The 57,245-nt window shown below is 64.1% G+C and carries 48 protein-coding genes and 1 pseudogene (2 of these 49 only partly in view); 10 read left to right on the top strand and 39 right to left on the bottom strand.

All coding sequences use genetic code 11. The annotated features are described in order from the left end of the window. The 3 genes from LDZ24_RS01585 to LDZ24_RS01575 all read right to left on the bottom strand — a co-directional run. Window positions 1-222 carry the start of a glutamate/aspartate ABC transporter substrate-binding protein gene (locus LDZ24_RS01585; RefSeq protein WP_248321162.1) on the bottom strand. It extends 672 nt beyond the left edge of the window, so 222 of the gene's 894 nt are visible here — the first part of the coding sequence; the start codon lies at window positions 220-222; the stop codon falls past the left edge of the window. A gap of 261 nt (window positions 223-483) precedes the next feature. Further along, window positions 484-1,776 (bottom strand): Glu/Leu/Phe/Val dehydrogenase, encoded by a 1,293-nt coding sequence (locus LDZ24_RS01580; protein ID WP_248321161.1) that lies wholly within the window; start codon window positions 1,774-1,776, stop codon window positions 484-486. A 109-nt stretch (window positions 1,777-1,885) separates the two neighbouring features. After that, the gene (locus tag LDZ24_RS01575) at window positions 1,886-2,857 is read right to left on the bottom strand and encodes a LysR substrate-binding domain-containing protein (RefSeq protein ID WP_248321159.1); all 972 of its coding nucleotides are present in this window, start codon (window positions 2,855-2,857) and stop codon (window positions 1,886-1,888) included. Window positions 2,858-3,134: 277 nt separating this feature from the next. Here LDZ24_RS01575 and LDZ24_RS01570 point away from each other — a divergent pair, with 277 nt between their 5' ends. Next, window positions 3,135-4,523, top strand: coding sequence for an MFS transporter (locus tag LDZ24_RS01570; RefSeq protein ID WP_248321157.1), 1,389 nt, complete (start codon window positions 3,135-3,137; stop codon window positions 4,521-4,523). A gap of 271 nt (window positions 4,524-4,794) precedes the next feature. Here the strand turns inward: LDZ24_RS01570 and LDZ24_RS01565 are convergent, their stop codons facing one another. After that, a complete protein-coding gene (locus LDZ24_RS01565) occupies window positions 4,795-6,672 on the bottom strand; it encodes an ABC transporter ATP-binding protein/permease (RefSeq protein ID WP_248321155.1) in 1,878 nt (625 codons plus the stop codon). 218 nt (window positions 6,673-6,890) lie between these two features. Between LDZ24_RS01565 and LDZ24_RS01560 the strand changes: the two genes are divergently transcribed. After that, a complete protein-coding gene (locus tag LDZ24_RS01560) occupies window positions 6,891-7,286 on the top strand; it encodes an acyl-CoA thioesterase (RefSeq protein ID WP_248321154.1) in 396 nt (131 codons plus the stop codon). A gap of 6 nt (window positions 7,287-7,292) precedes the next feature. Here LDZ24_RS01560 and LDZ24_RS01555 read toward each other — a convergent pair whose 3' ends face one another. Both LDZ24_RS01555 and LDZ24_RS01550 read right to left on the bottom strand, forming a co-directional pair. Further along, window positions 7,293-10,415, bottom strand: coding sequence for an EAL domain-containing protein (locus LDZ24_RS01555; RefSeq protein WP_248321152.1), 3,123 nt, complete (start codon window positions 10,413-10,415; stop codon window positions 7,293-7,295). 187 nt (window positions 10,416-10,602) lie between these two features. Then, complete coding sequence (locus tag LDZ24_RS01550) at window positions 10,603-11,082, bottom strand: nitrate reductase associated protein (protein ID WP_206467491.1); 480 nt, start codon at window positions 11,080-11,082, stop codon at window positions 10,603-10,605. A 148-nt stretch (window positions 11,083-11,230) separates the two neighbouring features. Here LDZ24_RS01550 and fdhD point away from each other — a divergent pair, with 148 nt between their 5' ends. Continuing rightward, complete coding sequence (gene fdhD / locus LDZ24_RS01545) at window positions 11,231-12,058, top strand: formate dehydrogenase accessory sulfurtransferase FdhD (RefSeq protein ID WP_248321150.1); 828 nt, start codon at window positions 11,231-11,233, stop codon at window positions 12,056-12,058. Between the two features lie 21 nt (window positions 12,059-12,079). Here fdhD and LDZ24_RS01540 read toward each other — a convergent pair whose 3' ends face one another. The 19 genes from LDZ24_RS01540 to LDZ24_RS01450 all read right to left on the bottom strand — a co-directional run bounded on the left by LDZ24_RS01540 (window position 12,080) and on the right by LDZ24_RS01450 (window position 34,918). Then, on the bottom strand, window positions 12,080-12,478 hold the full coding sequence (locus tag LDZ24_RS01540) for a lysozyme inhibitor LprI family protein (protein ID WP_248321148.1): 399 nt from the start codon (window positions 12,476-12,478) through the stop codon (window positions 12,080-12,082). 58 nt (window positions 12,479-12,536) lie between these two features. Continuing rightward, the gene (locus LDZ24_RS01535; RefSeq protein WP_248321146.1) at window positions 12,537-13,301 is read right to left on the bottom strand and encodes an enoyl-CoA hydratase; all 765 of its coding nucleotides are present in this window, start codon (window positions 13,299-13,301) and stop codon (window positions 12,537-12,539) included. A 55-nt stretch (window positions 13,302-13,356) separates the two neighbouring features. After that, window positions 13,357-14,556: an acetyl-CoA C-acyltransferase gene (locus tag LDZ24_RS01530; protein WP_248321145.1), complete on the bottom strand. Its 1,200-nt coding sequence runs from the start codon at window positions 14,554-14,556 to the stop codon at window positions 13,357-13,359. A 24-nt stretch (window positions 14,557-14,580) separates the two neighbouring features. Next, the gene (locus LDZ24_RS01525; protein WP_248321143.1) at window positions 14,581-17,010 is read right to left on the bottom strand and encodes a 3-hydroxyacyl-CoA dehydrogenase/enoyl-CoA hydratase family protein; all 2,430 of its coding nucleotides are present in this window, start codon (window positions 17,008-17,010) and stop codon (window positions 14,581-14,583) included. A gap of 122 nt (window positions 17,011-17,132) precedes the next feature. Further along, window positions 17,133-18,920 (bottom strand): acyl-CoA dehydrogenase C-terminal domain-containing protein, encoded by a 1,788-nt coding sequence (locus LDZ24_RS01520; protein ID WP_248321141.1) that lies wholly within the window; start codon window positions 18,918-18,920, stop codon window positions 17,133-17,135. A gap of 69 nt (window positions 18,921-18,989) precedes the next feature. Continuing rightward, window positions 18,990-19,685, bottom strand: coding sequence for a TetR/AcrR family transcriptional regulator (locus LDZ24_RS01515; protein ID WP_206467484.1), 696 nt, complete (start codon window positions 19,683-19,685; stop codon window positions 18,990-18,992). A gap of 257 nt (window positions 19,686-19,942) precedes the next feature. Beyond that, entirely contained in the window at window positions 19,943-21,220 is a 1,278-nt protein-coding gene (locus tag LDZ24_RS01510) for a phosphatidylserine/phosphatidylglycerophosphate/cardiolipin synthase family protein (RefSeq protein ID WP_371747401.1), read from the bottom strand. After that, window positions 21,220-21,696, bottom strand: a complete 477-nt coding sequence (gene nudB / locus LDZ24_RS01505) for a dihydroneopterin triphosphate diphosphatase (RefSeq protein ID WP_175940585.1) — start codon at window positions 21,694-21,696, stop codon at window positions 21,220-21,222. The genes LDZ24_RS01510 and nudB overlap by 1 nt, the downstream gene beginning before the upstream one ends. A gap of 102 nt (window positions 21,697-21,798) precedes the next feature. Continuing rightward, the gene (gene aspS, locus LDZ24_RS01500; protein ID WP_248321139.1) at window positions 21,799-23,601 is read right to left on the bottom strand and encodes an aspartate--tRNA ligase; all 1,803 of its coding nucleotides are present in this window, start codon (window positions 23,599-23,601) and stop codon (window positions 21,799-21,801) included. 88 nt (window positions 23,602-23,689) lie between these two features. Beyond that, a complete protein-coding gene (locus LDZ24_RS01495; protein ID WP_175939420.1) occupies window positions 23,690-24,352 on the bottom strand; it encodes a DUF502 domain-containing protein in 663 nt (220 codons plus the stop codon). Window positions 24,353-24,485: 133 nt separating this feature from the next. Beyond that, on the bottom strand, window positions 24,486-24,842 hold the full coding sequence (locus tag LDZ24_RS01490; RefSeq protein ID WP_248321138.1) for an FmdB family zinc ribbon protein: 357 nt from the start codon (window positions 24,840-24,842) through the stop codon (window positions 24,486-24,488). Between the two features lie 134 nt (window positions 24,843-24,976). Continuing rightward, window positions 24,977-25,603 (bottom strand): methyltransferase domain-containing protein, encoded by a 627-nt coding sequence (locus LDZ24_RS01485; RefSeq protein WP_248321136.1) that lies wholly within the window; start codon window positions 25,601-25,603, stop codon window positions 24,977-24,979. A gap of 44 nt (window positions 25,604-25,647) precedes the next feature. Next, window positions 25,648-27,222 (bottom strand): ubiquinone biosynthesis regulatory protein kinase UbiB, encoded by a 1,575-nt coding sequence (gene ubiB / locus LDZ24_RS01480; protein WP_248321134.1) that lies wholly within the window; start codon window positions 27,220-27,222, stop codon window positions 25,648-25,650. Window positions 27,223-27,244: 22 nt separating this feature from the next. Next, window positions 27,245-27,937 carry an SCP2 domain-containing protein gene (locus tag LDZ24_RS01475; RefSeq protein WP_248321132.1) on the bottom strand — a complete coding sequence of 231 codons (693 nt, stop codon included), beginning with the start codon at window positions 27,935-27,937 and terminating at the stop codon, window positions 27,245-27,247. A 155-nt stretch (window positions 27,938-28,092) separates the two neighbouring features. Next, entirely contained in the window at window positions 28,093-29,082 is a 990-nt protein-coding gene (locus LDZ24_RS01470; protein ID WP_248321130.1) for a Tim44 domain-containing protein, read from the bottom strand. Window positions 29,083-29,107: 25 nt separating this feature from the next. Then, a complete protein-coding gene (gene ubiE / locus LDZ24_RS01465; protein WP_248321128.1) occupies window positions 29,108-29,839 on the bottom strand; it encodes a bifunctional demethylmenaquinone methyltransferase/2-methoxy-6-polyprenyl-1,4-benzoquinol methylase UbiE in 732 nt (243 codons plus the stop codon). Window positions 29,840-29,921: 82 nt separating this feature from the next. Then, window positions 29,922-30,332, bottom strand: coding sequence for a gamma-butyrobetaine hydroxylase-like domain-containing protein (locus LDZ24_RS01460; protein ID WP_175939401.1), 411 nt, complete (start codon window positions 30,330-30,332; stop codon window positions 29,922-29,924). A 20-nt stretch (window positions 30,333-30,352) separates the two neighbouring features. Then, window positions 30,353-30,787: an HIT family protein gene (locus LDZ24_RS01455; protein ID WP_248321126.1), complete on the bottom strand. Its 435-nt coding sequence runs from the start codon at window positions 30,785-30,787 to the stop codon at window positions 30,353-30,355. A gap of 36 nt (window positions 30,788-30,823) precedes the next feature. Beyond that, a complete protein-coding gene (locus tag LDZ24_RS01450; RefSeq protein WP_248321125.1) occupies window positions 30,824-34,918 on the bottom strand; it encodes an FAD/FMN-binding oxidoreductase in 4,095 nt (1,364 codons plus the stop codon). A 195-nt stretch (window positions 34,919-35,113) separates the two neighbouring features. Here LDZ24_RS01450 and LDZ24_RS01445 point away from each other — a divergent pair, with 195 nt between their 5' ends. From LDZ24_RS01445 to queF, 4 genes are read left to right on the top strand one after another with little or no spacing between them, the layout of a single operon-like run. After that, complete coding sequence (locus tag LDZ24_RS01445) at window positions 35,114-35,431, top strand: hypothetical protein (protein WP_248321123.1); 318 nt, start codon at window positions 35,114-35,116, stop codon at window positions 35,429-35,431. Window positions 35,432-35,443: 12 nt separating this feature from the next. After that, window positions 35,444-36,967: a threonine ammonia-lyase, biosynthetic gene (gene ilvA, locus LDZ24_RS01440; protein ID WP_248321121.1), complete on the top strand. Its 1,524-nt coding sequence runs from the start codon at window positions 35,444-35,446 to the stop codon at window positions 36,965-36,967. 12 nt (window positions 36,968-36,979) lie between these two features. Beyond that, window positions 36,980-37,891: a 5'-nucleotidase gene (locus LDZ24_RS01435; protein WP_248321119.1), complete on the top strand. Its 912-nt coding sequence runs from the start codon at window positions 36,980-36,982 to the stop codon at window positions 37,889-37,891. Beyond that, window positions 37,888-38,712 carry an NADPH-dependent 7-cyano-7-deazaguanine reductase QueF gene (gene queF / locus LDZ24_RS01430; protein ID WP_175939388.1) on the top strand — a complete coding sequence of 275 codons (825 nt, stop codon included), beginning with the start codon at window positions 37,888-37,890 and terminating at the stop codon, window positions 38,710-38,712. The genes LDZ24_RS01435 and queF overlap by 4 nt, the downstream gene beginning before the upstream one ends. Window positions 38,713-38,757: 45 nt before the next feature. Here the strand turns inward: queF and LDZ24_RS01425 are convergent, their stop codons facing one another. The 3 genes from LDZ24_RS01425 to LDZ24_RS01415 are packed head-to-tail and all read right to left on the bottom strand — an operon-like array spanning window position 38,758 to window position 41,543. After that, the gene (locus tag LDZ24_RS01425; protein ID WP_248321117.1) at window positions 38,758-39,144 is read right to left on the bottom strand and encodes a RidA family protein; all 387 of its coding nucleotides are present in this window, start codon (window positions 39,142-39,144) and stop codon (window positions 38,758-38,760) included. Between the two features lie 30 nt (window positions 39,145-39,174). Continuing rightward, entirely contained in the window at window positions 39,175-40,653 is a 1,479-nt protein-coding gene (locus LDZ24_RS01420; RefSeq protein WP_248321115.1) for an amidohydrolase family protein, read from the bottom strand. Between the two features lie 2 nt (window positions 40,654-40,655). Then, a complete protein-coding gene (locus LDZ24_RS01415; protein ID WP_248321113.1) occupies window positions 40,656-41,543 on the bottom strand; it encodes a MurR/RpiR family transcriptional regulator in 888 nt (295 codons plus the stop codon). Window positions 41,544-41,683: 140 nt separating this feature from the next. Between LDZ24_RS01415 and LDZ24_RS01410 the strand changes: the two genes are divergently transcribed. Next, a complete protein-coding gene (locus tag LDZ24_RS01410; RefSeq protein ID WP_248321111.1) occupies window positions 41,684-42,958 on the top strand; it encodes an amino acid deaminase in 1,275 nt (424 codons plus the stop codon). Here LDZ24_RS01410 and LDZ24_RS01405 read toward each other — a convergent pair. Then, entirely contained in the window at window positions 42,955-43,419 is a 465-nt protein-coding gene (locus tag LDZ24_RS01405) for a MarR family winged helix-turn-helix transcriptional regulator (RefSeq protein WP_248321109.1), read from the bottom strand. The genes LDZ24_RS01410 and LDZ24_RS01405 overlap by 4 nt on opposite strands. Window positions 43,420-43,439: 20 nt before the next feature. Beyond that, window positions 43,440-45,035 (bottom strand): MFS transporter, encoded by a 1,596-nt coding sequence (locus LDZ24_RS01400; protein WP_248321107.1) that lies wholly within the window; start codon window positions 45,033-45,035, stop codon window positions 43,440-43,442. 106 nt (window positions 45,036-45,141) lie between these two features. Here LDZ24_RS01400 and LDZ24_RS01395 point away from each other — a divergent pair, with 106 nt between their 5' ends. Beyond that, complete coding sequence (locus LDZ24_RS01395; protein WP_248321105.1) at window positions 45,142-45,990, top strand: EcsC family protein; 849 nt, start codon at window positions 45,142-45,144, stop codon at window positions 45,988-45,990. On the opposite strand, the gene LDZ24_RS01390 is transcribed toward LDZ24_RS01395, so the two are convergent. The 3 genes from LDZ24_RS01390 to LDZ24_RS01380 form a co-directional block, all read right to left on the bottom strand. Then, on the bottom strand, window positions 45,960-46,880 hold the full coding sequence (locus tag LDZ24_RS01390; protein WP_248321103.1) for an alpha/beta hydrolase: 921 nt from the start codon (window positions 46,878-46,880) through the stop codon (window positions 45,960-45,962). The genes LDZ24_RS01395 and LDZ24_RS01390 overlap by 31 nt on opposite strands. A 36-nt stretch (window positions 46,881-46,916) precedes the next feature. Next, the gene (locus LDZ24_RS01385; protein WP_248321102.1) at window positions 46,917-47,363 is read right to left on the bottom strand and encodes a CHRD domain-containing protein; all 447 of its coding nucleotides are present in this window, start codon (window positions 47,361-47,363) and stop codon (window positions 46,917-46,919) included. Between the two features lie 157 nt (window positions 47,364-47,520). Then, window positions 47,521-48,660 carry a porin gene (locus tag LDZ24_RS01380; protein ID WP_248321101.1) on the bottom strand — a complete coding sequence of 380 codons (1,140 nt, stop codon included), beginning with the start codon at window positions 48,658-48,660 and terminating at the stop codon, window positions 47,521-47,523. Window positions 48,661-48,992: 332 nt separating this feature from the next. Here LDZ24_RS01380 and LDZ24_RS01375 point away from each other — a divergent pair, with 332 nt between their 5' ends. Continuing rightward, window positions 48,993-50,027, top strand: coding sequence for a LysR family transcriptional regulator (locus LDZ24_RS01375; protein ID WP_371747367.1), 1,035 nt, complete (start codon window positions 48,993-48,995; stop codon window positions 50,025-50,027). A gap of 6 nt (window positions 50,028-50,033) precedes the next feature. Here the strand turns inward: LDZ24_RS01375 and LDZ24_RS01370 are convergent. The 6 genes and pseudogenes from LDZ24_RS01370 to LDZ24_RS01345 form a co-directional block, all read right to left on the bottom strand. Continuing rightward, window positions 50,034-52,877: pseudogene (locus LDZ24_RS01370) on the bottom strand (ATP-binding protein); the annotation flags it as partial. A gap of 272 nt (window positions 52,878-53,149) precedes the next feature. Beyond that, window positions 53,150-53,806, bottom strand: a complete 657-nt coding sequence (locus LDZ24_RS01365; RefSeq protein WP_248321100.1) for a response regulator transcription factor — start codon at window positions 53,804-53,806, stop codon at window positions 53,150-53,152. Between the two features lie 90 nt (window positions 53,807-53,896). Next, window positions 53,897-54,577 carry a response regulator transcription factor gene (locus LDZ24_RS01360; RefSeq protein WP_248321099.1) on the bottom strand — a complete coding sequence of 227 codons (681 nt, stop codon included), beginning with the start codon at window positions 54,575-54,577 and terminating at the stop codon, window positions 53,897-53,899. A gap of 120 nt (window positions 54,578-54,697) precedes the next feature. After that, window positions 54,698-55,342: a response regulator transcription factor gene (locus tag LDZ24_RS01355; RefSeq protein WP_256465375.1), complete on the bottom strand. Its 645-nt coding sequence runs from the start codon at window positions 55,340-55,342 to the stop codon at window positions 54,698-54,700. A gap of 446 nt (window positions 55,343-55,788) precedes the next feature. Then, on the bottom strand, window positions 55,789-56,316 hold the full coding sequence (locus tag LDZ24_RS01350; protein WP_248321095.1) for a single-stranded DNA-binding protein: 528 nt from the start codon (window positions 56,314-56,316) through the stop codon (window positions 55,789-55,791). Window positions 56,317-56,433: 117 nt separating this feature from the next. Beyond that, window positions 56,434-57,245: the 3' portion of an MFS transporter gene (locus tag LDZ24_RS01345; RefSeq protein ID WP_248321093.1), read on the bottom strand. 391 nt of this gene lie beyond the right edge of the window; 812 of the gene's 1,203 nt are visible here — the last part of the coding sequence; its start codon lies beyond the right edge, outside the window; it ends in the stop codon at window positions 56,434-56,436.

Genomic DNA, 57,245 nt, shown 5'->3' with positions numbered 1-57,245 from the left:
TTGCTTGACCGCCTCGACGACCTTCAGCGCGAACTCGTGCGAATAGCCGACGACATTCTGCTTGTCGTCATAGTACGAGAACGGAATGGACGATTCGCGATGCCCCAGCGAGATGACACCCGTATCCTTGATTTTTTTGAGCGTGCCCGCGTCCTGGGCGTAGGCGCCCGTGGCGAAAATTCCCAGCGCGGCGACGAGCAGCGCAGCCTTTTTAACCTTCATGTGTTCGATCTCCTGTGGCGAAAAACCGGGCCAAGTTTAGCAGGGTAATAATTCTGAAAGAATGATCGTTAACCGGAGTTCGTCGCATTTTAGAGACGGGCCGGTGCAACTGAGTGCAACTCCGCGTAGGCGCGCATATTACGCGAATTTGATAAAAAAAGTGGCGGCGTTCCGAGGGAACGCCGCCACTTTCATAGGGAGGTGGCGCGGCTGCAACGCCGCGCCTCGCCGCGCTTACGATGAACGCGCTTTTGCATGCGATCAGGGGTACAGGCCGCGCATCTCGCGCGCCATCAAAATGCGCGTACACGCGACGATAAACGCCGCCGTGCGCACCGAAACCTGCTGCTCGCTCGCCACTTGCCACACTGCGGCGAACGCTTCGCGCATGACGCGCTCGAGGCGCTGGTTGATCTCGTCTTCGGTCCAGAAGAAGCTGGAGAAGTCCTGCACCCACTCGAAGTAGGAAACCGTCACGCCGCCCGCGTTCGCCACGACGTCCGGGATCACGAGCACGCCCTTGTCGTGCAGGATGTCGTCGGCTGCGGTCGTGGTCGGACCGTTAGCGCCTTCGACGATGATCTTCGTCTTGATCTTCGGCGCGTTCTGCTCGGTAATCTGCCCTTCGAGCGCGGCCGGGATCAGGATGTCGCTTTCGATGGTCCAGAACTCGTCCTTCGACACCGGGTCCGCGCCCGCGAAACCGCCGACGCCGCCGCTTTGCGCGACGTGCTCGGCGAGCGCCACCGTGTTGATGCCTTTCGAGTTATAGAGCGTGCCGGTGTGATCCTGCACCGCGATCACGCGCGCGCCCGCTTCTTCGAAGAGACGCGCCGCGATGCCGCCGACGTTGCCGAAGCCCTGCACCGCGATGCGCGCGCCTTCGATCTCCAGCCCGACGCGCCGCGCCGCTTCCGTGCCGACGACGAACACGCCCCGCCCCGTCGCTTCCTTGCGGCCGAGCGAGCCGCCGAGCGAGATCGGCTTGCCGGTCACGACGCCCGTTGCCGTCTGGCCCTGGTTCATGGAGTAGGTGTCCATCATCCACGCCATGATCTGCTCGTTCGTGTTCACGTCCGGCGCGGGAATGTCCGTGTTCGGCCCGATGATGATGCCGATTTCACTCGTGTAGCGGCGCGTCACGCGCTCCAGTTCGCCGCGCGAGAGCGTGCGCGGATCGACGCGGATGCCGCCCTTCGCGCCGCCGTACGGCACGTTCACCGCCGCGTTCTTCACCGACATCCACGCGGACAGCGCCATGACTTCCGAAAGCGTCACGTCCTGGTGATACCGCACGCCGCCCTTGCCGGGACCGCGCGACGTGTTGTGCTGCACGCGATAGCCTTCGAAGTGCGCGACCGTGCCGTTATCCAGCTCGATCGGGCAATCGACGATCAGGATGCGCTTCGGACGCTTGAGGGTTTCGAGCCAGCGCGAGAGAGAGCCGAGGTACGGCGCCACGCGATCGACCTGCCGCAGATAGTTCCCCCACGGGCCGAGATCGTCGGCGTGCAGATACGAGGGAATGGCATGGTCAAGCTTCGGAGAGGACATTGATGCTCCAGCGGTTTGTGGAATACGTCAATTGTCGACAAACGGCGTTTCCAAATCCAATGCCGTTTCCTTATCCGATCATGCGTTTCTTGCATAACCTCCGAAAGCCTTACGCGGCGGGCGTTTCCATCGATGCCTTCAGCAGTTCGTCACCGACTGCGTCCCATAGCGCACGGACGAGCGCCTGACGCGGATCGTCGCCTTGCGAAGCCATCTTGTCGCGATAGAGGCGAATCTCCATCGTCAATGTGAACTGACCGGCGGGCGTTCCACGCGTTCCCCGGTCGAGCCGGATGAGCCGCCCTTCCTCGACCGCATCTTCCACTGCGCTATGCGGCAGGAACGCGACGCCGTGGCCCGCGAGCGCCATCGCCTTGAGACCTTCCGCCATATCCGTTTCATACACTTTGTCGAGGTGCAGGCGCGCGGGCGCCGTCGCGATGATCACTTCGGTCATGCGGCCGAGGTAAGCGTTGGGTGTGTACGAGAGATACGGCACGGGCGCATCGGCGCTGGCGGGCAGCGTGTAGCGCGCGCGTCCCGCCTTGTTCGGCGCGGAGAACGGGCTGATCGGTTCTAGGCCGAGCGTCAGCATGTCGTAGCGCGCGGGATCGAGCGCGACCGGATGACTCGGATGGTGATAACCCATCACGAGATCGCAGCCGCCTTCGACCAGCGAGAGCACCGCGTCGTGCACGTTGAGCGCCCGCAGCCGCGTGCGAATGCGTCCGAGCCGCGCCTCGATATGCTGCAACCAGCGCGGAAAGTAGGTGAGGGAGAGCGTGTGCGGCACCGCGAATTCGATGGTCGCCGCCGGCGCGCCGCCCTGCCCGCGCAACAGCGTGCGCGCTTCGTGGAACTGCGAGAGCATCGCGAGCGCCTGCTCGTAGAACACCTGTCCGGCTTGCGTGAGCCGCGTCGGATAGACGGAACGGTCGATCAGTTCAGTGCCAAGCCATGCTTCGAGCGCCTGGATGCGCCGCGAGAACGCAGGCTGCGTGATATGGCGAAGCTCGGCCGAGCGGCTGAAGCTGCGCGTCTCCGCGAGCGAAACGAAGTCTTCGAGCCATTTGAGTTCCATGCTGGAGTCGCGCCGTGCCGCGCCGGATGCGGGAAGCAGGCATTTTAGCGGGCGCGGCCGCGTCCGATGATTCAAGCCGAGGCCTGCCCGCACCACGCGCACGCATGCCGCACGGGCGAGGTGCGGCTTCTGTCTTGGCGCGTTCGCTCGTTCTGCGCGTGCCGAGCCGCCCGCATTGAGGCGCGCCGCATCGGCGCAAATTGGCATGATGCTTGCAAAAATCCGGGCCGCCGTGAACACCACGCCATAAGCGCGACAGCGCCCACCCGGAACCCTCATGTCCAATCTCATTGCATCGCTCAAGAGCGGCAACTGGCGCTCGCTTCTCGCCTGCTTCCTCTACTTCGATACGGGCTTCACCGTCTGGGTGTTGTACGGGCCGCTCGCGCCGTTCATCGGGCGCGACATCGCGATGTCGGCGGCGCAACAGGGCTTTCTCGTCGCGGTGCCGGTGCTGGCCGCCGCGATCCTGCGCGTGACGCTCGGCAATCTGTATCAATCGACCGATGGCCGCCGCGTCGCGCTCATGGGCGTGCTGCTCTCGTCGATCCCGTCGGTCGTGCTGCCGCTCGTTCCCGGCGTGCCGTCGTATGCGCTCTTGCTCGTGCTCGGCGTGTTTCTCGGCATGGGCGGCGCGAGCTTCGCCGTCGCGTTGCCGATGGCCGGCAGCAACTATCCGCCGAAGGTGCAGGGGCTCGTCTTGGGCCTCGCCGCCGCCGGCAACATCGGCGCGGTGCTCGACGGCTTCCTGTTCCCGCATCTGGCCGATGCCTTCGGCTGGAAGCTATCGACCGCCGCCGCGCTGCCGCTGCTCGCGATCACGGCTGCCGCGCTGTTCGCATGGGCGTCGGATGCGGGCGAAAAAACCGGCAGCACGATGCGCGCGCTCGCCAGCTTCGCCGTGACGCTCGTGAGTCTCGTCGTGCTCGTGCTCGTGGTACACGGCGGCGTGTTCGGCGCGGGACGCACGGGCGTCCTGCTGCTGCCGGTGCTCGGCGCGCTCATCGCCATTGCGGTGCTGCCGCGCCGCTATCGTTCGGTGCTGGGCGAACGCGATACGTGGGTCATCATGCTCATCTACAGCATCACGTTCGGCGGGTTCGTCGGCATGTCCTCGTATGTGACGCTGCTGCTGACTTCGCTCTATCAGATGCCGAAGCTCGAAGCCGGGCTCTTCATGTCGCTGCTCGCGTTTCTCGGCGCGATCGTGCGGCCGTTCGGCGGCTATGTCGCGGATCGCGTGACCGGCGTGCGCGCGTTGCTCGTGCTGCTCGCGGTCATCGCCGCCGCCGATTTCGCGTTCGCCATCTGGATGCCGCCGGTCGCGGGCGGCCTCGGCTTGCTCGTGTGCCTGTATCTCGCGTTCGGGCTCGGCAACGGCTCGACGTTCCAGCTCGTGCCGCATCGCTGGAAGGGAAAGACCGGGCTGCTGTCCGGCATCGTCGGCGCGGCGGGCGGCATCGGCGGCTTCTATCTGCCGGTCATCATGGGCATCGCGAAGGAAAGCACCGGCAGCTATCAGATGGGATTCGCGACGTTCGGCGTGCTCGCGACGGGCGCGTTCGGCGCGCTATTCCTGCTGCGTTCGCAATGGCTGCGGTGGTCGGCAACATCAGCGCAAGGACACGACGCCGTCGCGATCAACGGCGCGCACGCGATGGAATGATGCGGCAATTCATGGGCCGGCGATCGCTCTCGATTGCCGGCCAGCGCGCGAAGGCGAAGACCCACAGCATGATGAAGTTCACGATGGGCAGCAGTTCGGTGGCTAGCCACCAGCCGGAATACGCATTTACCGATAGATAATCAGCACGCAGAAGACGATAACGATAAATCAGTGCGATGCCTTTTCCACAGTACGACTAAACAATCCCGCGAGAACATATACCAGCTTCGGCTAGCCGCGGCCGTGCGACCGCGACTTTCAGATTTTTCCTTCAAACCTTCGCTGCATCGTCCTGTTCGACCACAGGCTCGACCGTCCGCTGCTGCTGCAACGCCCACATCTGCGCAAAGAGTCCGCCCGCCCGGAGCAACTCCGCATGCGTGCCGCGCTCGACCACGCGCCCATGATCCATCACGATGATCTGCTCGGCATGCACGACCGTCGAGAGCCGGTGCGCGATGATGAGCGTCGTCCGCTCGCGGGCGATGGAATCGAGTTCGCGCTGAATGGCGCGCTCGGACTTCGAATCCAGCGCGGATGTCGCTTCGTCGAAGATAAGGATCGGCGGGTTCTTCAACAGCGTGCGCGCAATCGCCACGCGCTGCTTCTCGCCGCCCGACAGCTTCAAACCGCGCTCGCCGACGGTCGTGTCGTAACCCGCCGGCAACGCTTCGATGAAGTCGTGAATATGCGCTGCGCGCGCCGCCGCCATCACTTCCTCGCGGCTCGCGGAAGGCCGTCCGTACGCGATGTTGTAGTAGATCGAATCGTTGAAGAGCACGGTGTCCTGCGGCACGATGCCGATGGACGCGCGCAGCGAATCCTGCGTCACATCGCGAATGTCCTGCCCGTCGATGACGATGCGCCCGCCCGTCGTGCGGTCCAGATCGTAGAAGCGAAAAAGCAGCCGCCCGAGCGTGGATTTCCCCGAGCCGCTATGGCCGACGACCGCGGTCGTCGTGCCCGCCGCGATGGTGAAATCGACGTTATGCAGAATCTGCCGAGCGGGTTCATACGCGAAGCTCACGTTCTCGAAACGCACCTCGCCGCCTGTCACGTCGAGCGGCGGCGCGTTCGGCGCATCCGGCACTTCGCGGCCCGCGCCGAGCAGCGTGAACATGCGGTCCATGTCGGTCAGCGCCTGCTTCAACTCGCGATACACCACGCCGAGAAAATTCAGCGGAATATAGAGCTGCAGCATGAACGTGTTGATGAGCACGAGATCGCCGAGCGTGAGCCGCCCCGCCATCACGCCCTGCGTCGCACGCCAGAGAATGAACACGAGCCCGAGGCCGATAATCGTCTGCTGCCCGAAGTTCAGCATCGAAAGCGACCGCTGCGATTTGATCGCCGCCGCGCGGTAACGCTGCAGATTTTCGTCGTAGCGGCGCGTTTCCCATTCTTCGTTGCCGAAGTACTTCACCGTCTCGTAGTTGAGCAGGGAATCGATGGCGCGCGAATTGGCCTTCGAATCTAGCTCGTTCATCGTGCGTCGATAGTGCGTGCGCCACTCCGTCACTTTCACCGTAAACGCGATATACGTGCAGAGCGCGATGAACGTGACGATCGCGTAATAGGCCTCGTACTTCGTCACGAAAAACGCGAGCACGAGCCCGACCTCGACGAGCGTCGGCAAGATGCTGTACAGCGAATACGAGACGAGTTGCTGAATGCCACGCGTGCCGCGCTCGATGTCGCGCGACATGCCGCCCGTCTGCCGCTCCAGATGAAACCGCAGCGACAGCGAATGCAGATGGCGGAACACCTTCAGCGCGAGTTGCCGCACGGCGCTTTCGGTCACTTTGGCGAAGAGCAGTTCGCGCAGTTCGGTGAAGAGCGAAGTCGACAGCCGCACGCCCGCATAGGCGATCACGAGCAGCCCGATGCCGCCGATCAGCACGATGCCCGGCGCATCATGCGCGCGGCCGAGCGCGGTGAGATGCTGCATCGAGGCGAGGCTATCGACGATGCGCTTCATCACGATCGGCACGCCGAGATTGGCGACCTTCGCGCCGATCAGGCACGTCAGCGCGAACGCGACGCGCCATTTGTAAGTGGTGAGATAAGGCAGCAGCGAGCGGATCGTCTGCCAGTCGTTGCGCGGACCTTGTGCGACCGGACCGGGCTCGGTGTTGGAATAGCGGCGCATGTATTCGAGTGGAGAAGGCGCGTCGCGCGCGGCGCGGGGACGCCTTTTGCTTGTCTTCAAGCGGGCGCACGCGGGCGCGTGCTTCCCGTACAATTTGCCGAAGGCCGGCCGCCGAAGGCGGGGCCTATCCTTATAACTCATGCATTGTCGCAGAAGGATCACGGCCACGCTCGCGGCCACCTTCTGCACGGAACGACGACGTCAACCGGGACCCTCTCATGCCGCAAGATTCCAAGCTACCTCAGAAACCCGTCGCGCTGCGCGTGGTGCCGCAACCTGCCGACGCGAACGTGCACGGCGACGTCTTCGGCGGCTGGATCATGGCGCAAGTCGACATCGCGGGCTCCATCCCGGCGAGCCGCCGCGCGAACGGCCGCGTCGCGACCATCGCGGTCAATTCGTTTCTCTTCAAGCAGCCGGTATTCGTCGGCGATCTGTTGAGCTTCTACGCGGATATCGTGAAGACCGGCAATACGTCGATCACCGTTTCCGTCGAAGTCTTCGCGCAGCGCATGAGTCTCGCGGAGGAGGTCGTCAAGGTGACGGAAGCGACGCTCACCTACGTCGCCACCGACCACGACCGCCGCCCGCGCGCCCTGCCTCCGCTCGACTGAGCGCGCTCAGTTCGCCAGCACGCCGTGCCGCAGCAAGCCGGGAATGGCTTCCTGCGGCATCGGGCGTGAGAACAGAAAGCCCTGCATCTCGTCGCAATCACGCTCGCGCAGGAATTCGTGCTGCGCGGGCGTCTCGACGCCTTCCGCGATCACCTGAAGTTCCAGCGAATGCGCGAGCGCAATGATCGCGGAGGTGATCGTTTCGTCGTCGCCCGACGAGCCGATATCCGCGACGAAAGACCGGTCGATTTTCAGCCGATGCACCGGAAACCGCTTGAGATACGACAGGCTCGAATAGCCGGTGCCGAAGTCGTCGATCGCAATGCCGATGCCGAGCGCCGATAGCTCGGAGAGCATCATCACGGCGTCTTCGGCGTTGCGCATGATCGCGCTTTCGGTCAGTTCGAGCTCCAGATAATGCGGCGCGAGCCCGGTTTCCGCGAGCACGGACGTGACGAGCGTCGCGATATCGCGCTGCTGGAAATGTCGCGCGGACAGATTCACCGACACGCGCGCGGGCGGCAGCCCCGCGTCCTGCCACGCCTTGTTCTGACGGCACGCCTCGCGCAACACCCATTCCGAGAGCGGCCCGATCAGCCCGCACTCTTCCGCCACCGGAATGAACGCGGCCGGCGACACGAGCCCTTGCTCCGGATCGCGCCAGCGCACCAGCGCCTCGATACCGACGATCGCGCCCGTCGCCATATCGACTTGCGGCTGATAATGCAGCAGGAATTCGCCGTCGCGCAGCCCGCGCCGCAGTCGCCGCTCCATATCGAGCCGCGCGCCGACGCTCGCGTTCATCTCCGGCTGATAGAACTGATACGTGTTGCGGCCCATGTCCTTCGCGCGATACATCGCGAGATCGGCTTTCTTCAGCACGGTTTCGGCGTCGTCGCCGTCCTGTGGGAAGACGCTCGCGCCCATGCTGCAACCGACGTAAAGCTCGGTTTCGTCGAGCCAGATGGGCTCGGAGATCGTCGCGCGCGTGCGCTCCATCCACGCGGTAAGCGCGGCTTCGTCGGCCAGATCCGGCAGCACGATCACGAACTCGTCGCCGCCATGACGCGCCACCGTATCGCCGGAACGCGCCGAGCGCGCGAGCCGCTCGCCGATCACCGCGAGCAGCCTGTCACCGACGCTATGTCCCAGGCTGTCGTTCACGTTCTTGAAGCCGTCGAGGTCCATGAACACGACCGCGATCTGCGAGTTGCGCCGCCGCGCCTCATCGATCGCACGTTGCAGGCGGTCGCGCAGCAGGTTGCGGTTGGGCAGGCGCGTGAGCGTGTCGTAATTCGCCTGATATTCGAGCTGCTCCTGATAGTTCATCAGGTCGGTCACGTCGTTGATGATGCCGATGTGATGCGTCGTGTGCCCTTGCGCGTTGGGCACGGGCGCGACGAACAACTGATTCCAGAAAAGCCCGCCGTCCTTGCGATAGTTGCGCAGCACGACGCTCGCTTCCGCGTTGACGGCGAGCGCGCGGCGAATTGAGGTGAGCCCTTCCTGCTCGCCGTCCGGGCCATGCAGAAAGCTGCAATCGCGGCCGATGACTTCGCTCGGGTCGTAGCCCGTGATGCGCTTGAACGCGGGATTCGCATACTCGATCACATGCGCGCCGTTCACGACGCCGGTGATCAGAATGGCGTTCACGCTCGCATCCAGCGCGCGGCTTTGCAGACGCAGCGCGAGTTCGGCGCGCTTGCGGTCGGTCACGTCGTGATAGGAGCCGAGCACGCCGATGGTCTCGCCTTCGCCGTCCATCAGCGGCAGCTTGCTGATGACGACCGTATGCAGCGTGTCGCCGACGAGCACGTCGTGCTCGTGGTGCATCTTCGGCACGGTGGTCAGAACCACCTCCTGATCGTCGGCGCGGATCATGTCGGCCGCGGCGCTCCACGGCAGTTCGTAATCCGTCTTGCCGACGATCTGCTCGTTGTACGCGAGCCCCGCGTCGCGGGCGAACGCGTTGTTACAGCCGAGATAGCGCAGATCGCGGTCCTTCCAGAACACGCGCTGCGGAATGTTGTCGATGATCGTTTCGAGCATCTCGTTCGAGCGGCGCGCCTCGGCTTCAGCGTTGATGCGGTCGGTCACGTCGTTCGCCAGCATGAAGAGGCCCGGCCGGTTCGAATACGTGAGCGCGTGATGCGAGACGTCCGCGCTGATGGTCGCGCCATCGCGATGCCGGTAACGCCACACGCCACCCGAACGCTGGCCGTGCGTCGCGCGCTCTCCCGCTTCGCCCGTCTCGCCTTCGCTGCGCGCGAGCCGCGCGGCGAAACGGTCGAAGTCGTCGGCGACGTGCAGATCCCGCAGCGTCATCTCCATGAACTCGGCTTCCGAGTAGCCGAAATGCTCGCGCGCCGCCGGGTTCACGGCGACGAAGCGCATGGTCTCGCGATCGACGATCCACATCGGCACCGGATGCGCCTCGAACATGCTGCGAAAGCGCTCGTTGCTGCGATGCTTCGCCCGCGCGAGCCCGATCTTCTCGCGCGCCGAACGCTCGTGAGTCACGAAAAGCGTGATGAGCGCGCCGCTGCCGAGCAGCATCGTGAACGCGAGCAGCAGCATGGCGCCGCCCGATGCCTGCGCGGAGCGGTCGAGCGCCGCCGTGGTCGCGGTGTCGATGCGGTCTCGCAGCGCCGCGAGCGCATCGTCGAGCGCCTGCTGGTCTTCGGAGAGCAGCACGAACGCGGTGTCGGCCCAGGCGCGCGATTCATCGGCGCTTGCGCGGCGCGTGCGCTCGTCGGCCAGATTCGCGTCGGAGCGCATGGCGGCCGCGCGCGCGGCGAGCGCATCGAACGCGTCGCCTGCGCCGGGTTGCATCGCAAACTGCGCGCGCAGCCCGCTTTCCAGCGCGTCGAGATGCTTCTCGCGCGCTTCGTGCTGCGCGGCCGGCTCGGCGATGCCCGTCGCCTCGAAGCGGCTCAGTTGCGTGAGCGCCTCGCCGAGCGCCCCGCGATACGCGGCGAGGTCGCGCAGCAGACTCATCGAGCGGAGCGTGCTCGCGTTGGTCGCGCGCAGATCGACGATTCGCTGACACGCGACGAATGCGTTCGCGCCGAGCGCGGCCAGCACGACGGCGACGTTCACGAGGAAACGCCCGGAGAGGAAACGAGTCATGAGCGGCAAGCGGTTCCTTTGCTGCGGTGGCCGCGCCGCGAGCGTCATGCCCGGCGCGCGCCCACGCAAAAGCGCGGCGCGAACCGGCAGGCTCGCACCGCGATTGATGGATAACGCGGATAACGGCAGCTTTCGCGCGGGCTTGAGGGCTGCCCGCGAAAATCAGCCGCTCATGATGCGCATACGCTCATTCGGCGAGACCGAATTCGCGCATGGCGGGCAGGAAGTCGTGATTAAGTTTGTCGGTATTGCGCGAGAGCTTGGCGAGCGCGTAACGCTGAAAGCGGTCGAGCGCGGCCCAGCGCGAGAGGCTCGGCGCGCTCAGGCCCGCGAGGCTGCTCTGGCGGATGACGGCTTCGGGCACGGCGTCGGCATGCGCCCAGACCGGATCGGCGTCGCGCTCGATTTTTTCCGGCGCGGCATTCGCGTGCGTCTTCAGCATTTCTTCGAGCGCGAGGTCGAAGTTCTTCTCCAGTTCGATATCGTCTTCGACCGGAAAGCGCGCGAGCAGCACGCGATCGTCATACGGAAGCATCTGCCACTGATCGAGCGTGATGCGCATGCCGAAGCGGTCGAGATTGAAGCGTACCGAGAGCGGAATGAAGCGCAGATTGTCCGAGGATTCGACCTCGAACCCGAAGAGACGAGCGGTATCGTAAAGTCCCATGGCGTAGCCTCATTGGAGTGAGGGGCGCGCGCCGGCGCGCATCGCCCGCTTAAGTTATTGTAGGGCTTGGTACTGGGCTGAAACCGTGCAAGCAGCAGGTTTGATTAGCAATGCTCATACCCGGACCACGCAGTGTAGGGAGAACAAGGTGGACCCACTGGAAACTGAGGAACAGCCGGGCTATGTCGAACGGCGCGTGCGAAGACATCGCGGCGGACAAAGCGCCGTCGCAAACGATAACGTCGGTCAGGAATGGCCCGTCGCGCTCGTCTATAACGGCATCTCGCACGCGGTGATGATGTGCACGCCGCGCGATCTCGAAGCGTTCGCCGTGGGCTTTTCGCTGACCGAAGGCATTGTCGAGCGTGGCAGCGATATTCACGACATCGAAGTCTATTACCGCGACGACGGTCACGCGCTGCCGCATGCCGAAGTGCATCTGCAAGTCGTGCAGCAGGCATTCGCGTCGCTGAAGGACAAGCGTCGCGCGCTCGCGGGGCGCACGGGCTGCGGCGTGTGCGGCATCGAGAGCATCGACTTGCTCGATCTTCAGCCGGAGCGCGTGCCGGATACCGGCTTTCTGGCGCGCGTCGCGTCGGATGCCATCGAGCGGGCGGCTCGCGAGCTCCCGGCGCATCAGCGCTTGACGAAGCTCACCGGCGGCCTGCATGCCGCCGCCTGGTGCGATGAAACCGGCGCGGTGCGGTATGCGTTCGAAGATGTCGGCCGTCATAACGCGCTGGACAAGCTCATCGGAGAACTCGTGCTCCGGCGCGAGAACACGACGCAGGGCTTCGTGTTTCTGTCGAGTCGCGCGAGCTATGAACTCGTGCGCAAGTCGGCGCGCGTCGGCGTGCCGATGGTCGCGACCATCTCCGCGCCGACGTCGCTCGCTATTGCCATCGCGAAGCAGGCGGGGTTGCGGCTCGTGAGTTTTGCGCGGGAGGCGGGGTTCGTGGAGTATGAGGTGGAGTAGAAGGTGGAGCGAAGGCGGCGCTCACTGACCGCCGCACGACACGTCGCCTTCCTTGCAGTGCAACTGCGCGGCGAGATGCGCGGTTTGCGCTTGCGTCAGCGTTTCGACGCACATCGCGGTTTGCATCGAATTGATGCTGCCGCCGCGCGTGCCCATGGTGTCGAACGCGCATTGCGCGTCGCGCCATGCGAGCCACGCGCGCTGCGCCTTGCGCAATTGCTCCGCGCCTTCTTTGCTCACCTTCGACAGCAGCGTGCGGTAGGTGTCGTTGAGCCTTTGGTCCGCGGCTTTCAATTCGCGGACCACGCACTCGTCCATCGCCATTTGCGTGCTCGCGTTGTCCATGCACGCCGACGAGTCCGCCCACGCGGGCACGGTCGCGCAGACAAGCGTTGCGAGAAGGAGCGGTACGAGTCGCATGGAACGTGTCTCCGCTTGAACGGCATCGGCTGCGGGCCGCTTCGTCAGCGGCACGGCATCACTGAAACCGGCTGAAATCCGCCTTCCGCTTCTCCAAAAACGCGGCAAACGCCTCCCGCGCCTCCGGCCCTGCAAGCATCCGCGAAAAATGCGCCGCCTCTTCTTCCATGCGCGCGGCCACTTCGTTGCGTTGCTCGCCCTTCATCAGCGCCTTCGCCGTTTTGAGCGATGACGCCGGCAGCGCCGCCAACCGTCTCGCTCGCTCGAACGCATACGCATCGAGTTCGGCGGCATCCATCGCGCCGTTGACGAAGCCCATGCTGATCGCTTCGTTCACGTCGAACGCCTCGCCCAGCAGCAGCTTTTCCGCCGCGCGCTGATACCCCGCGATGCGTGGCAGCAGCAAACTCGACGCCGCCTCCGGACACAGCCCGAGTTGCACGAACGGCAGCGAGAACTTCGCGTTCTTCGCGGCGTAGACGATATCGCAATGCAAAAGCATCGTCGTGCCGATGCCGACCGCCACGCCCGCCACCGCCGCGACGATAGGCTTCGGCATGCCGCTCAGGCGTCGCAGGAACTGGAACACGGGCGCGTCGAGATTCTTCGGCGGATCGTTCAGGAAGTCCTCGAGATCGTTGCCCGCGCTGAACGCGCCGCCGTTACCACGCAGCAGCACCGCGCGTACCGTCGGGTCGTTCTCCGCTTCGTACAGGCCGTCGGCCATTTCCTGATACATGGCCGCCGTGATGGCGTTCTTCTTCTCGGCGCGATTCAAAACGATGCTCAGCACGCCTTGCGCTCGTTCGATGACGATATCCATGCGGCGTCTCCTCCTGTTGTTGGCCCGCGAGCGAAGCCGCCCGCGGGCCGCCCGATTACATCCGCTCGAAAATGCCCGCCGCGCCCATGCCGGTGCCGACGCACATCGTCACCATGCCGTACTTCAGATTGCGGCGGCGCAGGCCGTGGATCACCGTCGCGGAACGGATCGCGCCCGTCGCGCCGAGCGGATGCCCGAGCGCGATCGCGCCGCCGAGCGGGTTCAGCTTCGACGTGTCGAGGCCGAGGTCGTTGATCACCGCGAGCGATTGCGCCGCGAACGCTTCGTTCAGTTCGATCCAGTCGAGGTCGTCCTGCGTCAGACCCGCGTTCCTGAGCGCGGCCGGAATCGCTTCCTTCGGCCCGATGCCCATGATTTCCGGCGGCACGCCCCGCACTGCGAAGCTCACGAAGCGCGCAAGCGGCGTCAGATCGAACTGCTTCAGGATCTTCTCGGAGACCACGATCAGCGCGCCCGCGCCGTCCGACGTCTGCGAGCTGTTGCCCGCCGTCACCGATCCCTTGTTGGCGAACACCGGGCGCAGTTTCGCGAGCGTGTCGAGCGACGTGTCCGCGCGCGGGCCTTCGTCGAACGCGATCTCGCGCGCATTCACGCGCACTTCGCCCGATGCGAGATCCGGGAAGCGTTCGTCGAGCGTGTAGGCGGCGATCTCATCGGCGAATTCGCCCGACTGCTGCGCCGCCAGCGCCTTGCGATGCGACTCCACCGCGAACGCGTCCTGCGCCTCGCGGCTCACCTTCCAGCGTTCCGCGACGCGCTCGGCGGTCAGGCCCATGCCGTACGCAATGCCGATGTCCTCGCTGCGCTCGAAGATATGCGGCGACAGCGACGGCTTGTTGCCCATCATCGGCACCATGCTCATCGACTCGCAACCGCCTGCGAGAATCGCATCGGCCTCGCCGACGCGAATGCGGTCCGCCGCCATCGCGAGCGCGGTGAGACCCGACGCGCAGAAGCGGTTCACCGTGACGCCGCCGACCGTCTGCGGCAGTCCGGCGAGCAGCGCGCCCATGCGCGCGACGTTCAGGCCCTGCTCGGCTTCGGGTATCGCGCAGCCGACGATGGCGTCTTCGATCACGCCGGTATCCAGCCCCGGCACCTGCGCGACCGCAGATTTGATCGCGTGGACGAGCAGCTCGTCCGGGCGCGTGTTCTTGAACACGCCGCGCGGCGCCTTGCCGATCGGCGTGCGGCTCGCGGCAACGATATATGCTTCCTGCAATTGTTTGCTCATAACCAGCTCCGATAGTCCGCGCGCTCAGTTGCGAACCGGCTTGCCGGTCTGCAACATGCCCATGATCCGTTCCTGCGTCTTTTGCGTGCCGAGCAGTTCGATGAACGCGCGGCGCTCCAGTCCAAGCAGCCATTCCTCGTCGACGAGACTGCCGCCTTCCACGTCGCCGCCGCACACCACTTCCGCGATACGGCTCGCAATCAGGAAGTCGTGATCGCTGATGAAGCGGCCGTCGCGCATGTTGACGAGCGACGCCTTGATGGTCGACAGCACCGAGCGGCCCGCGACCGGAATCTGCTTTGCGCGCAGCGGCGCGCGGTAGCCGGAATCCGCAAGCGCGCGCGCTTCCTTCTTCGCGATGTCGAGCAACTCGTGCACGTTGAAGACGATCGTGTCCGACGGCTTCAGATAGCCCATCGCGCGTGCTTCGAGCGCGGAGCCGGAGACCTTCGCCATCGCCGCGTCTTCGAACGGCTTCTGCAGGAACTTGAGCAGATCGCTCGTTGCGTTGACGGCGCTCGCGGCTTCGGCCGCGCGCAACGCGGCTTCCTTCAGCCCGCCGCCCGCCGGCACGAGACCCACGCCCACTTCCACCAGTCCGATATAGCTTTCGATATGCGCGACGCGCTTCGCCGAATGCAGCATCAGTTCGCAGCCGCCGCCGAGCGCAATGCCCGACACGGCGCAGACCACCGGCACGTTCGCGTACTTCACGCGCATCATGCTGTCCTGAAACTTCTTGACGAATGGCTCGATGCCTTTCGCGCCGCCCATCATGAACGCGGGCATCGCTTCTTCAAGGTTCGCGCCCGCCGAGAACGGACCGCCCGGCGCGCCGAGCGTGAGCGAAGTCGGTTGCCAGATCACCACGCCGCGATACTCCTTCTCCGCGAGTTCGATGGCTTGCGTGAGGCCGTCGAGCACGCCCGGACCGATGGTGTTCATCTTCGTCTTGAACGAGACGATGACCACGTCGCCGTCGTCGCGATCGAGCCAGGCGCGCACGCTGTCGGTTTCGAAGAGCGTCTTGCCATACGTCTTCGGATCGGCGCCGCTTTCACCGACGAGCGGCGCGCGGAACACTTGCTTCTGGTAGACCGGAAGCGTCGAGCGCGCGACGAAACGGCGAGCCTGCGGCGACCACGAGCCTTCGTTCGTGTGCACGCCGCCCTTCTCGGCGACCGGGCCGTCGAGCACCCAGGCGGGCAGCGGCGCTTTAGAGAGCGCCTTGCCCGCGTCGATGTCTTCCTGCACCCATTGCGCGACTTGCTGCCAGCCCGCCGCCTGCCAGCTTTCGAACGGGCCCTGGTTCCAGCCGAAGCCCCAGCGGATTGCGAGATCGACATCGCGCGCGTTATCCGCGATCGATTCCAGATGCACCGCGATGTAATGGAACACGTCGCGGAAAATGGCCCAGAGGAACTGCGCCTGCTTGTTGTCGGTTTCGCGCAGCAGCTTGAGGCGCTCGGCGGGCGGGCGCTTCAGAATGCGGCCGACGAGTTCGTCCGCCTTCGCGCCCGCTTCGACGTATTGCGCCGTCTGCGGGTCGAGCACCTTGATCGCCTTGCCTTCCTTGCGATAAAAGCCCGCGCCTGTCTTCTGCCCGAGCGCGCCGTTCTTCACCAGTTCGGCGAGCACGGGCGGCGTGGCGTAGACCGGGAAGAACGGATCGTCCGGCAAGTTGTCCTGCATCGTCTTGATGACGTGCGCCATCGTGTCGAGGCCGACGACATCCGCCGTGCGGAACGTCGCGGACTTCGCGCGGCCGAGGCGCGCGCCGGTCAGGTCGTCCACTTCGTCGAAACGCAGGCCGAACTTCTGGCTCTCGGCGATCACGGCGAGAATCGAGAACACGCCCACGCGATTCGCGATGAAGTTCGGCGTGTCCTTCGCGCGCACGACGCCCTTGCCGATGGCGCTCGTCAGGAACGTTTCGAGCTGGTCGAGAATCTCGGGCTTGGTCGATTCGGTCGGAATCAGTTCGACCAGATGCATGTAGCGCGGCGGATTGAAGAAGTGCACGCCGCAGAAACGCGCCTTGAGTTCATCGGAGAAGCCGTGCGAGAGCTCGGTGATCGACAAGCCCGACGTATTGCTCGCGAAGATGGCGTGCGGCGCGATGTGCGGCGAGACCTTCTTGTAGAGGTCGTGCTTCCAGTCCATGCGCTCGGCGATCGCTTCGATCACGAGATCGCACTCTGCAAGGCGCGCGATGTCGTCTTCGTAGTTCGCGGGCTCGATGTACTGCGCGTCGTCCTTCATGCCGAGCGGCGCGGGCGAGAGCTTCTTTAGATTCTCGATGGCCTTGAGCGCGATGCCGTTCTTCGGACCTTCCTTCGCGGGAAGATCGAAAAGCAGCACGGGCACGCGCGCGTTGATGAGATGCGCGGCGATCTGCGCGCCCATCACGCCTGCGCCGAGCACAGCGACTTTGCGGATGTTCAGGGTGCTCACGGGAAAGCCTCCGTATGGGGTTTGCTTTTTTGCCCGCGGCGCAGTCGAAGTCGATTGCGCCACGAGCCGTTTGATTGGGATGTCGCGGTTCGAAGAGTCGAACCGTTGCGTTGCGCTTGTGTTTAGAACAAGGCTTCGTCGTAGTCCATCATCGGCTTCGCGCCCGCGCGCGCGGCGCGGATGGTCGAAGCCGTTTCGGGCAGGAGCTTCGCGAAGTAGAAGCGCGCGGTGGCGAGCTTGGCCTTGTAGAACGCATCGCCTGATGCGGCGTTGTCGAGCGCGACGCGCGCCATGCGCGCCCAGAAGTACGAGAACACCAGATGGCCCACCGTGCGCAGATACGGCACGGCTGCGGCGCCGACTTCGTCCGGGTTCTGCATCGCCTTCATGCCGATTTCCATCGTGAGCTTCTGCACCTTCTCGCCGATATCCGCGAGCGGGTTGATGAACTCCTGCATCTCCGGCTTCACGCCTTCCTCTTCGACGAAATCCGTCACGAGCTTGCCGAAACGCTTCAGCTTCGCGCCCATGTCGCCGAGAATCTTGCGGCCGAGCAGGTCGAGCGCCTGAATGGAGTTCGTGCCCTCGTAGATCATGTTGATGCGCGCGTCGCGCACGTACTGCTCCATGCCCCACTCGGAGATGAAGCCGTGGCCGCCGTAAATCTGCATGGCGAGGTTCGTGCCTTCGAACGCGTTGTCGGTCAGGAACGCCTTGATGACCGGCGTGAGCAGCGCGACGAAATCGGCGGCTTCGCGGCGCGCGGCTTCGTCTTCGTGCGAGAGTTCCTTGTCGATGTTGAGCGCGGCCCAGTACGCGAACGCGCGGCCCGCTTCGGCATACGCCTTCTGCGTGAGCAGCATGCGGCGCACATCCGGATGGACGATGATCGGATCAGCCGGCTTCTCGGGCGCCTTCGGGCCGGTGAGCGAGCGCATTTGCAGGCGCTCTTTCGCGTAGACGAGCGAGTTCTGATACGCGACTTCCGTCAGTCCCAAGCCCTGCATGCCGACGCCCAGACGCGCCGCGTTCATCATCACGAACATGGCGTTCAAGCCCTTGTTCGCTTCGCCGACGAGCCAGCCCTTCGCGCCGTCGAGATTCATCACGCAGGTCGCGTTGCCGTGAATGCCCATCTTGTGCTCGATCGAGCCGCACTTGATGCCGTTGCGTTCGCCCGGCGCGCCGCTCGCGTCCGGGATGAACTTCGGCACGATGAACAGCGAAATGCCTTTCGTGCCGGACGGCGCGCCGGGCAGCCGCGCGAGCACCAGATGGACGATGTTCTCGGCCATGTCGTGTTCGCCGCTCGAAATGAAGATCTTCGTGCCGGTCAGCGCGTAAGAACCGTCGGAATTCGGCTCGGCCTTCGTGCGCAGGATGCCGAGGTCGGTGCCGCAATGCGGTTCGGTCAGGCACATGGTGCCGGTCCACTCGCCCGAGACGAGTTTCGAGAGATACGTCGCTTTCTGCTCCGGCGTGCCGTGCGCGTGCAGGCATTCGTACGCGCCGTGCGAAAGGCCCGGATACATGGTCCACGCCTGATTCGCCGAGTTGAGCATTTCGTAAAGCGCGTTGTTGACGAACGCGGGCAGCCCCTGGCCGCCATATTCGGGATCGCAGCCGAGCGCGGGCCAGCCCGCCTCGACGTACTGACGATACGCCTCCTTGAAGCCCGAAGGCGTCGTGACGACGCCGTCGCCCTCGTAGGTGCAACCTTCGCGGTCGCCGCTCTGGTTCAGCGGAAACACGACTTCGGAGCAGAACTTGCCGGCTTCTTCGAGCACCTGGTTGATGGTGTCCGCGTCCAGGTCGGCATGCTTCGGCATGCGCTTTAGTTCGGCTTCCACGTTCAGCAGTTCGTGCAGCACGAACTGCATGTCGCGTAAGGGGGCGGCGTACTGTCCCATGAGTCTCTCCAGTTTCTAGAACCTTGCGTCGTGCGCCGCCGAACCCTTGGGACGATTCGATCGGCGCCGCTAACGGCTGTCCGTTTGATGCGAAGTTAGATTCGTCGCCGCGCTCGTAGCTGCGTGGGCGGCCGGCTCGCTGGTTTCGCGGCCGCCGCCATCGGCAGACGAGTGCGACGTCTGATATGAAACGATCGTCTTCTCCAGCGCGTCCCGCGTCAGTTGCACCGCTTCCGGCAGATGCAGGAAACGCGCGTCGTGATGCAGGCCGAGCGTGAAGCTGTACAACTCGAAGAGCATCAGCTTCGGGTCCGTCTCCGGCTTCAGATGCCCTTCTTCCTTCGACTGGCGAATGGCCCGCAACAGCGCCTCGCGCCACGTCGTCACACTGTGGACGAGCTGCTCGCGCACCGCGCTCGCCGCGCGATCGTCGTATTCCACCGCGCCGCTGATATAGATGCAGCCGGTGGTGACTTCCTCGATGCGCTTTTCCATCCAGCGGCTCATCATCGCGCGCAGTCGCGGCAAGCCGCGCGGTTCGCGCAAGCTCGGGAAAAACACTTCGTCTTCGAACCGGCGGTGGTACTCGCGCACCACTTCCACCTGCAGATCCTCGCGCGACCCGAAGTGCGCGAACACTCCGCTCTTGCTCATCTGCATCCGCTCGGCCAAAAGACCGATGGTGAGTCCTTCCAGTCCGTCCCTGCTCGCCAGATCCAACGCTGCGTCGAGAATCGCGGCCCGCGTCTGTTCGCCTTTTCGCATGATCCCACCGTCCTCTCGTGACCCCATTGAAAACGAACGGCCGTTCTATTATTGTGGCCGCTCGCTGCTGAAACAAGCAAAATTTTAGAAAGCGGTTTCTAACTGCCGCAGCAATCAATAGGATAAGTCCTATTTTTGCCCGCCCTATTGTCCTTTTTTGTGTGCGGACTGCCTCTAAGTGACTGCCCGACTTCCCATTTGCTGGGAGCATATTGCCGTTTGGCAGCTACATCGTCGGATCAGCAGTAATTGGGCCGTCAATCGTACTGACCGATGGTGATGAGTTTCATCGTCATGCGGTAGGTGTTGTACGCGAGCCAGCTTAGGATTCGCTCGCCCACCGGGCGCGACGCGTAGTGTTTTTCGTCGATGCGGCTGCCTTCGTCGAACGCCTCGAGAATGGCGTCGTGCAAGCCCGCGATCTCCGCGTGGTTCACGAGCACCATGTTGGCTTCGTTGTTCAGCACGAGCGAGAGCGCGTCGAGATTAGACGAGCCGATGGTCGCCCAGTCGGCGTCCACGACCGCGACCTTGCCGTGCAGGATCGTCTTCTCGTACTCGGCAATGCGCACGCCATTCTTCAGCAGATTGCCGTAGAGGAACGGCGTGGCGTAGTCGAGCGCGACGAACTCCTTGCGCCCGATGACGAGCGACACGCGCACGCCGCGCCGCGCCGCGAGCACGAGCGCGCGCCGCAGCTTGCGGCCCGGCATGAAATACGGATTGGCGAGCAGGACTTCGCGCTCCGCGTGGGCGATGGCGCGCAGATACGCCTTTTCGATGGCCCGGCGATTCAGCAGATTGTCGCGCGCCACGAATGCGACGCACGGTTGATCGACCGCATGAATTTCGCCGAGCTGCGCGCGGCGCCGGGCGCGCATCGCGCGTCGGGAAGTCCGGCGGTTATGGTCTGGCTGCGGCTCGCAGGACGACGAACGCGGCTCGCGCGGCTTGACGCCGAGGCGGATGCGCTCCCATTGAAGGTCGAACGCATCGCGCACGTCCTTGACCACCGGCCCTTGCGCCTCCATCGCGAAGTCCCAGCGCGGTTCCGGCAAGCGCGTGCCGTTCTGGTCGTAGTCGTCGACGACATTGATGCCGCCGCAAAACGCGTACGTGTTGTCGACCAGCGCGAGCTTGCGGTGCGTGCGCGAAAAGCCGAGCGGCCCGAACAGCAGATGCGGATTGTAGATTCGATGCTCGACGCCGCCCGCCTTCCACTGCTCGAACATCGGCAGATTGCCGTCGGTGCCGATGCCGTCCGTGATCACGCGCACCGCGACGCCGCGCGCCGCGGCCCGCAAGAGCGCGTCGGAGACCGCGCGGCCGGCGTCGTCGTTCGCGAAGATGTAGGTCTCGAGCGAGACCGTGTTCTGCGCGCCGTCGATCCGCTCGATCAGCGCGGGAAAGAACTGCGCGCCGCTTTTGAAAATGCGGACCTGGTTGCCCGCGGTGAAGCAGAAACGCGGCGGACGTCGCCCGGAGAAGAGCGCCTGGCGCAGTCGCTTGAAGCTGCGCCTTGGCCGCACACCGATCATCGGCTATGCGCCGCGAGGCGCTCGGGCAGTTGAAGAATGGCTTCGCGGTTGGACCACGAGAAGCAGCGGTCGGCGGCTTCACGCAAGGGCAGCCACAGATGCGACGTGTGTTCGCGCGGCGCGAGCGTCACTTCCAGGCAATGCGGCACGCACAGACTGAACTGATGTTCGGTATTGCGCGTGATGCCTTCGGCGTAACGGTGCCGCCATTGCGGATAGATGTCGTACTGAATGCTGTGATGCCAGTTGAGCAGCGCATTCTGCGGCACGAGCGGACTGCCGACGATGATGCCCGTTTCCTCCTGCACTTCGCGCGCGGCGGTTTCTTCGAGCGGCTCGTCGATGCGGTCTTTGGAGCCCGTCACCGATTGCCAGAAGCCCGGATGATCCGCCCGCTCGATGATAAGCACATCGAGGTCGGGCGTGTGAATCACGACCAGCACGGATTCGGGGATTTTCGGTGGCTTTTGCATAACGATGTGGACGTGCGCGTTGTCTCGTATCCGGCAACGACTGTAGCGCAAAAAACGAAAAAGGCGCACTCGGCGCCTTTTTCGTCACAACATTAACAATGCTTATTGCGTCTTTTGTTCGGGTTGCCGCAGACGGATGTGCAACTCGCGCAACTGGCGCTCGTCGACTTCGCTCGGCGCTTGCGTGAGCAGGTCCTGCGCGCGCTGCGTCTTCGGAAACGCGATCACGTCGCGGATCGAGTCGGCGCCGGACATCAGCGTCACGATGCGGTCCAGACCGAACGCGATACCGCCGTGCGGCGGCGCGCCGTATTGCAGCGCGTCGAGCAGGAAGCCGAACTTCAGGCGCGCTTCTTCCGCGCTGATCTTCAGCGCGCGGAACACCTTGCTCTGCACGTCTTCCTGGAAGATACGCACCGAACCGCCGCCGATTTCCCAGCCGTTCAGCACCATGTCGTACGCCTTCGCGAGGCAGCGGCCCGGATCGGTTTCGAGGTATTCGAGGTGCTCGTCCTTCGGGCTCGTGAACGGGTGGTGCGCGGCCACGTAGCGGTTTTCTTCCTCGTCGTATTCGAACATCGGGAAGTCGATCACCCACAGCGGCTTCCAGCCGGATTCGAGCAGGCCGTTCGCCTTGCCGAATTCGGAATGGCCGATTTTCAGGCGCAGCGCGCCGAGGCTGTCGTTCACGACCTTCGTGCGATCCGCCGCAAAGAAAATGATGTCGCCGTCTTCCGCGCCCGTGCGCTCCATGATGGCGGCGAGCGCCGCGTCATGCAGATTCTTGACGATCGGGCTTTGCAGACCGTCGCGGCCCTTGGTCTTGTCGTTGACCTTGATCCACGCGAGGCCCTTCGCGCCGTAAATACGCACGAATTCCGTGTAACCGTCGATATCGCCGCGCGACAGCTCGCCGCCCTTCGGCACGCGCAACGCAGCGACGCGGCCGTCCTTCGAATTGGCCGGCATGCTGAACACCTTGAAGTCGACGTCCCTGACCGCGTCGGTCAGATCGGCGAATTCGAGCTTCACGCGCAGGTCGGGCTTGTCCGAGCCGAAACGGCGCATCGCTTCCGAATACAGCATGACCGGAAATTTCTCCGGCAGCGCGACGTCCATCGTCTCCTTGAAGACGTGGCGGATCATGTTTTCGAACAGATCGCGGATTTCCTGCTCGTTCAAGAACGACGTTTCGCAGTCGATCTGCGTGAATTCCGGCTGACGGTCCGCGCGCAGGTCTTCGTCGCGGAAGCACTTGGTGATCTGGTAGTAACGGTCGAAGTTCGCGACCATCAGCAATTGCTTGAACAATTGCGGCGATTGCGGCAGCGCGAAGAACTGTCCGGCGTTCACGCGCGACGGCACGAGATAGTCGCGCGCGCCTTCTGGCGTGCTCTTGGTCAGCATCGGCGTTTCGATGTCGATGAAGCCTTGCGCGTCCAGATATTTGCGCACTTCGATCGCCACGCGATAGCGCAGGCGCAGGTTCTTTTGCATCTGCGGACGGCGCAGATCCAGCACGCGATGCGTGAGGCGCGTGGTCTCGGACAGGTTGTCGTCGTCGAGCTGGAACGGCGGCGTCACCGACGCGTTCAGCACGTTCAGTTCATGACACAGCACTTCGATCTTGCCGCTCGTCAGATTGGCGTTGACCGTGCCTTCCGGACGGTTGCGCACGACGCCCTTCACCTGCACGCAGAACTCGTTGCGCACGCCTTCGGCCACCTTGAACATCTCGGCGCGATCCGGATCGCAGACGACCTGGACGAGCCCTTCGCGATCGCGCAAGTCGATGAAGATAACGCCCCCGTGGTCGCGGCGGCGATGCACCCAGCCGCACAGCGAGACGGTTTGGCCCAGCAGGGCTTCGGTCACCAGACCGCAGTATTCAGATCGCATCGACATGATGTTGTGTCTTTCGTTGTTCGTTGATGAACGGCTCGCGTGCGGATCGTGCTCTTCGTCGGCTCGATTCGCGGCACGCGCGCCGGCATTACATCGGCGGCTCGGTGGGGCGGCGGGCGGGCGCGACCGACAGCGGCGCGCTCGGCGCGGGGGCGACCACGCCCATCGAGACGATGTACTTCAGTGCAGCGTCGACGGTCATATCCAGTTCGACGACCTCGCTTTTCGGCATCATCAGGAAGAAGCCGGACGTGGGGTTCGGCGTGGTCGGCACGTAGACGCTCACGTGATCTTCCTTCAGATGATTCAACACGTCGCCGCCGGGAATGCCGGTCAGAAACCCGATGGTGTACGAGCCCTTGCGCGGATATTCGACCAGCAGCGCCTTGCGAAATGCATTGCCGCTCGACGAAAGCAGCGTGTCCGAAACCTGTTTCACGCTCGTGTAGAGCGGGCCGACGACCGGAATGTGGCGAAGAATGGCGTCCCACCAGCCGACGAGTTTCTGCCCGACGAAGTTCTGAGTAAAGAGGCCGACGACGAAGATGAATGCGAGCGTGAGCAGCGCGCCCAGTCCCGGCAGATGGAACCCGAAGACACGCTCCGGCTGCCACGCGGCCGGCAAAAGGAGCAGCGTCTGATCCATGGTTCCGATCACGAGGCCGAGCACCCACAGCGTGATGGCGAGCGGCACCAGCACCAGCAGGCCGGTGAGGAACACGGTTTTCAGCGTAGTCTTTTTCGTGGTCACGTTGTTGTCGCTAGGGTGACGGGCGTCGGGTTGGCCGCGATCCGCGGGCGCTCAGGGCGCGCGCTCTGACAGGCGGTACGGGACGGATTGCGCAGCCGGCGCGAAGCTCGCGCCGTGCGTGACGTGTGCGCTTTCAGGCTGCGCCCGAAGGCGTCGCGGGCGCTGCGGGCGTCGAAGCGCTTGCAGCGGGCGCTGCGCTAGCAGGCGGCGATGCATCGGACGTTGACGCACTGCCCGATTTCGCGCTATCGCCGGAATTCGAATTGCCCGCGTTGTCGCCCGACTTCGGCGCAGCGGAACCGTTGTTGCCGCCGCGGAAATCGGTGACATACCAGCCGGAGCCCTTCAACTGGAACCCAGCCGCGGTCACTTGCTTGGAAAACGCGTCCTTTCCGCAGGCGGGACATTGCGTGAGCGGTGCGTCGCTCAACTTCTGAAGCACGTCTTTTTCGTGGCCGCAGGATGCGCAGCGGTATGCGTAAATCGGCATGGCACTCTTCCTACAATGATCTGTCGACGCTTGCAAAGCCTTGAATTATAGCCGCAAACCCGCTTCGGCCCGCCATTTTCGGCCGGCCCCGCGCCGTGCCGCTTGCTCGCTAGATGGGGGCGAAGACGAATAATTCAAGCGCGCCGCCACGTCAGCCAGCGTTCGCGGCCGGCAAAGACCGGTATGGAGCCGCTGACTTCGCGATCGTCGGCCAATTCGAAGTGAGGAGCGAGAAGCGCGTCGAGTTCGTTGCGCTCGATGCCGAACGGCGGGCCTTTCGGCGTCGCGCCGATGAAAAAAAAGCCCGCGAGCAGCGCGCCGGGCCGCGCGAGGGCCGCCATGCGGTTTGCGTAATCGGTCCAGCGGTGTTTCGGCAGCGCGCACAGAAAGGCGCGCTCGTAGATCCAGTCGGGTGCGAACGGCGGCTGATACGCGAAAAAATCGGCTTCTTCGACGACGCCCGCGTGCGCGCCCAACTGCGCGCGCGCCGCCGCGACCGCGCTCGGCGAGAAATCGATGGCGCGCACGCTCATGCCTCGCTCGGCCAAATACGCGGCCTCGTACGCGTTGCCGCAGCCGGGAATCAGCACGCGCGTGGCTTCGGGCGCGGACAACGCGGACACGAACGCGCGAAAAGCATCGGGCACGCCCGCCTGATCCCACGGCGTGAAGCGTCGGTCGAACCGTTCGTCCCAGAAACCGGGCGAATTCGGGTCGCGGTTCTCGAAGGACGGAACATCGGCGCTGCTGGAATTGCTCATGGATTCTCCTCGCGCCGGTTGCCAGACGCGCCGGCTCGCCGCGTTCAGGGGTGACCCATCCAGAATTGCGCGATGACCACGCCCGCGCCCGCAATGACGCCAAGCCCGACGACGAGCAGCGTCGTCAGCAGCCGGTTCGTGCGCTTTTGCTCCGCGAGGAGTTGGCGCATGGTTTCGTCATTGTTGCCGCGCGGCGCGTCGTGGCGCTCCGCGAGCAAGTGATGAATCAGCCGCGGCAGCTGCGGAATCGTCTTGCTCCATTGCGGCGCTTCCATTCGCAGACGCTCGTACCAGCCGCGCCAGCCGATCTGCTCGTTCATCCAGCGTTCGAGGTACGGCTTCGCGGTCTTCCACAAGTCGAGTTCCGGATCGAGCGAGCGGCCGAGCCCTTCCACGTTCAGCATCGTCTTTTGCAGCAGCACGAGTTGCGGCTGAATCTCGACGTTGAAGCGGCGCGAGGTCGAAAAGAGCCGCATCAGCACCTGTCCGAGCGAAATGTCCTTGAGCGCGCGATCGAAATAAGGCTCGCAGACGGCGCGAATCGCGCTCTCCAGTTCCTCGACGCGCGTGCTCGGCGGCACCCAGCCGGATTCGAGGTGCAGCGTCGCCACGCGGTGGTAATCGCGCTTGAAGAACGCGAGGAAGTTCTGCGCGAGATAGTTCTTATCGAAGTCCGACAGCGCCCCGACGATCCCGAAGTCGAGCGCGATATAGCGGCCGAACGTCGCCGGATCGAGACTCACCTGAATATTGCCGGGGTGCATGTCCGCGTGAAAAAAGCCGTCGCGAAACACCTGCGTGAAGAAAATTTCGACGCCTTCGCGCGCGAGCTTCGGAATATCGACGCCGGCCGCGCGCAGCGTTTCGACTTGCGAGATCGGCACGCCGACCATGCGCTCCATCACGAGCACCGTGGGCGCGGACAGATCCCAGTACATCTCCGGCACGAGCAGCAGATCGAGGCCCTGGAAATTGCGGCGCAACTGGCTGCCGTTGGCGGCCTCGCGCATGAGGTCGAGTTCGTCGTGCAGATATTTGTCGAATTCAGCGACGACTTCGCGCGGCTTCAGCCGCCTGCCGTCCGGCCAGAGACGCTCGGCCCAGATGGCGATATCGCGCAGGAGCGCGAGGTCCGAATCGATCACGGGCAACATGCCCGGCCGCAACACCTTCACGGCGACGGGTTTGCCCGCGTGCTCGCCATGCCGGATCTTCGCGAAATGCACCTGCGCGATCGACGCGCTCGCCACCGGCACGCGCTCGAAGTCGTCGAAGAGTGCGTCGATCGGCGCGCCGAGCGCTTTCTCGATGATCGAAACCGCGACGTTCGAATCGAACGGCGGCACGCGATCCTGCAACTTCGCGAGTTCGTTGGCGATATCGACCGGCAACAGATCGCGCCGCGTCGACAACACTTGACCAAATTTGACGAAGATCGGTCCGAGGCTTTCCAGCGCCAGGCGCAACCGGATGCCGCGCTCGACATCGAAGCGGCGGCCGAACGTCGTCACGCGCATGAGGTAGCGCACGCGGCGGTCGTTGATGCCGCTCATGACCAGTTCGTCCAGGCCGAAGCGGACAATCGTGAAGAAAATCTTGAGGAAACGCAGAAAACGCATGGTCGGAGTTCGCTTCAGCTCGTTATTTGCGCGAGTCGCGCCCGGACTCACCGCCGGTCCGCGCTGAAGCGCCGCGAGCCGACTCTCGTTGTTCGATCCGCTCGATGCGCTTTTCGACGCGCGCGAGCGCATCGCGCGCCTGCGACAACTCGGCGTTGAACGCGTCGAGCGCGCTCTTGCGCACGAGTTGCGGACGCTCGTCCAGCAAGTACTCGGCCACGGAGTCGAGAAGATTGCGGCCGGTGCGCTGCGCCTGCGCCTGCATCGTCCGCGCGATCATGCCGATGCGATGCGCGGGTGCATCGCCGATCACGCGCGACAGGTCTTCCTCCGGATCCCAGCGCAGATGCTCGGCGAGCTTCGCGAGCGTCTGCGCGAACTCCGCATCGCCTTCTATGCGCACATGCTTCATCACCGCCGCCTGACCGCCTTGCAGGAACGCGGGAAGCGCATCGAACGGCACGGCGATGCTGACATCGAAATGGCCGGCTTGCGTCTCGCTCGTTGCGACGAAAAGCCCGTCCGCCTGCGCGACGAGCGCCACGACGAACGGCGCGCACGAAAGCCGTACGGACTTGCCGGCGTACGGCTGAAGGCGCTCGCGCGCCCACGGCTCACGGGCGAGAAGATGATTCACGACAGCCGCGAACGCACCGGACGCGGTCTTGACGGCAGGATCTACAACGGAGCGGGAAGGTTCGTGTGCGTTCGTCATCGGCTCTGAGATGAAAAAACCCGCGCAAGCGGTCGCTCGCGCGGGTTCTATTCTACGGTCTAGGCAAACTCCGCGAACGCGGAAGCCGCTTCTCGACGCGCGCCCCGCTGCCGACGTGCGGCGCCATGCCGCCGCGCCGGCGTGCGGGGACGCGCTCAACTGACCTGCTGAATGCCGGCCAGCAGCCAGCCTTCGTTGCCGGATTTCTGCTTCGACAGGTTCCAGATCTCGACGAACGGCTCGGCCGCCGCCCCTTCCGATTCGCGGATCAGGCCGTGGAAGCGCACGCTCGCGAGATACTCGGACCCGCGATCTTCCACGCCGAGCACGTCGGCGTTGAGCTGGACCACGTCCGTGCGATTCGGCGCGCCGCCGCGTGCATCGATGTCAAGTTTCACTTCGGCGAACATCTCCGGCGTGGTGAATTCGCGGATGTCATTGACGTTGCCGCGGTCCCACGCGTCCTGAAGGCGCACGAAGTAGACCTTCGCGTTACGCACGAACGCTTCGGTGTCGAAGCCGGCCGGAACGTTGACCGGCGCGGCCTGCGTCGCGGGCGAATCGATATAGTCCGCGCCGAAGCCCGCGGGCTGCGACATGCGCGGCGGCTCCTGATTCAGGCCGGTGCGCGCCGACGCGCCATACGGCGACGCGCCCGCGCCTGCATACGCCGGCGTCGACGTGCCCTGCCGCTTGCGCATGAAGAAGCGGAACAGCATGACGGCCGCGAGCACGATCAGCGCGATCATGATCATGTTGGCCATCGCGCCGGCGAACGCGCCGCCGAGCCCGAAGTGCGACAGCAGCGCCGCGATGCCCAGACCAGCGGCGAGACCGGCGATCGGCCCGAGCCAGCGGTTACGCGCCGGTTGAGCGGCGGGCGGCGCGGCGGGCGCGGGTTGCGCGCGCTGCGGCTGCATCGACTGGCTCGGCTGCATGGACTGCGACGGCGGCGTCGCCTGATGCTGCTGCGTGGCCGTGGCCGACTGGCGGCCCATGCTGCGGCCACCGCCCATGCGGCGCGCCTCGGCGTCGTCCGCGAAGATTGCGCCAGCCGTGATAACGCCAGCGAGCGCCAAGATACCGGCCTTTCTGAACATGGAGTTCAGAAAACCCCGGGATTGGGGTGTGCGCGAATCGGACATATCGAATCCTCAAGAGAGTGGAACATCAAAATTTTGTCCCGACGTGTAACGCTACCACGCCACCTGACAAATTGTAATATTCGACTCGATCCAGTCCTGCTTGTTCCATCATCGTCTTCAATGTTTCCTGGTCCGGGTGCATGCGGATGGACTCGGCCAGATAGCGATAGCTGTCCGCGTCCTTTGCCACCTTCTCGCCGAGCCAGGGCAGAATCTTGAAGCTGTAAATGTCGTACGGCTTCTTGAGCGGTTCCCACACTTTCGAAAATTCGAGCACGAGCAGACGGCCGCCCGGCTTGAGCACGCGGTACATTTCGGCCAGCGCGCGCTCCTTGTGCGTCATGTTGCGCAGCCCGAACGCAACCGTCACCACGTCGAAATGGTTGTCGGGAAACGGAATCTTTTCCGCGTCGCACAGGAGCGTCGGCGTGATGACGCCCTTGTCCAGCAGACGATCGCGACCCACGCGCAGCATCGATTCGTTGATGTCCGTGTGCCAGACTTCGCCCGTCGCGCCGGCCTGCTTCGCGAACGCCATTGCGAGGTCGCCGGTGCCGCCCGCGATGTCCAGCACCTTGTAACCCGCGCGCACCTTCGCCTGCCCGATCGTGAAATGCTTCCAGATGCGATGCAGCCCGCCGGACATCAGGTCGTTCATCAGGTCGTAATTGCTCGCGACGGAGTGAAACACGCCCGCCACCTTGCTCGCCTTCTCCTGCTCGTCGACCGTTTCGTATCCGAAGTGGGTCTTGCTCATTGCGCTCTTTCCTCGCATGTTGTTCGTATCTGCCTGCGCAATCGTCGCGCCGGCCCGCGGCGTTATGCCGCGCATCGTTCGTTCAGTGACAGTGGCCGCCGGCGGGCTTCGCGGCCATCGGCGCATCGCGGTCGATGCCGGCTGCCTGCAGCTTCGTCAGATAGTCGCGCCAGCGTTCGTCCTGTTTCGTCGCGAGATCGTAAAGGATGTCCCACGAATAAATGCCGGTATTGTGCCCGTCCGAAAAATTCAACTGGAGCGCGTAATGTCCGACCGGCTCGATGCCCGTAATGGCGACTTCGCGCTTGCCCGTCTGCAGCGTTTCCTGTCCCGGCCCGTGGCCTTGCACTTCGGCGGATGGCGAATAGACGCGCAACAGTTCGAACGGCACGCGATACGACTCCTTCTCGCCGTATTGCAATTCCAGCACGCGGGATTTCGAATGCAGAACGACGCCGGTGGGAATCGGCGTCGTCGATGTCAGTCCGCTCATGGTGAGCCTTATCTCTTAAGTTAGTGTTGGCCGAACGCCTGATTCAGCTCGCGGCGAACGGCTTCGCGCAGAAGCGTCGCCTGCGCGCGGCGCTTGCCGAGCTGCGCCTCGGACACCGTGCGCTGGCGCGGCGCCCAGACGGGCAGCGGAAAACGGGAATCGTTGGAAAAACGTGGAATGACGTGCCAATGCAGATGCGGCACCTGATTGCCGAGGCTCGCCAGATTGATTTTCTCGGGCACGAGCACGCGACGCATCGCGCGTTCGACGCCGTTCACGGCGGTCATCACGCGCGCGCGGTCGGCATCGGCCAAGTCCGACATTTCCGCGACATGCGCGCCCCAGATCACGCGACAAAAGCCGGGCCAGTCCGGCTCGTCGGCGAGGACGACGCGCAACGCGTCGTCCGACCACAGCACTTCGCCGCCGTCTTTGCGGCAAAACACACAGTCCATCTCAAACCTCTAGCGAATCAAACCTCGATTTCGCTATTACACCAGCACGCGCTCGATACCGCCATTGTTCGCGCGTTCGACGTACTGCTCCATCCAGTTTTCGCCGAGCACCTTGCGCGCCATTTCGACGACGATATAGTCCGCCTCGACGTTGGCGTCCTCGTTGTAGCGCGAGAGTCCTTGCAGGCACGACGGGCAGCTCGTGAGAATCTTCACGTCCGTGCCTTCGGTCTGCGCGCCGTCGCCGGCCGAGAGCACCGAGCCGGGCGCGGCGCCCGCCGTGCCTGCCGATGCGTTCATCGGATTGATGGCGTTCGAGCCGGCAACCGACGTCAGCGGAATGCCGCGCAGGTTGGCCGCGCCTTTGCGCACTTCCTCTTCCTTGCGGAAGCGCACCTGCGTCGCGATGTCCGGGCGCGTGACCGCGAACGTGCCCGACTCGCCGCAGCAGCGATCGTTCTTCTGAATCTTGTAGCCGTCGTTCTGCGAACCCATCAGATCGTTGACGAGCTTCACCGGATCGACCGTCTTGATCGGCGAGTGGCAAGGATCGTGATACATGTAGCGCGTACCCTTCACGCCATCCAGCCGAATGTTTTTCTCCAGCAGGAACTCGTGAATGTCGATGATCCGGCAGCCGGGGAAGATCTTCTCGAATTCATAGCCCGCGAGCTGGTCGTAGCAGGTGCCGCACGACACCACGACGGTCTTGATATCGAGATAGTTCAGCGTATTCGCTACGCGATGGAACAACACGCGGTTGTCCGTGACGATCTTCTCCGCCTTGTCGAACTGGCCCGCGCCGCGCTGCGGGTAGCCGCAGCACAGATAACCCGGCGGCAGCACGGTCTGCACGCCCGCTTCCCATAGCATCGCCTGCGTGGCGAGGCCGACCTGCGAGAACAGACGCTCCGAGCCGCAGCCGGGGAAGTAGAACACCGCTTCCGAATCGACAGTCGTCGTCTTCGGATTGCGGATGATCGGGACGATCTTGTTGTCCTCGATATCGAGCAGCGCGCGCGCCGTCTTCTTCGGCAGATTGCCCGGCATCTTCTTGTTGACGAAGTGGATCACCTGCTGCACGACGGGCGGCTTGCCGGTCGTCGACGGCGGATGCGCGGTCTGCTTCTTGACGATCTTCTTCAGCACGTCGGTGCCGAGACGCTGCGCCTTGTAGCCGACGCCCATCATCGCGGTGCGCGCGATGTTGATGGTCTGCGGATTCGTCGCGTTGAGGAAGAACATGCCCGCCGCGTTGCCCGCGTTGAACTTCTTCTTGCCCATCTTGCGCAAGAGGTTGCGCATGTTCATCGACACGTCGCCGAAGTCGATCTTCACCGGGCACGGCGTCGCGCACTTGTGGCAGACGGTGCAGTGATCGGCGACATCGTTGAATTCGTCCCAATGCTTGATCGACACGCCACGGCGCGTCTGCTCTTCGTACAGGAACGCTTCGACGAGCAGTGAAGTGGCGAGAATCTTGTTGCGCGGGCTATAGAGCAGGTTCGCGCGCGGCACGTGGGTCGCGCAGACCGGCTTGCACTTGCCGCAGCGCAGGCAGTCCTTGATGGAATCGGAGATCGCGCCGATATCCGACTGCTGCATGATGAGCGATTCATAGCCCATCAGCCCGAACGACGGCGTGTACGCGTTGCGCAAGTCCGCGCCTTCCAGCAGCTTGCCCGCGTTGAAGCGCCCTTGCGGGTCCACGCGCTTCTTGTACGCGCGGAAATCGCCGATTTCCTCGTCCGTCAGGAATTCGAGCTTGGTGATGCCGATGCCGTGCTCGCCGGAGATCACGCCATCCAGCGAACGCGCGAGCTTCATGATGCGCGCCACCGCGTGATGCGCGTCCTGCAGCATCTCGTAGTTGTCGGAGTTGACCGGAATGTTCGTGTGGACGTTGCCGTCGCCCGCGTGCATGTGCAGCGCGACGAACACGCGGCCGCGCAGCACGTGCTTGTGGATGGCCTGCGCTTCGTCGAGGATCGGCTTGAATTCGCCGCCGTTGAAGATCTGGCGCAGTTCCGCGCGAATCTCCTGCTTCCACGAAATGCGCAGCGTGCGATCCTGCGCGAGATGAAACACCGTGGCGTCAGGCTGCACGTCCACGCGATCCGCGAACTTCTCGGCGAACGCCTCGTAGCCGAGCGTCACCAGATAGTGCTGCGCCTCGCGCAGCGGCAAGTCCAGCTTTTCGCCGACGAACGTCCAGCGTTCGCGCACGCGCTTGAGCAGATCGAGCGCCTGCTGTACGCGGTCTTCGAGCAGTTCGGCGCTCGGAATTTCGTTCGCGTCGTCGCTCTTGCCGAGCGGCAGCTTGCCATTACGGAAGAACGCTTCGAGCGCATCGAGCAATTGCAGCTTGTTCTTGATCGACAGTTCGATGTTGATGCGCTCGATGCCGTCCGTGTACTCGCCCATGCGGTTGAGCGGAATCACGACGTCTTCGTTGATCTTGAACGCGTTCGTGTGTTTGGCGATCGCGGCCGTGCGCGAGCGGTCGAGCCAGAAACGCTTGCGCGCTTCCGCGTTCACCGCGACGAAGCCTTCGCCGCTCTTGCCGTTCGCCATGCGCACGACTTCGGACGTGGCCTGCGCGACGGCATCGGCGTCATTGCCGACGATATCGCCGATCAGCACCATCTTCGGAAACGCGTTGCGCTTGCTCTTGGTCGCATAGCCGACCGCGCGCAGATAACGCTCGTCGAGGTGCTCGAGGCCCGCGAGAATCGCGCCGCCCTGCTTCGACGTTTCGAACAGGTAATCCTTGATCTCGACGATGCTCGGAATGGCGTCGCGCGCCTGCCCGAAGAATTCGAGGCAGACGGTGCGCGTGTGCGCCGGCATCTTGTGCAGAATCCAGCGCGCGGACGTGATGAGACCGTCGCAGCCTTCCTTCTGCACGCCCGGCAGCCCGGACAGGAACTTGTCGGTCACGTCCTTGCCCAGCCCTTCCTTGCGGAACGTGCGGCCGGCAATGTCGAGGTTTTCGCTGCGGATCAGTTTCTCGCCGGGCGCGCGGTTCCCGTCGAACCAGTCGAGCCGGAAGCGCGCCACTTCGACGTCGTGAATCTTCCCGCAGTTGTGATCCAGACGCGTGACTTCGAGCCAGTTGCCTTCGGGATCGACCATGCGCCACCAGGCGAGATTGTCCAGCGCCGTGCCCCACAGCACCGCTTTCTTGCCGCCCGCGTTCATCGCGACATTGCCGCCGACGCACGATGCATCGAGCGAAGTCGGATCGACCGCGAATACGAAGCCCGACTGCTCGGCCGCTTCCGTCACGCGGCGCGTGACGACGCCCGCGCCGGAGAAAATCGTCGCGACCTTGTGGTCGACGCCCGGCAGGTCTGTCATCTCGACCGGCCCGAGCTGTTCCAGCTTTTCCGTGTTGATGACCGCCGAAAACGGCGTGAGCGGAATCGCGCCGCCCGTGTAGCCGGTGCCGCCGCCGCGCGGAATCACGGTGAGGCCGAGCTCGAAACACGCCTTGATGAGACCGGCGATCTCGGCTTCCGTATCCGGCGTCAGCACGACGAATGGATATTCGACGCGCCAGTCGGTCGCGTCGGTGACGTGCGAAACGCGCGCGAGGCCGTCGAAGCGAATGTTGTCCTTCTGCGTTTGCTTGCCGAGCACGCGCGACGCGCGGCGGCGCAGATCGGCCATGCGACCGAATTCGGAGGCGAAGTCGTCCACGGCGCGACGCGCGGCGGCGATGAGCAGTTGCACGCGTTCAGCGCGTTCGCGGCTGCCCGCTTCTTCGCTGTGCTCGGACAAGTCCGCGCTGCGGCGCTTCTCGATTTCGGTCAGGCGATGGTTCAGCGCCTCGACCAGCATCGCGCGACGCTTCGGGTTGTCGAGCAGGTCGTCCTGCAGATACGGATTGCGGCGCACGGCCCAGATGTCGCCCAGCACTTCGTACAGCATGCGCGCGGAGCGGCCGGTGCGGCGTTCGGCGCGCAGTTCGTCGAGCGCGGCCCAGGCTTCGTCGCCCAAGAGCCGCATGACGATTTCGCGGTCCGAAAACGACGTGTAGTTATAGGGAATTTCGCGGAGACGCGGCTCGATATCGAGCGCCAAGGCGGCATGGGCGCCGTTCGGATCGAAGGCTTGAGGTGCGTTCATGTTCGACGGTTCGGTGGTTCGGCGCGCGGGCTTCGGAAAGCGTAGACGCCGACGGTGCGCGTGGGGGCGCAGATTTTCGAATGAGACTTTTGTTTGCGAAGGCGGGCGATTCGCCCGAAAGCGCCGGCTTGCGCGGATGCCGCGAGCCTCACGGCGCCGCCTTCGATGTGCCCGAGATCAACGCCACGATCGCGCATGGCGCGCATGCCGCTCGGCCGCCGCGTGATGCGCGCGGGGAACATGCGCCAGAGATTCGATCCGAAGCTGCAAGTGCATCTGCCGGTCCTGATTGCTGATTTGCAAAAAGAAATTCTAACCCATCGCGAAAATCGCCGTTGGCGGCCGCTAGCACGACGAAGGGGCTTTTACGCGCCCATTTTCGCCGCCGTTTGGCGCTTTTGCGCGCTTTTAGGCGTCCGGCCGGTCGGTCAATGCTGCGCCGCGCCGGAAGCGCAGTCCTTTGCGGCTATCATTGATGTTTTCGCCCTGAAAAAGCGCAGCCGGCCTGCCTGACGAGTCCTCCGCATGAACCATCCCGATTACCTGAAGAAAGTGCTGACGGCGCGCGTCTACGACGTCGCACGCGAAAGCGAGCTGGAACCGGCGCGCAATCTGTCGGCGCGCCTGCACAACTCCGTGTATTTAAAGCGCGAAGACAATCAGCCGGTCTTCTCGTTCAAGATTCGCGGCGCGTACAACAAGATGGCGAACCTGCCGACAGATGTGCTCTCGCGCGGCGTCATCACGGCGTCGGCGGGCAATCACGCGCAGGGCGTGGCGCTCTCGGCGGCGCGTCTCGGCTGCCGCGCGGTGATCGCGGTGCCGACCACGACGCCGCAAGTCAAGATCGACGCCATCCGCACGCACGGCGGGCCGACGGTCGAGATCGTGCTGGCGGGCGAATCGTACAGCGACGCTTACGCGCGCGCCGTCGAGCTTCAGGAAGAGCGCGGCCTCACCTTCGTGCATCCGTTCGACGATCCGGACGTCATCGCCGGGCAAGGCACGGTCGCGATGGAAATTCTGCGCCAGCATCAGGGCCCGATTCACGCGATCTTCGTGCCGATCGGCGGCGGCGGACTGGCGGCGGGCGTCGCCGCGTACGTGAAGGCGGTGCGGCCGGAGATCAAGGTGATCGGCGTGCAGACCGAGGATTCGTGCGCGATGGCGCGTTCGATCGCGGCGGGCGAGCGCGTGACGCTCGGCGAAGTCGGCCTGTTTTCGGACGGCACGGCGGTGAAACTCGTCGGCGAAGAAACGTTCCGGCTGTGCCGTGAACTGCTCGACGAAGTGCTCACTGTCGACACCGATGCGCTTTGCGCCGCCATCAAGGACGTGTTCCAGGACACGCGCAGCGTGCTCGAACCGGCGGGCTCGCTCGCCGTCGCGGGCGCGAAGCTGTATGCGGAACGCGAGGGCATCGAAGGCAAGACGCTCGTGGCCGTGACTTCGGGCGCGAACATGAACTTCGACCGCATGCGCTTCGTCGCAGAACGCGCCGAAGTAGGCGAGGCGCGGGAAGCAGTGTTCGCGGTGACGATTCCCGAGGAGCGCGGCAGCTTCCGGCGCTTCTGCGAACTCGTCGGCACGCGCAGCGTCACTGAATTCAACTACCGCATCGCGGATGCGCGCGCCGCGCATATTTTCGTCGGCGTGCAGATCAAGTCGCGCAAGGAGACGGCGCAGATGATGTCGTCGTTCATCGAGCACGGCTTTGCGACCGTCGATCTGTCGCACGACGAGCTTTCCAAGCAGCACATTCGCTACATGGTGGGCGGCCATTCGCCGCTCGCGCAGGACGAGCGCCTGTTGCGCTTCGAATTTCCCGAGCGGCCGGGCGCGCTGATGAAGTTCCTCTCGTCGATGGCGCCGAACTGGAACATCAGCCTCTTCCACTATCGCAATCAGGGCGCGGACTACAGCTCGATTCTGGTCGGCATTCAGGTGCCGCAGTCCGATAACGCCGAGTTCGAGCGTTTCCTCGCGACGCTCGGCTATCCGTGGTGGGACGAGCAGGCGAACCCGGTCTACAAGCTGTTCCTCGCGTAAGGCCGAGCAGCGATGGCCTTCACGCTCGAAGACAAGCTCGTCGTCGCGATTTCGTCGCGCGCGCTTTTCGACTTCGAAGAGGAAAACCGCGTCTACGAAACGGGCGATCTCGCCCGTTACGAGGCGCTGCAACGCTCGCGGCTCGACACGCCCGCGAAGCCGGGCGTCGCGTTCGGGCTGATCCGCAAGCTGCTGGCGCTGAACGCGCACGAGCAGCGCGTCGAAGTGGTGATTCTGTCGCGCAGCGACCCGATTAGCGGCCTGCGCGCGTTCCATTCGTGCCGCGAGCATGGACTGGCGATCGAACGCGGCGTGTTCACGCGCGGCCGCTCGCCGTTCGCGTACTTGAAACCGCTGCGCGCGTCGCTATTTCTGTCGGCGAATCCGGACGACGTGCGCGCCGCGCTCGCCGCAGGCTTCCCCGCCGCGCGCGTGCTGCCGGAAACGCCGCGCGCCGCAAGCCGTTATGCTGATGAAATCCGCATCGCGTTCGACGGCGACGCCGTTCTCTTCTCCGACGAAGCCGAACGCGTGTTTCAGACCGAAGGTTTGGGCGCGTTCGTCGGCCACGAGACGGAAAAGAAGGATTCGCCGCTTCCCGGCGGACCGCTCAAGCCGCTTCTGGCGGCGTTAAACAAGCTGCAACGCATCGCCGACGACAACGAAAGCCAGTCGCCGATGCACATTCGCACCGCGCTCGTCACGGCGCGCTCCGCTCCCGCGCACGAACGCGCGATCCGGACGCTGATGGCGTGGAACATCGAAATCGACGAAGCGATGTTCTTAGGCGGCCTCGACAAGGGGGAATTTCTGCGCGAATTCGAACCCGACTTTTTCTTCGACGACCAAATCCGCCACTGTGAATCGGCCCGCGTCGTGACTGCGACGGGGCACGTTCTCAGCGGCATAGCGAACGCACCATGACACCCGACCAATCTCCGCTCGGCAAAGCCGTCAACTACACCGAACAGTACGATTCCTCGCTGCTCTTTCCGATCGACCGCAAGCGCGCGCGCGACGAGATCGGCGTGCCTGCGCGCTTGCCGTTCTTCGGCACCGACGTCTGGAATGCATACGAGCTTTCGTGGCTCAACAGGCGCGGCAAGCCGCAGATCGCGGTCGCGACGTTCTTCGTGCCGGCCGAGTCGCCGAACATCGTCGAATCGAAGTCGTTCAAGCTGTATCTCGGATCGTTCGCGCAGACGCAGTTCGATTCCATCGACGATGTGCGCGCCGCGATCAAGCGCGATGTCTCCGCGACGTGCGGCGCGACGGTATCGGTGCAACTGGTGCCGCCTGCCGATTTCGGCAAGCTCACGATGGAAGAATTCGACGGCTTGTCGCTGGACCGGCTCGACCTCGATTGCGAGATCTATGCGCCGGATCCGTCGCTGCTGACGGCATCGCATGACGAAGCGCCTGTCGACGAGACGCTGTTTTCTAATCTGCTGAAGTCGAATTGTCCGGTCACGGGACAGCCGGACTGGGGCAGCGTGCAGATCCGCTATTACGGCGGACAGATCGATCACGCGGGTTTGCTGCGGTATATCGTGTCGTATCGCGAACATACCGGATTCCACGAGCAATGCGTCGAGCGCATCTTCATGGACATCATGCGGGAATGCAAACCAGAGCGGCTCGCGGTGTATGCGCGGTACACGCGGCGCGGCGGGCTGGATATCAATCCGTTTCGGACGAACTTTAATTTGCCGATGCCGGATAATGCGCGGTTGGGGAGGCAGTAAGTCCCGAAGCGGCGGCGCGCGACGAGCGCGGCGCCGCTTGCGCCATCAAGCGGCCGGCTTCTTATAAGCCACGCAATCCACCTCGACCTTGCAGTCGATCACCATCGACGACACCACGCACGCCCGCGCCGGCGGGTTCGCGCCGAAGTACTCCTTGAACACCTTGTTGAACGAAGCGAAGTCGCGCGGATCGTCCAGCCACACGCCGCAGCGCACGACATGCTCGGTGCCGTAGCCCGCTTCCTCGAGAATGGCGATCACGTTCTGAATCGCCTTGTGCGACTGCTCGACGATGCCGCCGTTGATCACCTCGCCGTCCTGCATCGGCGTCTGGCCCGACACGTAGAGCCAGCCATCGGCCTCGACCGCGCGTGCGAACGGCATATGCGCGCCGCCTTGTCCCTTGCCGCCTTCCACGCCATAACGCTTCATCTTTGCACTCCTTTTGGTCCGCAATAAGTCTTAAAACGCGCCCGCCGCATCCAGCTTCGATGCCGCGCCGCGCGCCACGAAACGTCCCGCGCGCTCGCCCGTAAGCGCCGCCTCGCGATACGTCAAAACGCCATTCACCCACACCGCGTCGATGCCATCGGCCGCCTGCTCCGGCTTCGCGAAGGTCGCGGCATCGCGCACGCGCTCGGGATCGAACACCACAAGATCAGCGTGATAACCCACTTTCACCTCGCCGCGCTCCGTGAGCCCGAAACGCCGCGCCGAGAGACTCGTCATCTTGCGCACCGCCTCTTCCAGCGCGATGAGCGCCGTGTCGCGCGCATAGTGCCCGAGCACGCGCGGAAACGCGCCCCACAAGCGCGGATGCGGCAGCGGATCGTTCGGCAGGCCATCGGAACCGACCATCGTCGCGGGATGCGACAGGATGCGCCGCACGTCGTCCTCGGACATGTTGTGATACACCGCGCCCGCCGGTTGCAGGCGCTTCGCGGCCTCCTGCTGGCTCACGTTCCATTCGGCCGCAACCTCACGGATCAGCTTGCCCGCCATTTCCGGATGCGGCGTCGACCATGTGATCGTGACGTCGATATCGCCCGTCACCTGCTTCAGGTCCAGCGTCGACGAACTGCGGTTATACGGATAGCAGTCGCATCCGACAGGCTGTCCTTCGCGCACGGTTTCGATCGATTTCAGCACTTCCACGCTGCGCCCCCAGTTCGACGGCCCCGCGCACTTCAGATGCGAAATCACCACCGGCACGCGCGCATGACGGCCGACCCGATACGCCTCTTCCATCGCGTCGAGAATGGCGTCGAACTCGGTGCGCATGTGCGTCGTGTAGAGCGCGCCCGCTTTCGCGAGCGGTTCGGCCAGCGCCTGCACTTCCTCGGGCGGCGCGTTGAACGCCGATCCGTACGCGAGCCCGCTCGACAAACCCAGCGCGCCGTTGTCCAACGCCTCTTCGAGCTGCGCGCGCATCCCGGCGATTTCATCGGCGGTCGCGGCGCGGTCGAGCCGGTCCATGTGATTGTTGCGCAGCGCCGTGTGGCCGATCAGCGCGCCGACATTCACCGCCGGACGCGCGTCGTTCACGGCATCGACATAGGCCGCGAAGGTCGGATAGCGAAACGCGGCGGCATCGCCGAGCAGGTTCATCGGATCGGGCGGATTGCCTTTGAGCGTCACCGGCGACGCGCTGATCCCGCAATTGCCGACGATCACCGTCGTCACGCCCTGCGTGATCTTCGGCATCATCTGCGGCGAGCGGATCACGTGCGTGTCGTCGTGCGTGTGAACGTCGATGAACCCGGGCGCGAGCACTTTGCCGCGCGCGTCGAACAGGTCGTCGGCACTCCAGTGCGACAAGCCGCCCGGCGCCTCGATTGCGACGATGCGGCCGTCGCGCACCGCGACATCGCGCTCGACGGCGGGCGCGCCGCTGCCGTCGATCACGCGCGCGCCGACGATCAGCGTGTCGCACTTTTCCATGATCAATCTCCCAAAGGTTGGCGCTCGCCGCCGCCGCGATGCGCGTCGAGCGCGTGTTTCATGCGGCGCAGCAGTTCGCGGCTGCGGTCGGCCTGCTTCACGGCGAGTTCGGTGACGAGCAGGTCGAGCGCCATCATCATCGCGTAGCGCGACGACGACGGCTTGTAGATGAAGTCCGTTTCGATCGCGATGACGGGAATGAGCCAGTCCGCGAGCGCGCCGAGCGGCGACGCGGGCGCGGTCAGCCCGATCACGCGCGCGCCGTATTCGCGAGCGAGCCGGCAGCTTTCCACCATCTCGGGCGTCTGCCCCGTCACCGAAAGCGCGACGACGACATGCTCTTTCGACAACGTCGACGCCACCATGCGCTGCAACAGCCCGTCCTGATACGACGCGACGGGCCGCCCGAGCCGCACGAGGCGAAAGCGCATTTCGTCGGCGAGCGCGGTCGATCCGCCGCCCATGCCGAACACGTAAATCATCGACGCCGCAGCGAGGGCATCGGCTGCTTCAGCCACCGGCGCGGCGCGCAGCGCGCCCTGATTCTGCGCGAGCGTCGTCTGCACTTCTTCGAAGATGCGCGCGGCGAGCGAATCCGGCAACGCGTCCGGCTCGCGCTTCAGGAACCGCTGGCCGACCGCCGCCGCTTGAGCGAGCCGCAGCTTCAGTTCGCGCACGTCTTCGCAGCCGACCGCCTTCGCGAAGCGCGTGACCGTGGCGATGCTCACATCCGCCTGCTCCGCGAGCGCGCCGATGCTCGCCCGCGACGCGCCCGTGAGATCGTCGAGAATCAGCGCGGCGACCTTGCGCTCCGCGCTGCGCAGCAGTGGCGCGCGCTCGGCAATGCGCGCGACGATATCGAAGCTCTGCGGATCGGCGGGGCCGTTCATCGTGTCGGGTTTACTCGGGGCGCGTGTTACTAAATAACAATTCAACGCCGATCCTACTTTGGGTACCATAGTGCCGTCAACCGTGAAGGCTTTTAAGCGCGTACACAAACGCATCATTCGGACCGATGGAGCAGCAGCACATGAAAGTTACAAACTATCAGAGCGCGACGATCGACCCGTTCGGCAAGGGTCTCGGCATGGTGCCCGGCACGAGCATCCAGTTGGGCGAGGCCGGGCGTCTGCAATGGAATCTGCTCGAAGAAGACGTGAGCCTGCCCGCCGCCGTGCTGTACGCCGAGCGCATCGAGCACAATCTGAAGTGGATGCAGGCGTTCGTCGAGGAGTACGGCGTGAAGCTCGCGCCGCACGGCAAGACGACGATGGCGCCGCAACTCTTTCGCCGCCAGCTCGATACCGGCGCGTGGGGCATTACGCTCGCCACCGCGCATCAGGTGCGCGCGGCGTATCGCGGCGGCGTGCATCGCGTGTTGATGGCGAATCAGCTCGTCGGCAAGCGCAACATGGGCATGATCGCCGAGTTGCTCACCGATCCGAGCTTCGAGTTCTTCTGCCTCGTGGACTCAGCCGATGGCGTCGATCAACTCGGCGCGTTCTTCACGGACGTGCGCAAGAAGCTGAACGTGCTGATCGAAATGGGCGTGCCGGGCGGCCGCACCGGCGTGCGCGACGACGCGCAACGCGAAGCCGTGCTGGCTGCCATCGCGCGCTGGCCGGGCGTGATCGAACTGGCGGGCGTGGAGTTGTACGAAGGCGTGTTGCAGGACGAGTCGAAGGTGCGCGACTTCCTGAAGAGCGCCGTCGATGTCACGCGCACGCTGATCGACGAGGGAAAGATCGCGCGCAAGCCGGCGATTCTGTCCGGCGCGGGATCGGCGTGGTATGACGTCGTCGCCGACGAATTCGCCAAGGCGAACAGCGACGCTATCGAAGTGGTGCTGCGCCCCGGCTGCTATCTGACGCACGACGTGGGCATCTACAAGAAAGCGCAGAACGAGATTTTCGCGCGCAATCCCATCGCCAAGAGCATGGGTCAGGGGCTGAAACCCGCGCTCCAGTTGTGGGCCTACGTGCAGTCGATTCCGGAGCCGGACCGCGCGATCATCGGGCTCGGCAAGCGCGACTCCGCGTTCGATGCCGGCATGCCGGAGCCGGCGAAGCATTATCGGCCGGGCGCCGACGCGCCGCGCGATGTGTCGGCGGAGGAAGGCTGGGAGATTTTCGGCCTGATGGATCAGCACGCGTACATGCGCATCAAGCCCGGCGACGACGTGAAGGTCGGCGACATGATCGCCTTCGACATCTCGCACCCGTGCCTCACATTCGACAAATGGCGGCAGATTCTCGTCGTCGACCGGAAGTATCGCGTGACCGAAGTGATCGAAACGTTCTTCTAAGCCTTGTCGTCGGCGGTGGCCGCCGCGCTCGCCGCCGCCACTTCCTGAATGCGCGATTCGAGCATCTGGAGCGCGCCGGATAATGCCTCGATCGCGTCGTCGGGCATCGCGGCCATGGTGTCGTGTAGGAACGCGTTGCGGCGCGGCAGCCCTTCTTCCGTGGCGGCGCGGCCCTGCGCCGTCAACGCGACATTCGATACCCGATTGTCGCGCGCATCGACGCTGCGCACGATCCAGCCGAGCGATTCCAGCGTCTTCAACTGCCGCGTGAGCGCGCCGGGATCGACGCGCAACCGCTCCACCAGCGCCTTCTGCGACAGCACGCCCGCATGCTCGTGCAGCGCGAGCAGAATGCGCCAGCGCGGCATCGGCTGGCCGACCGCCAGCTCGAACGCCGACATGAACGCGCGATACGTGCGCCCGAACTGTTGCACCACGGCGATCCGATCCTGTTCGTCCATGCTTGTGCTTCCCTCAATCGTCATTCGGCGAGGATGACCGGTTCAGGCTGGCGTTTCAAGCGCACGAGCGGCACGCGGCGCGATTGCCATACCGACACCACCGCCACCACCGCCGCGACTGCGAGCCCGATGTGGATCGCCGCGACCAGCGCCTCGCGCGCCGCTTCGAGCAGCATCGCGCCGTTGTGGCCCGCCGCCGAGAGTTGCGCGAGCAGCGTCTGCTGTCCTTCGCGGTTGATGAGAATCTGCGGGTCGGAAAGGTCGGCGAACCAACGCATCGCGTGATCCCGCTCCAGCGCGAGGCTCACGCCGCTCGCGTACAAATGGCTCACGAGCGTGCCGGTCAGCGCGGTGCCGATCATCCCGCCGATCATGCGCAGCGATTGCAACAGCGCGGTCGCGATGCCGAGATGCTGGCGGCCCGCCGTCTGTTGCGCGAACACGGTCAGGTTCGGCATCACGAAGCCGAGGCCGAGACCGCCGAGCAGCATGAAAACGAGCAGTAGCGCGCGCGGCATCGTGTGCGTCGCGACAACCACGCCGAGGCACGACACCGCGAGGCATCCGAAGCCGATGTAGAGCATGCGGTTAGGGTTCGACAGCCGCGTGACGATGCGCCCGTTCAGAATGCTGCCGATGGTGATGAACACCACGAGCGGCGTGATCATCATGCCCGCGCCCTGCGGCGACATGCCGAAGCCGCCCTGAAACAGGAGCGGCGCGTAAAAGAGCAGCGAGAACATCGTGAAGCCGCCCAGAATGGCGAGCGTAAAGAGCGCCGCGAGACTCTGGTTGCGGAACATGTCGATGGGAAGGATCGCGTAATCGCAGCGCGTTTCCCATTTCCAGAGCGCGAAGCCCGCCGCGGCGCTCGCCACGAGCAGCGTCGCCGTCTCCAGGCTCACGCCATGCTTGGGCAACATTTCGACGAACAGTTGCAGCGCGCCGAGCGCAACGGCAATGAGCACCGCGCCGGGCCAGTCGAGCCGCATCTTGCCTTCATGCGCGACATGCCGAAGATGCGGCAGAAAGCGCCACACGAAGAACAGCGAGAGCGCGCCGACCGGCAGATTCACATAGAACACGGAGCGCCAGCCGTAGTACTGCGTGAGGAAACCGCCGAGCGACGGCCCGACCGCGTTCGCGATGCCGAACGCCGAGCTCATCAGCACTTGCCAGCGCAGGCGCACGACGTTGTCGGGAAAGAGATCCGCGATGCACGCGAACGCCGTGCCGACCAGCATGCCGCCGCCGATGCCCTGCAAGCCGCGAGCGAGCACGAGGAACATCATGCTGTTGGCGAGCCCGCACAGCACGGACGCGACCGTGAACACGACGATCGACGCGATCACGAACGGCTTGCGGCCGTAGTAGTCGCCGAGCCGCCCGAAAATCGGCACTGTGATGACGGATGTCAGGAGATAGGAAGTCGCGACCCACGCGTAGAGCTCGAAGCCCCTAAGCTCCGCGACGATGGTCGGCAGCGCGGTGCCGACGACCGTCTGGTCGAGCGCGACGAGCATCGTCACGAAGGAGATGCCCAGCATCGCCATGAGGGATTCGCGAAACGGGAGGACCTGCCCGCTCGAATGATGCGCGGCTGTATGAACGGCCATTTTTTGTAAGAGCAATGATTGACTAGTCAACTTAAATGGAATCATAGCACGGTGCCGCGCTCTAAGCTGCGTGGTCAATCACCCTTTTCGGATCAAGAAACGACGCATGGAACCGACGCCCATCATCACCTCGCCGCTCACGCCGGAGGACTTCGCCGCCCTCTCCCGCGCCAAGGAAGCGCTCGAAAGTCCGTCGCTCACGATGAAGCTGGCGAGCGTGATCGGCGCGCCCATCGAAAAGCTGATGGGCCGCCTGCCCGCCGCCGCGCAGGAAAAAGTCGACGAAGCGACGCAACTCGCGCTGAAGAAATGCCTGCAACTCGCGCTGCGAACGCTCGGCAAGAGCGCGCCCGCCGGTTCGCTGCTCGCGCCGCCGCCCGACAAGCCGAACAACCTGCTGCACAAGCTCGCGGTCGCGACGACCGGCGCGGCGGGCGGCGCATTCGGCCTTTTCGCGCTGCCGGTCGAGTTGCCGGTCACGACCACGCTCATGTTCCGCTCCATCTGCGATATCGCTCGCAGCGAAGGCGAGGACGTGCATCGCGTGGAAACGCAGTTGCAATGCTTGATGGTGCTCGGCATGGGCGGCACGCGTAAGGACGACGACAACGCCGATCTCGGCTACTTCATCGTGCGCGGCGCGCTGGCGCAGTCCGTCTCGCGGGCGACGAGCGAGATCACGGCAAAGGGGCTGAGCGGCCACGGATCGACGGCATTGCTCAAGTTTCTGCAGACCATCGCCTCGCGGTTCTCCGTGCAGGTCAGCGAGCAGGTGGCGGCGAAGTCGATTCCGGCAATCGGCGCGGTGCTCGGCGCCATGGTCAACACCGTCTTCATCGATCACTTTCAGCAGATGGCGCACGGCCACTTCACCGTGCGGCGACTGGAACGGCAATACGGCACCGCGGCGGTCGAACGCGCGTATCAGACAATCGAGGTCATGGGCACCCGATGATGCGGCGCGGCCGCGCCGGTCACGTCGTCGATGAACCGGGCGGCGTTCGCGAGCGCCTGCCGCGCCTCGGGCATGAACGGCGCCCAGATCGGGAAGATGTGCGGCACGTTGCGCCAGATTTCCAGATCGACGCGAACGCCCGCCGCTCGCGCCTTCTTCGCGACGCGCGTGGAATCGTCGAGCAGCAGTTCGGTGTCGGCGGCCTGAATCAGCGACGGCGGCAAGCCGTCGTAATCGCCGAAAAGCGGAGATGCATAAGGATGCGCGGCGTCGGCATCGCCCAGATATTGCGCGGCGACCTTCGGGAAAACGGCGGCGTGGAACATCGGATCACGGTCCTCGTTGCTCGTCATCGACGCGCCGCTGCCCGTCAGGTCCGTCCACGGCGAAAACAGGACGGCGCCTGCCGGAAGCGCGTCGCCGGCATCGCGCAAGGCGAGCAGCGTCGCGAGCGCGAGACCGCCGCCCGCCGAATCGCCGGCGATCACGATTGTTTGCGGCGCGGCATCGGCGAGCAACGCGCGATAGGCCGCGACGGCGTCATCCACTGCGGCCGGAAAGCGGTGCTCGGGCGCGAGCCGGTAATCCAGCGAGAACACATTGGCCTGCGCGCGCACGGCGAGCCCGAAACTGATCGCGCGATGACTGCGCGGTGAGCAGAAGTAATAGCCGCCGCCGTGCAGATACAGAATCGTTCTGCGCGATGCCGCTGAACGCAGCCATTCTCCGTTCGCGCCCACTTCCAATTGCCAGCCCTTCGGCACCGGCGGCGACCACAGCCGGCGCGACGTGTACGCGCGGGCGCGCTCGACATCGAGCACGGGCTTCGCGGTCTCCGGACGCATCCGGCGCCGCAAGACCCAGCACGCGAATGCGCTTTGCCAACTCATCGCGCGCGCTCCTGTCTTTCGACTTCGCGGATCACGTCAGTTCGACGGCATGACCTGACCGCGAATCTCGCCGGTCGGGTTCTCTTGCGTGTGAACGTTGAAGTACCACTGCCCGGCCATCAGATCGGAAACCTGCTGTTCCGTGAGCGTGGCCTGCCCCGTCATCGGACTGGCGAGGGCGCGCTTATCGACGGGAACCTGCACTTTCGCGTTCTGCCCAACGGGCGCGGGCCCGTGGAAGTGCGCCATCGTGACGGGGCCGGAGAGATCGGCGTACGTCGCGGTCCAGGTGAGTTGCCTGGTATTCGTGTCGAAAGTGGCGTCGAGTGCGCCGTGGCCTTTGCTCACGCGGGGCGGCACTTCGCTCGACGGCTGAAGATTCGCCTTGAGCGCGACAGTGTCGGCATGGGCGATCGTCGATGCGAGCATCGCGGCGGCGATGGCTGCGCAGTAGAGCACATGCGGCTTGCGTGTCGAGATCATTTCCCGGTTCTCCGTTTTCATGGCGACGCGTCGGCCGCGTCTTCATGGTAGTGCATTCGGAGTCGGGACGCAGTTGGCAGCGGACGAATCACCCGCAGATGCGAAAAGGGCGCCTCGCGGCGCCCTTCTCTGCTAGCTAGGATACTGCCGAAACTGCTTAGAAGCGGTGACGGATACCCGTCGTCACGAGAACCTGACGGCTGCTCGAGGATGCACCGCCCGGCGCGCCGTTGATGCCTGCGAACGGCGTGTAGCCGTCCGAACCGCTAGCGATCTGCACCACGCCTTCAGCGTAGATGTCGGTGCGCTTCGACAGGGCGTAGTCCGTCTGCAAACCGAACTGGTGGAAGCGAGCACGTGCCGATTCGCCGGCGAAGTTGGTCTTCGCGTTCGTGAACGTGTACGCGGCGCCGAGCGAGAGCGCCGGTGTCAGCGCATAGCGACCGTTGACCTCGTAGTTATTGAAGATGGTGGAGTAGCTTGCGATCGAGTTGTTGTCTTCACGCGTTTGCGTCCACAGCAGGCCGAACGTCATCGCGCCGGCCGAGAAGCTGCCACCCGCGCCGAACGTGCGCAGCCGCTCGGTGTTCTGGATCGGCGAATTCGATTGGGAACTTTCCGTGATCGCCCCGTTGGTCGTCGCATTGAAGCCGTTCGCTTGCGTGTACGCTGCACCGACCTTGAACGGGCCATTTGCATAGCCAGCACCCAGGCTGTATGCGCGGTTGTCCGCGAAGCTGCCAGCGCCGTTCGAGAACGCATACGCGCCTGCGAACGACAAGCCAGCGTAGTTCGCGCTCACGAACTTGACGGAGTTGTTGACACGGAACGCGTTGCCGTCCAGGTTGTCCACGTCACCCGGGTGAGCGAAGTACGTGCCGCCCCACGAGCCCGTTGCGCTCAGCGGGCCGAGGTAGTCGGCGACCGCGTCGGTCTGACGGCCGAGCGTCACGGTGCCGGCTTGCGTCGACAGACCAACATAGGCCTGGCGGGTGAACATGCGCGTATCCACGCCCTTACCGTTCGCGACGTCGAAGCCGTTTTCCAGCGTGAAGATTGCCTTCATGCCGCCGCCCAGATCCTCGGCGCCGCGCAGGCCCCAACGGCTCATCTGGACGTTGCCGCTTTGCATGCTCCACGAGTTGGTCTTGTAGTGGTCGGCGGTGTCCGGCGTTTGCACGTTGTTCACGAACGTGAAACCAGCATCGACCAGACCATACAGCGTAACGCTGCTCTGCGCGCTCGCGGCAGTTGCGAACGATGCGGCGACGGCCGCAACAATCAGAGTCTTCTTCATTGTGTGTTCCTTAGAAAGAGTCGTACGACTCGATAGGGTTGCTCGCGGCGTCTCGACATCTCGGGAGGGTGTCCCGCCGTATGCCTTTCACCGATATTCGGCAGCCCAAAGTGTATGGCTCGCCTTTGCGGCGACCAGCCCAAGGACACACAAAAATCTTTTCGAACAATTCAAAAAGTCGAATTTCAATATGAGTAAACGCTTAGGCTTCTTGCACTTACCACTGCACTGAAATCTTGCCGCGCGCGCCGGTCCGTGCGTCCAGTTGCGGACATGCGACAGTGGCCCGAACACCACAGGCGTAAACAGTCGGACTCCTCTGATTTCCTTCCATGTCCCGCGTCATTAACATCGCGCACGCGAGAGCGGGCATCTTCCGCTCGTCACCATCAGGGAAAGAGCGTCCCGCATCGCTCGGCAACCGTCTCACCATGAATCAACTGCAAGCGATGCGCGTCTTCCTCAAAGTCGCCGAAACCGAGTCGTTCGGGCGGGCGGCTGCGGCGCTCGATCTTTCGAATGCGGTCGTCACGCGCTACGTTTCGCTGCTCGAAGCGCATCTCAATACGCGCCTGCTGAATCGCACGACGCGCAGCGTGTCGCTGACCGAAGCCGGCAAGAGCTACGCCGACGGCTGTCGCGCGGTCATCGAACAGGTGGAGACAATCGAGGCGTCGGTGGCGAACAGTTCCGTCGATCCGTCGGGGACCTTGAAGCTGGTGGCTTCGGCATCGTTCTCGCTACTCGAACTGACGCCGATGCTGCGTGCGTTCCGGAACCGCTATCCGAGCGTCAAGCTGCGTTTGACGCTGCTGCACCGTCCGGTGGATCTCGTGGATGAAGGCTTCGACGCAGGCATTGTCGTGCCGCATCTCGTCAACAGCGGCACGCTTATCAGCCGACCGCTCTTCAAAGTCGCGGCGGCTGTGGTCGCGTCGCCGGACTATCTCGAGCGCCGCGGCACGCCCGCGCGGCCGGCATCGCTCGCCAAGCACGACTTTCTTGCGCCATCAGCGGATATACACGGCTCGACGTGGACCTTCACCGGTCCTTCCGGCGTGTCGGAGGAAGTCTCGCTGGATCCGGCGTACACGGTGAACAGCTCGCCGATGTTGCGTCAGGCTGAGATGTCGGGCATGGGCATCGCCGTGCTGCCCGAAAGCTATGTGGAACGCGATGTCCAGGCCGGCGCGCTTGTGCGGCTCTTCCCCGGCTACCGGCTCAAGGATGCCGACAAGGAAGTATCCATCGTCTATCCCGGCCGCAGGCATGTCTCGGCGAAGACGCGTTCATTCGTGGACTTCGCGTTGTCGTACTTCCGGGACCGCGCGCCCGTCGAGGCGGGGCTTGTCCCGTCATCGGAATAAGCGTTTTTATTGGAGCGCGGCGCACTGCGCCTCGATGCGCCCGAGCAGTTCGGTGCATCGGTCGATCAGCGCGAGCCCTTCGCGCCGCCTGACTTCACGGCTCTTGTTCGGCAAATCGCGCCGGAATTCTTCGAGCGCGTCCAGCAACGGCCGGTATTGCAGCACGCTCGCCGCGCCCAGCACGCGGTGATGCCATTCGCGCAGATGCTCGATGGTGCCGCGCTCCAGCAACGGCTCGAGCGCTTCGAGGTCGTCGCGGAACGAGGTGACGAAGGCATCGAGCAATGCCTTCACGGTGGCCTCGCTGCCCCAGAGCTGCGCCATGCCGCTCAAGTCGAGTTCGGCGTCGCGCTCCGTCCTTCTATCCGCCGCGCGATGCAAGTGCGCTTCCTGTCTGCGCTCGGGGCGCCCCGACGCCTTCCAGCGGTTCAGATGCTCGCGCAACGTGGCGAGCCGCGTCGGTTTGACCAGGAAATCGTCCATGCCGGCTTCGCGGCATCGCGTCGCCTCGCTCGAACACGTGCTCGCCGTAATCGCGAGAATCGGCAAGTGATGTGCCGTGCCCTGTTCTTTCGCCCGCACACGCCGCGCCAACTCGTAGCCGGTCATGTTCGGCATGTGGCAATCGGTAATTAGGAAACCGTAACGTGTCGTCTCGAGAGCGGCCAGCGCTTCCGCTCCGTCCTGCACGACATCGCACGCAAAGCCGAGCAGCGAAAGCTGATGCCGGATCAGTTCCTGATTCACAGGATGGTCTTCCGCGACGAGCACGAGCTTGCCTTCGTGCAGCGCGTCTTCGCGGCCGGGCGCTTCCATGCGCGCTTCATGGCCGAGCGTGCCATGCGCCGCGACTTGCGGCATGCCCGTTAGCGCCGCGACGCACGCCGCGCCGAGGCCGCGCCACGATAGCGGGTTCACGCTGACGCGAATGTCGTCTTCGAGAATGCGATAGCCCGTGGGCTTTGGCTTCTCGGTGACATGGATCACGCGCGAGCCGAGCGGCAGCGCTTCCTTGCGCGTATCGCTGAAAAAGACGAGATCGACGCCATCGAAGGTTCCGAGCCGGCGCAAGCGCGGATCATCCGGCTCCATGCGCTCCAGTTCGAGTCCGAGCGCCTGACCGTAACCGAGCAGCGCCGCCGCGACGCGCGAGTCGTCGATCGCGACGATGCCACGCCTCCCGCGCAAGCCTTCCATTTGATATTGCTGAGTCTCGACCGGCATTTTGAGGCGAACGGTCATCGACGTGCCGGCGCCCACTTCGCTTTGCAGCGTGAGCGTGCCGCCCATGAGGTCGACGAGCCGGTGGCAGATGGTGAGTCCGAGCCCCGTGCCGCCGAAGCGGCGCGTGGTCGAGGTTTCGGCCTGCACGAAAGGTTCGAAGAGCCGCGCCTGCGCTGTGGGATGTATGCCGATGCCGGTATCGCTCACGCACAACTCGATGACCTGTTCTGTCGGACGCTGCTCGACCGCTCTTACGTGCAGCGAGACTTCGCCCTTGATGGTGAACTTGATCGCGTTGCTCATCAGATTGAAGAGAATCTGACGCAGGCGCACGCTGTCGCTGCGAACGGACGCCGCTACATCTGGCGCGACGTCCACGCGCACCCGCAAGCCCTTTTCGTGCGCCCGCCCGGCGAGCAAGCCGACGGCACTGTCGACGAGTTCGCGCAAGTCGATCGGCGTGGATTCGATGACCAGCCGCCCCGCCTCGATCTTCGTGTAGTCGAGCAGGTCGTCGAGGATTTGCAGCAGCGCGCTCGCCGAATCCTGGATCATGCCGAGCATTTGCGACTGGTCAGGATTGAGCGGCGTGTTCTCGATGACCTCGACGAGTCCCAGCACGCCGTTCATCGGCGTGCGGATCTCGTGGCTCATCATCGCGAGGAAATCGTCCTTCGCGCGCGAGGCGGCTTCGGCCGCATCTCGCGCACGGGCAAGCTCCTCGGCACGCGCGTGCTCGACGCTCGCGTCGGCCCAATAGCCGCTCCAGACGACCGAGTCGTCGTCTTCGCGATGCGCGACCAGATCGGCGCGTATCCAGCGCGTGACGCCTTTCACGGTGGAACGGAATTCGGTGTGCACGGGGTCCAGCGTGCGCGACGACGCTTCGATCTCGCGGAAGAGCCGCCCGCTGTCTTGTGCGTCGACGTGCTGCAGAATCGTGGTCGGATCGGCGGCGAGCGCCGCGAGATCGAGGCCGAGCAGTTGCCGCGTGTCGCCGTCGATGTACGGCAGGCTGTATTTGCCGCTGCTCGTGCGGCGCAACTGGAAAACGACCGCCGGCAGGGATCGCGTCACGTCGTGAAGGCGCTGTTCGGTCTGGCGCGCGTGCATTTCGGCATCGCGTATGTCGGTGATGTCGATCATCGTCCCGACCACGCCCATGCGCTCACCGTTGGCCGCCGAGAACGCACCCGTCCAGAAGAGTCCGCAACGCGGGCGGCCGCGATTATCGACGAATTCCGCCTCGACCTCCTGCCCCTGGCCTGACTGCAGCGTGGCGGCGGATATCTCGTTCACGAGCCGGCTGTGTTTCTCGCCCCACGCGCCCGCTTCGATGCTCGTGCGCCCGATGACGTCCTCGCGCCGCACGCCTAGCGCAGCTTCGAACGCTCGGTTCACCGCGATGTAGCGGTTCTCCATATTCTTCGCCACGAGCGGATACGGGACGACTTCCATCATCGTCTGCTGAAAGCTCAACTGGGTCGCGAGACGCTGCTCCGTCTCGATGCGACGGTTCATCTCGCGCTGAAGGAGAATGAACGCCCGCAGCGTGACCGCCAGAACGGCCGCAACGCCGATCAACACAGGCAGCAAACGAAGCGCGCTGATATCCCAGACCGCCGCCAGCGGCGCGCTTGCGGGCCGCGACTGCGCCGCGCCGGACGCTAAGCATAGCGGTGAGACAAGAAGGCTGACGACGAACCAACAGCGTGCGAGCAACGATCTCAATTCGACTCTCTCAGAAGATGCGCATTCCGGTGCGGTGCCTTATGGCGCGGACTGCACCGAGCAATCTCGATGACCAACTTAAGAGTCTGATCGTGCGTGCAACAGAGGAAAATCAGAGGCGTCCGAAATACTTCTTATGGCGCTCCGAAAATGCGGGATCTCGCCACTCAGACGAGCCCGACTTGACGCAAGTATTCGACGAGTTCGCCTTCCGACTCGAGCCCGAGCTTGCGCATGCCACTGCGCTTTTGCGTGGCGATGGTCTTGCTGCTTCGTCCGAAGCGCCTGGCGATTTCATGCACCAGCAGGCCGCGGGCGTACAGCCGAAAGACTTCCCATTCGCGCTTGCTCAGTACGCCGGCCAGCGCTGGCGCCGTGCCAGGTAGCCGGGCGACCGCTTCGTCCACTGAAGGCGAGAGGAAGCAGCGACCTTCCCGCGTGGCGGATACGGCTTCCAGAAGACACTCGAGGGAATCGCGCTTGTCGACGATGCCGTCGATTCCCAATTGAATGAGACCGGCCAACATGCGGTTATGCGACATCATGGTGACGACGATTACGCGGGGCCGGGTTTTCTGCCACAGGAAACGCTTGAGAAACGCGATCGAATTGCTTTCCCCGTCGATGCCTTGCATGCCGATATCGGCGAAGATGTAATCGCACGGCACGGATGCGGCCGCTTCGGCCAATTGCGATGAGTTCTGCGCAGTGGCGACCACTCGAATTGCGCCGTCCCGCTCCAGATAAGTCGTAATCCCCTTGACGACTGCCGGATGATCGTCCGCAACGATGGCCCTCAGCGGCGAATGTTCTCTCTTTTGCATCTTATTGATCTGATAGCGAGTAACCGTCCGTGAACGGCGCGTTGCGCTCCCCGAGCTCGCTTTTATTCTTGGGGCGATTACTGCTTGCTCTCAGAGCAGATCGCTGTCGGCAATGAATCGGTAAAGATCGGCGTCGGTGGACAAATCCAGCTTGCGCATGGCCGCGCATTTTTGAGCGCTAATGGTCTTCACGCTGCGGTCCAGTTCTTTCGCGATCTCGGTCACGTTCGCGCCTCGCGCGTAACGCTCGATCACTTCGAGCTCCCGCGTCGTCAGGCGCTGGCGAATGAAGCGCGCGCGGCTTTCGACATTGGCTACCGCCATGGTTCGCCGCACGGCCGGGCCCAGATACGTTTCGTTGGCGATGGCCGATACGATGGCGACGTACACCAGATCGAGCCGGTCTTCCTTGCTCAGGAACGCGTGCGCACCGGCGTCCAAGGCTTGCCTGACGAGTGCCGCATTATCATTGCGCGACAGAACGATAATGCGAACGTCCGGGTAACAATGCGCGATGTGTTGAATGAGCTGTATGCCGTCTCCATATCGGCCGCCCGGCATATAAAAATCCACGAGAGCGACATCGCAATCGCCGCGTGTCAGCGAATCATCCAATTGCGTGGAATTGGCGCTTCGGCTGACGACTTCCACGTTCGGAAAGTTCGCTGCAAGCCGCTCGATTGCCAGAATGACGAGCGGATGGTCGTCCGCAATTGCCAACCTTATACGCCGCGCACGCGAGAAGACCTCGCTACCATTCCCGAATTCCATCGACACAAACCCTTAGTTATGAAGTCCGACACGCAGACCTGATCCCGAATATAAGCATCGGGCACCAACCCCCTAAAAGACATAAGATGCATCTGAATTGGAAATGCGGTCCTACGCAAATCAGCATAGTCCGCGTGCCCGCACGAACGCGAAGAGACCGGGATCGTTCTTCACGCCGAGCTTGTTCATTGCATCGCGTTTTTGTCGGCTGATGGTGCGCACGTCGCGCTGCAACTCTCGCGCGATCTCGGTGATGGAGCGGCCTTTGGCGAATAGCTTCACCACTTCGATTTCCCTCGGGGAGAGGCGTGGCGCATCGGGCGAGGAATGCGTTTCGGCGCCGGCCTCCGCGAGCGCCGCGCGAAACGATGCACTCACGTAGCGACGGCCGACGCTCGCTTGCTTCACGGCAGTCGGGACGAGTTCAATGGGTTCGGCCTTGTCGACGAGGGCCATTGCGCCGGCATTCAGAATCGAGCGAAGAATGGCAACATTGCTGACGCTGGTCAGCACGACAATGTTTATGCCCGGCCAATCCTGTCTGACCTTGCGGATCAGGCAGAGCCCGTCCTGTGCGTCGCACCCCGGCTCCGGCATGGCGAAATCGGTGACGAGCACATCGCACGGTGCCTTCCGGAGCTCAGTAAGCAAAGTACTGGCATTTCTGGCTTCGCCCGTGACGAACAATCCTTCGTCCGCATTGATAAGCGCCTTCATTCCAAGGACTACGAAGGGATGGTCGTCGGCCAACACTACACGAAGCATCAATAGGCCCTCGGCTATTTTCTATGTTTAGTGGCGCTTTTCGACGCTCGCGACGTCGCAACGCCCTGCATTCGCTTGCAGATTAACGCCCTGACGCGCACGGAAAATCGAGCACGCATGCAATCAGCGTTATTCGCTGTACGTACTCTCACAATCGCGTTTCCGCAATTAGATGACAAAACGCAAACATAGCTCTCTCAGCATTTCAGAATATTTTCCATCAAAATAAGTTCTGCGCTAATTCGAAACCATCGGACTAGTCCGATTACGCCTGATTCGAATATATGCCGAATGACAGCGATTTACCCCGCAGCCTTCCGATCGCCGCCAGTAAATAGCGAATGCACGTCGGAAACTGCCAAAAAACACTGAGAGAAATAAAAAACGGGCCTCCTGCCAGAAGCAGAAGGCCCGTTTTTTCGATGCGTCGCGCGCCGAAGCGCTTATCAGAACGGAATGTCGTCGTCCATGTCGTCGAAGCCGCCGCCCGCAGGCGCGCTCGGACGGCTCGCGCCGCCACCGGAGCCGCCCGCGCGTCCGCCGCCCGCGCCGGAAGGCGCCCGGCCTCCACCGCCGCCGGAGCGTTCCATCGGCGCGCTGCGGCTGTAGCCGCCATCGTCGCCGCCGCCGCCCGCGCCGCCGCGACCGCCCAGCATTTGCATCTGGTCAGCGACGATTTCGGTCGAATAGCGTTCTTGTCCCGATTGATCGGTCCATTTGCGCGTGCGGATGCGGCCCTCGATATACACCGACGAGCCCTTCTTCAGGTACTCGTTGACGATTTCCGCGAGCCGGCCGAAGAACGCGACACGGTGCCACTCGGTGAGCTCTTTCATCTCTCCGGACGCCTTGTCCTTGTAGCGGTCGGTCGTCGCGAGACGGATGTTGGCCACGGCGTCGCCGCTCGGAAGGTAGCGCGTTTCCGGGTCCGCGCCCAGATTGCCTACGAGAATGACCTTGTTGACAGATGCCATGATTTCTCCGGTTGATTCTTTGCCTACTGTCAGCCGTGCGGCGCTGTCCGCGCAGGCGTCGCTCTCATGCGAAGCCCGACAGCACGTCTGATTGGATCCAAATGATTAAACGTCTCTTCAAGCCGCGCGCCCGGCCTTGCGCGGCGGCGGCTTCATCCACATTGCAACGACAAGCCACGCGAGCACGAGCGCCGAGCACGAGAAGAAGACCGCGCTCGGTCCGTCCAGCTTCAGCAGCCAGCCGCCGACCACTCCGCCCAGGGCGAGGCCGATGGACTGCGTCGTGTTGTAGACGCCCGCTGCCGCGCCCTTTCGCGTGCCCGGCGCGAGCTTGGACACGAGCGACGGCTGCGACGCCTCCAGCACGTTGAAGCCCAGGAAGTACACGAACAGAATCGCGGCCACGGACCATAGCGTATGGGGAGCCGCGCCCAATAACAACTGTCCGAACAGGATAAGCCCGATTGCACTGAGCATGACGGCCTTCATCTTGCCGCGCTTCTCGGCCGCGATGATCGCCGGCACCATCATGACGAAAGCGAGCCCCATGACCGGCAGGTAGATTTTCCAGTGCGACGCCACCGGCAGGCCGCCCGCCTCCAGAATGCGCGGGACGACGAGAAAGAGCGCCGTCTGCGTCGCGTGCAGGACGAGCACGCCGAAGTTCAGACGCAGCAGTTCGACGTTATGCAGCACTTCGCTGAAGGGTGCCTTGACGCGTACCGGGCGCGCCGGCGGATCGGGGACGATCCAGAGCACGACGCCGACCGCCACGATGGACAGCGCGCCGATCACCGTGAATAGCCCGCTCATGCCGATCCAGTGAAAGAGGATCGGCGCGCCGACGATCGCCACCGCGAACGACACGCCGATGCTGCCGCCCACCATCGCCATGGCCTTCGTGCGGTTTTCCTCGTGCGTGAGATCGG

It is taken from the genome of Caballeronia sp. Sq4a, assembly GCF_023170545.1.
GTDB lineage: Bacteria > Pseudomonadota > Gammaproteobacteria > Burkholderiales > Burkholderiaceae > Caballeronia.
The sequence above is the reverse complement of the archived record's forward strand: the minus strand, read 5'-3'. Positions and strand labels throughout refer to the sequence as shown.

What these genes read in the sequence shown, in the direction of transcription:
- LDZ24_RS01365 (WP_248321100.1), bottom strand. Translation starts at nt 53,806, where the DNA reads ATGCAAAAGAGAGAACATTCGCCGCTGAGGGCCATCGTTGCGGACGAT.
- LDZ24_RS01390 (WP_248321103.1), bottom strand. Translation starts at nt 46,880, where the DNA reads ATGAGTTGGCAAAGCGCATTCGCGTGCTGGGTCTTGCGGCGCCGGATG.
- LDZ24_RS01385 (WP_248321102.1), bottom strand. Translation starts at nt 47,363, where the DNA reads ATGATCTCGACACGCAAGCCGCATGTGCTCTACTGCGCAGCCATCGCC.
- nudB (WP_175940585.1), bottom strand. Translation starts at nt 21,696, where the DNA reads ATGCAAAAGCCACCGAAAATCCCCGAATCCGTGCTGGTCGTGATTCAC.
- LDZ24_RS01405 (WP_248321109.1), bottom strand. Translation starts at nt 43,419, where the DNA reads ATGGACGAACAGGATCGGATCGCCGTGGTGCAACAGTTCGGGCGCACG.
- LDZ24_RS01375 (WP_371747367.1), top strand. Translation starts at nt 48,993, where the DNA reads ATGTCCCGCGTCATTAACATCGCGCACGCGAGAGCGGGCATCTTCCGC.
- LDZ24_RS01575 (WP_248321159.1), bottom strand. Translation starts at nt 2,857, where the DNA reads ATGGAACTCAAATGGCTCGAAGACTTCGTTTCGCTCGCGGAGACGCGC.
- LDZ24_RS01425 (WP_248321117.1), bottom strand. Translation starts at nt 39,144, where the DNA reads ATGAAGCGTTATGGCGTGGAAGGCGGCAAGGGACAAGGCGGCGCGCAT.
- LDZ24_RS01420 (WP_248321115.1), bottom strand. Translation starts at nt 40,653, where the DNA reads ATGGAAAAGTGCGACACGCTGATCGTCGGCGCGCGCGTGATCGACGGC.
- ubiB (WP_248321134.1), bottom strand. Translation starts at nt 27,222, where the DNA reads ATGCGTTTTCTGCGTTTCCTCAAGATTTTCTTCACGATTGTCCGCTTC.
- LDZ24_RS01360 (WP_248321099.1), bottom strand. Translation starts at nt 54,577, where the DNA reads ATGGAATTCGGGAATGGTAGCGAGGTCTTCTCGCGTGCGCGGCGTATA.
- ilvA (WP_248321121.1), top strand. Translation starts at nt 35,444, where the DNA reads ATGAACCATCCCGATTACCTGAAGAAAGTGCTGACGGCGCGCGTCTAC.
- LDZ24_RS01560 (WP_248321154.1), top strand. Translation starts at nt 6,891, where the DNA reads ATGCCGCAAGATTCCAAGCTACCTCAGAAACCCGTCGCGCTGCGCGTG.
- LDZ24_RS01355 (WP_256465375.1), bottom strand. Translation starts at nt 55,342, where the DNA reads ATGCTTCGTGTAGTGTTGGCCGACGACCATCCCTTCGTAGTCCTTGGA.
- LDZ24_RS01445 (WP_248321123.1), top strand. Translation starts at nt 35,114, where the DNA reads ATGGCGCGCATGCCGCTCGGCCGCCGCGTGATGCGCGCGGGGAACATG.
- LDZ24_RS01535 (WP_248321146.1), bottom strand. Translation starts at nt 13,301, where the DNA reads ATGGATATCGTCATCGAACGAGCGCAAGGCGTGCTGAGCATCGTTTTG.
- LDZ24_RS01485 (WP_248321136.1), bottom strand. Translation starts at nt 25,603, where the DNA reads ATGAGCAATTCCAGCAGCGCCGATGTTCCGTCCTTCGAGAACCGCGAC.
- LDZ24_RS01450 (WP_248321125.1), bottom strand. Translation starts at nt 34,918, where the DNA reads ATGAACGCACCTCAAGCCTTCGATCCGAACGGCGCCCATGCCGCCTTG.
- LDZ24_RS01540 (WP_248321148.1), bottom strand. Translation starts at nt 12,478, where the DNA reads ATGCGACTCGTACCGCTCCTTCTCGCAACGCTTGTCTGCGCGACCGTG.
- LDZ24_RS01530 (WP_248321145.1), bottom strand. Translation starts at nt 14,556, where the DNA reads ATGAGCAAACAATTGCAGGAAGCATATATCGTTGCCGCGAGCCGCACG.
- LDZ24_RS01350 (WP_248321095.1), bottom strand. Translation starts at nt 56,316, where the DNA reads ATGGCATCTGTCAACAAGGTCATTCTCGTAGGCAATCTGGGCGCGGAC.
- LDZ24_RS01415 (WP_248321113.1), bottom strand. Translation starts at nt 41,543, where the DNA reads ATGAACGGCCCCGCCGATCCGCAGAGCTTCGATATCGTCGCGCGCATT.
- LDZ24_RS01460 (WP_175939401.1), bottom strand. Translation starts at nt 30,332, where the DNA reads ATGAGCGGACTGACATCGACGACGCCGATTCCCACCGGCGTCGTTCTG.
- aspS (WP_248321139.1), bottom strand. Translation starts at nt 23,601, where the DNA reads ATGTCGATGCGATCTGAATACTGCGGTCTGGTGACCGAAGCCCTGCTG.
- ubiE (WP_248321128.1), bottom strand. Translation starts at nt 29,839, where the DNA reads ATGAGCAAGACCCACTTCGGATACGAAACGGTCGACGAGCAGGAGAAG.
- LDZ24_RS01455 (WP_248321126.1), bottom strand. Translation starts at nt 30,787, where the DNA reads ATGGACTGTGTGTTTTGCCGCAAAGACGGCGGCGAAGTGCTGTGGTCG.
- queF (WP_175939388.1), top strand. Translation starts at nt 37,888, where the DNA reads ATGACACCCGACCAATCTCCGCTCGGCAAAGCCGTCAACTACACCGAA.
- LDZ24_RS01395 (WP_248321105.1), top strand. Translation starts at nt 45,142, where the DNA reads ATGGAACCGACGCCCATCATCACCTCGCCGCTCACGCCGGAGGACTTC.
- LDZ24_RS01520 (WP_248321141.1), bottom strand. Translation starts at nt 18,920, where the DNA reads ATGGGACAGTACGCCGCCCCCTTACGCGACATGCAGTTCGTGCTGCAC.
- LDZ24_RS01470 (WP_248321130.1), bottom strand. Translation starts at nt 29,082, where the DNA reads ATGTCCGATTCGCGCACACCCCAATCCCGGGGTTTTCTGAACTCCATG.
- LDZ24_RS01580 (WP_248321161.1), bottom strand. Translation starts at nt 1,776, where the DNA reads ATGTCCTCTCCGAAGCTTGACCATGCCATTCCCTCGTATCTGCACGCC.
- LDZ24_RS01570 (WP_248321157.1), top strand. Translation starts at nt 3,135, where the DNA reads ATGTCCAATCTCATTGCATCGCTCAAGAGCGGCAACTGGCGCTCGCTT.
- LDZ24_RS01565 (WP_248321155.1), bottom strand. Translation starts at nt 6,672, where the DNA reads ATGCGCCGCTATTCCAACACCGAGCCCGGTCCGGTCGCACAAGGTCCG.
- LDZ24_RS01550 (WP_206467491.1), bottom strand. Translation starts at nt 11,082, where the DNA reads ATGGGACTTTACGATACCGCTCGTCTCTTCGGGTTCGAGGTCGAATCC.
- LDZ24_RS01400 (WP_248321107.1), bottom strand. Translation starts at nt 45,035, where the DNA reads ATGGCCGTTCATACAGCCGCGCATCATTCGAGCGGGCAGGTCCTCCCG.
- LDZ24_RS01380 (WP_248321101.1), bottom strand. Translation starts at nt 48,660, where the DNA reads ATGAAGAAGACTCTGATTGTTGCGGCCGTCGCCGCATCGTTCGCAACT.
- LDZ24_RS01515 (WP_206467484.1), bottom strand. Translation starts at nt 19,685, where the DNA reads ATGCGAAAAGGCGAACAGACGCGGGCCGCGATTCTCGACGCAGCGTTG.
- LDZ24_RS01410 (WP_248321111.1), top strand. Translation starts at nt 41,684, where the DNA reads ATGAAAGTTACAAACTATCAGAGCGCGACGATCGACCCGTTCGGCAAG.
- LDZ24_RS01555 (WP_248321152.1), bottom strand. Translation starts at nt 10,415, where the DNA reads ATGACTCGTTTCCTCTCCGGGCGTTTCCTCGTGAACGTCGCCGTCGTG.
- LDZ24_RS01475 (WP_248321132.1), bottom strand. Translation starts at nt 27,937, where the DNA reads ATGACGAACGCACACGAACCTTCCCGCTCCGTTGTAGATCCTGCCGTC.
- LDZ24_RS01490 (WP_248321138.1), bottom strand. Translation starts at nt 24,842, where the DNA reads ATGCCGATTTACGCATACCGCTGCGCATCCTGCGGCCACGAAAAAGAC.
- LDZ24_RS01435 (WP_248321119.1), top strand. Translation starts at nt 36,980, where the DNA reads ATGGCCTTCACGCTCGAAGACAAGCTCGTCGTCGCGATTTCGTCGCGC.